The sequence below is a fragment of the Delftia tsuruhatensis NBRC 16741 genome (assembly GCF_001571325.1).
Taxonomy (GTDB): Bacteria; Pseudomonadota; Gammaproteobacteria; order Burkholderiales; family Burkholderiaceae_C; genus Comamonas; species Comamonas tsuruhatensis.
The window spans coordinates 164383-213373 of record NZ_BCTO01000021.1; the positions used below are offsets into that span (position 1 = coordinate 164383).

General features: G+C 66.1%; 40 protein-coding genes, 6 tRNA genes and 1 pseudogene. 12 read left to right on the forward strand and 35 right to left on the reverse strand.

What is annotated here, in order from left to right; translation table 11 throughout:
- The first annotated feature begins 442 nt into the window (after positions 1-442).
- From proV to proX, 3 genes are all read left to right on the forward strand, one after another.
- Positions 443-1765, forward strand: a complete 1323-nt coding sequence (gene proV / locus DTS01S_RS10250) for a glycine betaine/L-proline ABC transporter ATP-binding protein ProV (RefSeq protein WP_139223856.1) — start codon at positions 443-445, stop codon at positions 1763-1765.
- The gene (gene proW / locus DTS01S_RS10255; RefSeq protein ID WP_061287667.1) at positions 1762-2961 is read left to right on the forward strand and encodes a glycine betaine/L-proline ABC transporter permease ProW; all 1200 of its coding nucleotides are present in this window, start codon (positions 1762-1764) and stop codon (positions 2959-2961) included. The genes proV and proW overlap by 4 nt, the downstream gene beginning before the upstream one ends.
- A gap of 110 nt (positions 2962-3071) precedes the next feature.
- Positions 3072-4118, forward strand: a complete 1047-nt coding sequence (proX, locus tag DTS01S_RS10260; RefSeq protein ID WP_061287668.1) for a glycine betaine/L-proline ABC transporter substrate-binding protein ProX — start codon at positions 3072-3074, stop codon at positions 4116-4118.
- Positions 4119-4162: 44 nt separating this feature from the next.
- On the opposite strand, the gene DTS01S_RS10265 is transcribed toward proX, so the two are convergent.
- The 3 genes from DTS01S_RS10265 to ptsP are packed head-to-tail and all read right to left on the reverse strand — an operon-like array spanning position 4163 to position 9431.
- On the reverse strand, positions 4163-5905 hold the full coding sequence (locus DTS01S_RS10265) for a PTS fructose transporter subunit IIC (RefSeq protein ID WP_061287669.1): 1743 nt from the start codon (positions 5903-5905) through the stop codon (positions 4163-4165).
- 23 nt (positions 5906-5928) lie between these two features.
- Positions 5929-6891, reverse strand: coding sequence for a 1-phosphofructokinase family hexose kinase (locus DTS01S_RS10270; RefSeq protein ID WP_061287670.1), 963 nt, complete (start codon positions 6889-6891; stop codon positions 5929-5931).
- The gene (ptsP, locus tag DTS01S_RS10275; protein WP_061287671.1) at positions 6888-9431 is read right to left on the reverse strand and encodes a phosphoenolpyruvate--protein phosphotransferase; all 2544 of its coding nucleotides are present in this window, start codon (positions 9429-9431) and stop codon (positions 6888-6890) included. The genes DTS01S_RS10270 and ptsP overlap by 4 nt, the downstream gene beginning before the upstream one ends.
- A gap of 135 nt (positions 9432-9566) precedes the next feature.
- On the opposite strand from ptsP, the gene DTS01S_RS10280 reads away from it, so the two are divergent.
- The 5 genes from DTS01S_RS10280 to DTS01S_RS10300 all read left to right on the forward strand — a co-directional run bounded on the left by DTS01S_RS10280 (position 9567) and on the right by DTS01S_RS10300 (position 14235).
- Positions 9567-10553, forward strand: coding sequence for a LacI family DNA-binding transcriptional regulator (locus DTS01S_RS10280; protein WP_061287672.1), 987 nt, complete (start codon positions 9567-9569; stop codon positions 10551-10553).
- Between the two features lie 127 nt (positions 10554-10680).
- Positions 10681-11367 carry a DUF3334 family protein gene (locus DTS01S_RS10285; RefSeq protein ID WP_016445168.1) on the forward strand — a complete coding sequence of 229 codons (687 nt, stop codon included), beginning with the start codon at positions 10681-10683 and terminating at the stop codon, positions 11365-11367.
- 116 nt (positions 11368-11483) lie between these two features.
- A complete protein-coding gene (locus tag DTS01S_RS10290) occupies positions 11484-11993 on the forward strand; it encodes a MarR family winged helix-turn-helix transcriptional regulator (RefSeq protein ID WP_047217614.1) in 510 nt (169 codons plus the stop codon).
- Position 11994: 1 nt separating this feature from the next.
- Positions 11995-13221: a multidrug effflux MFS transporter gene (locus DTS01S_RS10295; RefSeq protein WP_061287673.1), complete on the forward strand. Its 1227-nt coding sequence runs from the start codon at positions 11995-11997 to the stop codon at positions 13219-13221.
- A 114-nt stretch (positions 13222-13335) separates the two neighbouring features.
- Positions 13336-14235, forward strand: a complete 900-nt coding sequence (locus DTS01S_RS10300) for an alpha/beta hydrolase (protein WP_016445165.1) — start codon at positions 13336-13338, stop codon at positions 14233-14235.
- Positions 14236-14299: 64 nt separating this feature from the next.
- Here DTS01S_RS10300 and fumC read toward each other — a convergent pair whose 3' ends face one another.
- Positions 14300-15691, reverse strand: a complete 1392-nt coding sequence (gene fumC, locus DTS01S_RS10305; protein WP_016445164.1) for a class II fumarate hydratase — start codon at positions 15689-15691, stop codon at positions 14300-14302.
- 313 nt (positions 15692-16004) lie between these two features.
- Here fumC and DTS01S_RS10310 point away from each other — a divergent pair, with 313 nt between their 5' ends.
- From DTS01S_RS10310 to murI, 4 genes are all read left to right on the forward strand, one after another.
- Entirely contained in the window at positions 16005-17558 is a 1554-nt protein-coding gene (locus tag DTS01S_RS10310) for a fumarate hydratase (protein ID WP_013803260.1), read from the forward strand.
- A 100-nt stretch (positions 17559-17658) separates the two neighbouring features.
- Positions 17659-18291: a class I SAM-dependent methyltransferase gene (locus tag DTS01S_RS10315; protein ID WP_061287674.1), complete on the forward strand. Its 633-nt coding sequence runs from the start codon at positions 17659-17661 to the stop codon at positions 18289-18291.
- Entirely contained in the window at positions 18288-18875 is a 588-nt protein-coding gene (locus tag DTS01S_RS10320) for a GNAT family N-acetyltransferase (protein WP_046239989.1), read from the forward strand. The genes DTS01S_RS10315 and DTS01S_RS10320 overlap by 4 nt, the downstream gene beginning before the upstream one ends.
- Positions 18876-18933: 58 nt before the next feature.
- The gene (gene murI / locus DTS01S_RS10325) at positions 18934-19824 is read left to right on the forward strand and encodes a glutamate racemase (RefSeq protein WP_061287684.1); all 891 of its coding nucleotides are present in this window, start codon (positions 18934-18936) and stop codon (positions 19822-19824) included.
- A gap of 1 nt (position 19825) precedes the next feature.
- On the opposite strand, the gene DTS01S_RS10330 is transcribed toward murI, so the two are convergent.
- The 31 genes and pseudogenes from DTS01S_RS10330 to DTS01S_RS30865 all read right to left on the reverse strand — a co-directional run.
- Positions 19826-20437: a M48 metallopeptidase family protein gene (locus tag DTS01S_RS10330; RefSeq protein WP_047217610.1), complete on the reverse strand. Its 612-nt coding sequence runs from the start codon at positions 20435-20437 to the stop codon at positions 19826-19828.
- A 32-nt stretch (positions 20438-20469) separates the two neighbouring features.
- Entirely contained in the window at positions 20470-21096 is a 627-nt protein-coding gene (locus DTS01S_RS10335) for a DUF6806 family protein (protein ID WP_013803265.1), read from the reverse strand.
- Between the two features lie 328 nt (positions 21097-21424).
- Positions 21425-21515: transfer RNA gene (locus DTS01S_RS10340), tRNA-Leu, on the reverse strand.
- Between the two features lie 99 nt (positions 21516-21614).
- A tRNA-Gly gene (locus DTS01S_RS10345) sits at positions 21615-21690 on the reverse strand.
- Positions 21691-21829: 139 nt separating this feature from the next.
- Complete coding sequence (gene loiP / locus DTS01S_RS10350; protein ID WP_016445158.1) at positions 21830-22594, reverse strand: metalloprotease LoiP; 765 nt, start codon at positions 22592-22594, stop codon at positions 21830-21832.
- 383 nt (positions 22595-22977) lie between these two features.
- Positions 22978-23051: transfer RNA gene (locus DTS01S_RS10355), tRNA-Cys, on the reverse strand.
- 46 nt (positions 23052-23097) lie between these two features.
- A tRNA-Gly gene (locus tag DTS01S_RS10360) sits at positions 23098-23173 on the reverse strand.
- 58 nt (positions 23174-23231) lie between these two features.
- Positions 23232-23307: transfer RNA gene (locus DTS01S_RS10365), tRNA-Gly, on the reverse strand.
- Between the two features lie 69 nt (positions 23308-23376).
- Positions 23377-23452 (reverse strand) — tRNA-Gly (locus tag DTS01S_RS10370).
- Between the two features lie 103 nt (positions 23453-23555).
- Complete coding sequence (gene lon, locus DTS01S_RS10375) at positions 23556-25970, reverse strand: endopeptidase La (RefSeq protein WP_016445089.1); 2415 nt, start codon at positions 25968-25970, stop codon at positions 23556-23558.
- A 120-nt stretch (positions 25971-26090) separates the two neighbouring features.
- Complete coding sequence (gene clpX / locus DTS01S_RS10380) at positions 26091-27353, reverse strand: ATP-dependent Clp protease ATP-binding subunit ClpX (RefSeq protein WP_012204530.1); 1263 nt, start codon at positions 27351-27353, stop codon at positions 26091-26093.
- A 107-nt stretch (positions 27354-27460) separates the two neighbouring features.
- Positions 27461-28069, reverse strand: a complete 609-nt coding sequence (clpP, locus tag DTS01S_RS10385; protein ID WP_016445088.1) for an ATP-dependent Clp endopeptidase proteolytic subunit ClpP — start codon at positions 28067-28069, stop codon at positions 27461-27463.
- A 135-nt stretch (positions 28070-28204) separates the two neighbouring features.
- On the reverse strand, positions 28205-29515 hold the full coding sequence (tig, locus tag DTS01S_RS10390) for a trigger factor (RefSeq protein ID WP_017406046.1): 1311 nt from the start codon (positions 29513-29515) through the stop codon (positions 28205-28207).
- A gap of 343 nt (positions 29516-29858) precedes the next feature.
- Positions 29859-30095, reverse strand: a complete 237-nt coding sequence (locus DTS01S_RS10395) for a hypothetical protein (protein WP_013803266.1) — start codon at positions 30093-30095, stop codon at positions 29859-29861.
- The gene (locus DTS01S_RS10400) at positions 30092-31996 is read right to left on the reverse strand and encodes a hypothetical protein (protein ID WP_026062557.1); all 1905 of its coding nucleotides are present in this window, start codon (positions 31994-31996) and stop codon (positions 30092-30094) included. The genes DTS01S_RS10395 and DTS01S_RS10400 overlap by 4 nt, the downstream gene beginning before the upstream one ends.
- A 4-nt stretch (positions 31997-32000) precedes the next feature.
- Positions 32001-32420, reverse strand: a complete 420-nt coding sequence (locus DTS01S_RS10405; RefSeq protein ID WP_017406048.1) for a hypothetical protein — start codon at positions 32418-32420, stop codon at positions 32001-32003.
- Positions 32417-32809 carry a hypothetical protein gene (locus tag DTS01S_RS10410; RefSeq protein ID WP_017406049.1) on the reverse strand — a complete coding sequence of 131 codons (393 nt, stop codon included), beginning with the start codon at positions 32807-32809 and terminating at the stop codon, positions 32417-32419. The genes DTS01S_RS10405 and DTS01S_RS10410 overlap by 4 nt, the downstream gene beginning before the upstream one ends.
- Before the next feature lie 4 nt (positions 32810-32813).
- The gene (locus DTS01S_RS10415) at positions 32814-34001 is read right to left on the reverse strand and encodes a hypothetical protein (RefSeq protein ID WP_017406050.1); all 1188 of its coding nucleotides are present in this window, start codon (positions 33999-34001) and stop codon (positions 32814-32816) included.
- 17 nt (positions 34002-34018) lie between these two features.
- Positions 34019-35908 (reverse strand): hypothetical protein, encoded by a 1890-nt coding sequence (locus tag DTS01S_RS10420; protein ID WP_026062558.1) that lies wholly within the window; start codon positions 35906-35908, stop codon positions 34019-34021.
- A 20-nt stretch (positions 35909-35928) separates the two neighbouring features.
- On the reverse strand, positions 35929-37791 hold the full coding sequence (locus DTS01S_RS10425; RefSeq protein WP_026062559.1) for a hypothetical protein: 1863 nt from the start codon (positions 37789-37791) through the stop codon (positions 35929-35931).
- 12 nt (positions 37792-37803) lie between these two features.
- Entirely contained in the window at positions 37804-38193 is a 390-nt protein-coding gene (locus tag DTS01S_RS10430; protein WP_139223852.1) for a hypothetical protein, read from the reverse strand.
- A 2-nt stretch (positions 38194-38195) separates the two neighbouring features.
- The gene (locus DTS01S_RS10435) at positions 38196-40994 is read right to left on the reverse strand and encodes a phage tail tape measure protein (RefSeq protein WP_017406052.1); all 2799 of its coding nucleotides are present in this window, start codon (positions 40992-40994) and stop codon (positions 38196-38198) included.
- A gap of 98 nt (positions 40995-41092) precedes the next feature.
- The gene (locus DTS01S_RS10440) at positions 41093-41884 is read right to left on the reverse strand and encodes a phage tail tube protein (protein WP_017406053.1); all 792 of its coding nucleotides are present in this window, start codon (positions 41882-41884) and stop codon (positions 41093-41095) included.
- 27 nt (positions 41885-41911) lie between these two features.
- Positions 41912-42322 carry a hypothetical protein gene (locus DTS01S_RS10445; RefSeq protein WP_017406054.1) on the reverse strand — a complete coding sequence of 137 codons (411 nt, stop codon included), beginning with the start codon at positions 42320-42322 and terminating at the stop codon, positions 41912-41914.
- A gap of 278 nt (positions 42323-42600) precedes the next feature.
- A complete protein-coding gene (locus tag DTS01S_RS10450; protein WP_017406055.1) occupies positions 42601-42987 on the reverse strand; it encodes a Mor transcription activator family protein in 387 nt (128 codons plus the stop codon).
- 45 nt (positions 42988-43032) lie between these two features.
- The gene (locus tag DTS01S_RS31410) at positions 43033-45507 is read right to left on the reverse strand and encodes a hypothetical protein (RefSeq protein WP_017406056.1); all 2475 of its coding nucleotides are present in this window, start codon (positions 45505-45507) and stop codon (positions 43033-43035) included.
- A 150-nt stretch (positions 45508-45657) separates the two neighbouring features.
- A complete protein-coding gene (locus DTS01S_RS10460) occupies positions 45658-46680 on the reverse strand; it encodes a hypothetical protein (protein ID WP_061287675.1) in 1023 nt (340 codons plus the stop codon).
- Positions 46680-47711: a tail fiber domain-containing protein gene (locus tag DTS01S_RS10465; RefSeq protein ID WP_254787980.1), complete on the reverse strand. Its 1032-nt coding sequence runs from the start codon at positions 47709-47711 to the stop codon at positions 46680-46682. The genes DTS01S_RS10460 and DTS01S_RS10465 overlap by 1 nt, the downstream gene beginning before the upstream one ends.
- Positions 47712-47760: 49 nt before the next feature.
- Positions 47761-48216, reverse strand: a complete 456-nt coding sequence (locus tag DTS01S_RS10470) for a GNAT family N-acetyltransferase (protein WP_061287676.1) — start codon at positions 48214-48216, stop codon at positions 47761-47763.
- Entirely contained in the window at positions 48216-48635 is a 420-nt protein-coding gene (locus tag DTS01S_RS10475) for a tail fiber assembly protein (RefSeq protein ID WP_061287677.1), read from the reverse strand. The genes DTS01S_RS10470 and DTS01S_RS10475 overlap by 1 nt, the downstream gene beginning before the upstream one ends.
- Positions 48632-48991 (reverse strand): annotated as a pseudogene (locus DTS01S_RS30865) (phage tail tip fiber protein); the annotation flags it as partial. The gene DTS01S_RS10475 and the pseudogene DTS01S_RS30865, both read right to left, overlap by 4 nt.

Consider the following 48991-nt stretch of genomic DNA (forward strand, 5'->3'; position numbering starts at 1 on the left):
CATGCGTTTTGACGCAGTAAAACCTGTTTTATATAATTTCGGCTTCTTTACAACCTGCCAAGCAGGTCATCGGCACCGTCTTCACGGCCTGCCGATCCCTCCGGCGGATCGTTGTGCTCCCGGCACAGCCCCGTCAACCGGGCCGAAACTCGGTCCTGATGTTGTGGGGCATCGCGCTGGCTGATCTTCAGCCACGATGCCCGCCTGAGACACCGCGCGCGCTTGCCGCCGGCTGCTCTCGACCTCTGGCTCTTGCGCACCGCTTCGCGTGCCATCCGAGCCGTCTCGGGTGCTTTCGCACCTGTTTGAATTCCAGCAACGGGGGACGGCCGTCCCCTGCAGCGAACGGCATCAGGGCTTCATTTTTGGCTTGCGCGCCAGCGTCTTCGCCCGTCGAGGACGCTGGACTGTGTTCCATCTCACCCAAAAGGAGAACGCCACAGTGGCCAAGCAGATCATCATCGATCATGTGTTCAAGGTTTTCGGGGACGACCCCAGGACCGCACTCGAGCTCGTCCAACAAGGCCTGAGCAAACAGGAGATCCTGGAGCGCACGGGCCAGTCCATCGGCGTGTTCGACGCCGACTTCACCATCGAGGCCGGCGAGATCTTCGTCGTCATGGGCCTGTCGGGCTCGGGCAAGTCCACCCTGGTGCGCATGCTCAACCGCCTGATCGAGCCCACGGCCGGGCGCATCGTGGTCGATGGCCAGGACATCAATGCCCTGAGCGAGCGCGATCTGCGCGCGCTGCGCCGCAAGGACATCTCCATGGTGTTCCAGTCCTTTGCGCTGATGCCGCACATGACGGTGCTGGACAACACGGCCTTCGGCCTGGAGCTGGCCGGCGCCGACAAGGCCGAGCGCCAGAAGCAGGCCCAGGCCGCGCTGGAGCAGGTGGGCCTGGGCGCCTGGGGCGCAAGCTATCCCGACGAGCTGTCGGGCGGCATGCAGCAGCGCGTGGGCCTGGCCCGGGCGCTGGCGTCCGATCCGTCCATCCTGCTGATGGACGAGGCCTTCTCGGCCCTGGACCCCATCATCCGCACCGAGATGCAGTCCGAGCTGCTGCGCCTGCAGCAGATCCAGCGCCGCACCATCGTCTTCATCTCGCATGACCTGGACGAGGCCATGCGCATCGGCGACCGCATCGCCATCATGAAGGACGGCCAGGTGATCCAGGTCGGCACGCCCGACGAGATCCTGCGCAGCCCCGCCGACGACTATGTGCGCAGCTTCGTGCGCGGCGTGGACGCGGCCTCGGTCTTCAAGGCCGGGGACATTGCGCGCCAGGCCCTGACCGTGGTGTCGGAGCACAGCGACCGCGGCTGCCGCGCAGCCCAGCGCCTGCTGGAAGACTCCGACCGCGACTACGCCTATGTGGTCAACGCGCGCCGCCGCTTCCTGGGCGTGGTGTCCTCGCAATCGCTGCGCGACGCACTGCATGGCCGCCCGGGCATGCTGGGCCTGAGCCACGCCTTCCTGCCCAACGTGGAGCCGCTGTCCGCAGGCACGCCCGTGGCCGAGCTGTTCGGCCCCGTGGCCGCTGCGCCCTGCGCGCTGCCGGTGACCAGCGACGACGGCCAGTTCATGGGCGTGGTCAGCCGCACCACCATGCTGCGCTTCCTGGACCGCGACACGCCGCCCGTGCCGCCGCCGCAGGAGATCGTGCCGCCCGTCACGCTCAACCCGCATTTCCCGGCCTCCAACGCCCCCACCGTCGCGCCGACCGTGGAGCCGATCGAACAACGACAAGGAGATGCCGCATGAGCGACGCCAACAACAGCCTGAACCCGAACACCGCCGCTGCCGCCACCGATCCCTGGGCCGAAGCAGGTGCCAATGCAAACGCAGCCCCTGCTGCCGCCGATGCCGCGGCCCCCGCAAGCGCCGATCCCTGGGCAGCCGCCTCCACGCAGGCGCCCGCCGATGCGTCGCCCGATCCCTGGGGCGCTGCCAGCAGCGGCGATGCACCGGGCGACGACTGGCTGGGCGCGTCGGCCGGGGTTCCCGACGACGCACAGGCCAGCCTCTGGCACCAACTAACCACGGACGGCCTGCCCGTGCAGGGCTGGATCAACAGCGGCCTGGAATGGGTGGTCCACCATTTCCGCCCCTTCTTCCAGGCCGTGCGCACGCCCATCGACGGCACGCTGTCGGGCATCACCGATGCCATGCTGGCCCTGCCCTGGCCGCTGCTGATCCTGATCCTGACCCTGGTGGCCTGGCAGTTCGCGGGCCGCGCCATGGCCATTGGCGCCGCCGTTTCGCTGGTGGTCGTCGCCATGCTGGGCATCTGGCCCGAGGCCATGGTGACGCTGTCGCTGGTGCTGACCTCGCTGGTGTTCTGCATGGTCATCGGGCTGCCCGTGGGCATCCTGCTGGCCTCCAGCGACCGTGCCCAGCGCTGGACGAGGCCGCTGCTCGACGCCATGCAGACCACGCCGGCCTTCGTCTACCTGGTGCCCGTGGTGATGCTGTTCGGCATCGGCAACGTGCCCGGCGTGATCGTGACCATCATCTTCGCGCTGCCGCCGCTGATCCGCCTGACCAACCTGGGTATCCGCCAGGTGCGCCCCGACCTGATCGAGGCCAGCCGCGCGTACGGCGCCTCGCCCTGGCAGCTGCTGTGGAAGGTGCAGCTGCCGCTGGCCATGCCGTCCATCATGGCCGGCGTGAACCAGGCGCTGATGCTGTCGCTGTCGATGGTGGTGATCGCCTCCATGATCGCCGTGGGCGGCCTGGGCCAGATGGTGCTGCGCGGCATCGGCCGCCTGGACATGGGCCTGGCCACCGTGGGCGGCCTGGGCATCGTGCTGCTGGCCATCGTGCTGGACCGCATCACCCAGGCCATGGGACAGACCACCCGCGGCGGCGCGCGCTGGTGGCACAGCGGCCCCGCCGGCTGCATTGCCCGCCTGCTGGGCGCCGGCAGCAAGCCGGTTCATCGCGGCAGCACCAGCTGAACGCCTTGCCTGCGGCGCGGACGGGCCTTCTGCCGCGCCGCCTTCCCGAAAAACGGCCAGCCCCGCTGGCCGCCCGCTCCCCTTTCATCACACAACGGAGGAACCCGAGGATGATCCAAGCCCTGAACCCCAACCGACTGCAGGCCAACGCACTGCGCCACTGGCTGCGCGCCGGCGCCATCGCCACAGGCATTGCGCTGGCCTGCGCCAGCGCATGGTCGGCCGACGAACAGCCCGGAAAGGGCGTGAAGGTGTTGCCACTGAAGAGCTCCATCGCCGAAGAGAGCTTCCAGACCCTCATCGTCATGAAGGCCCTGGAGAAGCTGGGCTACGACGTGCAGCCCTTCCAGGAGGTCGAGTACCCCACGGCCCACGTGGCGATTGCCAATGGCGATGCCACTTTCCTGGCCACGCACTGGAACCCGCTGCACGCCGACTACTACAAGAACGCGGGCGGCGACGCCAAGCTGTTCCGCAAGGGCGTGTACTCGGACAACGCCGCCCAGGGCTACCTGATGGACAAGAAGACGGCCGACCAATACAAGATCACCAACCTCGGCCAGCTCAAGGACCCCAAGATCGCCAAGCTGTTCGACTCGGACGGCGACGGCAAAGCCGACCTCACCGGCTGCACGCCGGGCTGGGGCTGCGAGGCCGTGATCGAGCACCACCTGACGGCCTACAAGCTGCGCGACACCGTGACCCACAAGCAGGGCACCTACTCGGCGCTGATCGCCGACACCATCTCGCGCTACAAGGCCGGCAAGCCCATCCTCTACTACACCTGGACGCCCTACTGGGTGAGCAACGTGCTCAAGCCCGGCAAGGACGTGGTATGGCTGGAGGTGCCGTTCTCCTCGCTGCCCGGCGAGCAGGCCAAGCTGGACACCAAGCTGCCCAACGGCAAGAACTACGGCTTCGTGGTGAACAAGCAGCAGATCATCGCCAACAAGGCCTTCACCGACAAGCATCCCGATGCCGCCAAGTTGTTCGAGCTGATGCAGGTCCCCGTGGGTGACATCAGCGCACAGAACCACATGATGAGCCAGGGCCAGAGCAAGCCTTCGGACATCAACCGCCATGTGGACGGCTGGATCAAGGCCCACCAGAAGACCTTCGACGGCTGGCTGGAACAGGCCCGCGCCGCAGCCCGCTGAACGCTGCGGGGGAGCCGCGCCAGGCGCTCCCCCGGCTTCCTGCTTCAAAGGCCCGATTCGGCGGGCCTTTTGAACATGCGCAGGGCGATGGCCGTGACCACCACGCCCGCCACCAGCGCCACCGCATACATGGCCACATGGGTCACGGCATTGGGAATGGGTGCGACGAAGATGCCGCCATGCGGCACCTTCAGCTCCACCCCCGCCAGCATGGACACGGCACCGGCCACGGCCGAGCCCAGTACCAGGGCCGGAATCGTACGCAGCGGATCGCGCGCCGCATAGGGAATGGCCCCCTCGGTGACAAAGGCCAGGCCCAGCACGCCGGCCGAGGCGGCGCTGCCGCGCTCCTCGCGCGTGAAGCGGTCGGCAAACAGGCGCGTGGCCAGGGCCAGCCCCAGCGGCGGCGTCATGCCGGCAATCATGGCCGCAGCCATGGGCGTGTAGACCTGGCTGGCGATCATTCCCGTGGAAAACGCATAGGCGGCCTTGTTCACCGGCCCGCCCATGTCAAAGGCCATCATCGCGCCCAGCAACAGGCCCAGCAGCAAGGCACTGGCGCCCTGCATGCCGCGCAGCCAGGCGCTCAGCCACTGCAGCAGCTCGGCCACGGGCGCACCGACCAGATAGAACATCAGCAGCCCCGTGAACAGGCTGCCCAGCACGGGCAGGATGAGCATGGGCAGCAGGCCCTTGAGCGCCTGCGGCAGCCGGATGTGCGCCGCCATGAAGGCCACGCCGTAGCCTGCAATGAAGCCGGCCGCAATGCCGCCGATGAATCCCGCCCCCATGCTGGACGCGATCATCCCGCCGATCATGCCCGGCGCAATGCCGGGCCGGTCGGCAATGGAATAGGCGATATAGCCGGCCAGTGCCGGCACCATCAGCGCAAAGCCGCCCTTGGCGCCGATCTGGAACAGCGTCCATCCCAGCGTGCCCTGGTGGGCATCGTCATGGACATAGATGCCGCCCAGCGCAAAGGCCATGGCGATCAGAATGCCGCCGGCCGTGACGAAGGGCAGCATGAAGGACACGCCGGTCATCAGGTGGCGATAGGCACCGCCCTGGATCCGGGCCGGCGTGGGCGCGGCGCTGCCTGCAGCAGCAGCGCCCACGGCGGCACCATGCACGGTGGCTTCGGCCAGCGCCTTGGCGATCAGCCCCGAGCCGTCGCGTATGGCCGGCTTGGTGCCGCTGCGCAGCAGCGGCTTGCCCGCGAAGCGCGAGAGATCCACCTCGCGGTCGGCGGCGATGATGACCAGGTCGGCCTCGGCAATCTCCTGCGGCGTCAGCGCATCGAGCGCGCCCACCGAGCCTTGCGTCTCCACGCGCATGGCGTGGCCCAGCGCCGCCGCGCCGCGCTGCAGGCCCTCGGCCGCCATGAAGGTATGGGCGATGCCTGTGGGGCAGGAGGTGACGGCCACGATCCGCTTGCCCAGGCTCTCGCCCGTGCGCTGTGCTGCGGGACTGGCGGCAGCGCAGCGTGCAAGCACGCCGGCCGGATCATCAAGCGCCTCGCGCAGGCTGCAGCGCTCGACGGCGGCGTGCACGAAGCGGGAGGCATCGGCGGCGGTATCTGCATCGTCATGGGTGCCGGCATCCCCCACGATCAGCAATTGCCCGGCCTGCGCGGCGGCATCGGCCGCATGCAGCCCGATCACACCGCCGCTGGCGCGCACTTCCACGGCCAAGGGACGCTGTCCGGCCGCATGGCGCAGGGCTTCGGCGGCCAGCAGCGCTTCGGCGTCGTGCCCGGCGGCTGCGATCACCACAAAAAGAGGGTTCATGAGAGCTCCTGAAGAATGGGGGATCACGGCCACTGGCATGGCTCCAGCAGCACGCTGGCAGCCAGGGCCTGGACGCGGTTGGCATCGACTTCGCGCGCGGGCACTGCCTGCAGCCAGGCCAGCGCGCTGGCCGTGGACAGGCGTGCGGTGTCCGCCAGATCCAGTCCGCGCAGCCGCGCGGCCACCATGCCCGCGACCATGGCATCGCCCGCGCCCACGGAGCTGCCGCGCGCCCGCTGCGGCGGCCGCGCGATCACCGCGCCTTGCGTGGTGGCGAACAGCGCGCCCTCCTCGCCCATGGACACCACGGCCAGTCCCAGCCCCCTGTCCAGCAGGCGGCGCGCGGCGGCCAGCAGCGCGTCGCGGCCGTCCAGGCGCAGGCCGGTGGCGGCCTGCAACTCCTCCCGGTTGGGCTTGATGGCCCAGGGCATGGCCGCATGGGGTGCCGCCAGGGCAGCAGCCAGGGGGCCCTCGCTGGTGTCCAGCAGCACGTCGGCGCCGGCAGCCACGGCCTGGGCCTGGAGCCGGGCCCAGCTGTCCGCAGGCAGGCCGGCCGGCAGGCTGCCCGACAGCACCACGGCCAGGCCGGGCCGCAGATACCGGGCCAGCGTGGACATGACGGCGTCCAGATGCGCTTCGGCCAACACCAGGCCCGGCAGGTTGATGTCCGTGGTCTGGCGTCCGCCGTCGGCCACCAGCTTGATGTTGGTGCGCGTCTGGCCCGGCACGCGCAGGCAGGCGTCGGCAATGCCGCGCTGGGCGAACAAGGCCTCGAACATGCCGGCATTGTCACTGCCCAGCACGCCCAGCGCGGCCGTGGAAATGCCCAGGCCCGCCAAGGCGGCGGCAACATTGATGCCCTTGCCGCCCGGCGCCTGCACGCTGCCCAGCGCGCGCTGCACCTGGCCGGGCAGCAGCGCATCCAGGGTCACAAGCTGGTCTATGGCCGGGTTCAGGGTCACGGTGATGGCTTGCGGGGCGTTCATGCCGTCACCTCCTTGGCCAGTGCCCGCACCTGCGCGGCATCCTCGCAGCCGAGCGCCCTGTCTGCGAGCGCCTGCAGCTGCCGCAGGCTGGCCGCGCGCAGGCCGGCCTTGACACCGGCGATGTCGTTGGGGGTCATGGACAGCTCGCCCACCCCCAGCCCGGCCAGCAGCAGCGCACCGAACGGGTCGCCAGCCAGTCCGCCGCAGACGCCCACGGGGCGCGCACGGGTGGCAGCGCCCTGCACGGTGGCGCGCACCATCCGCAGCACGGCCGGATGCAGGCTGTCGGCCTCGGCCGCCAGCTGCGGGTTCTGGCGGTCCATGGCCAGCACGTACTGGGTCAGGTCGTTGGTGCCTATGGAGAAGAAATCGGCGTGGCGGGCCAGTGCGTCGGCCTGCACGGCGGCGGCGGGCACCTCGATCATGATGCCCAGCGGCAGGACCGGGGCGTCCAGTTCGGCACGCAGCCGTTCGCAGGCCGCGCGCAGCGCCAGCAGCTCCTGCACGCTGGTGACCATGGGAAACATCACGGACAGCCTTGCGCCATCGCGGGCCGCCCGGTACAGGGCGCGCATCTGGGGCTCCAGCAGGTCGGGGCGGCGCAGCAGCAGCCGCGCGCCGCGCACGCCCAGGAAGGGGTTGTCCTCGCGCGGCAACTCCAGGTGGGCGACCTGCTTGTCGCCGCCGATGTCCAGCGCGCGGACGATCAGCGGCCGGCCCTCCAGCGCCTGCGCCATGGCGCGGTAGGTTTCGTACTGCTCGTCCTCGCCGGGCGTGCTGCCGCGCTCCAGGAACAGGAATTCCGTGCGCATCAGGCCCACGCCCTCCGCGCCCTGGGACAGGGCCAGCGGCACCTGCCCGGGCAGGTTGACGTTGGCGCAGACTTCGATGCGCACGCCATCGGTGGTGATGGCAGGCAGGCTGCGCTGCGCGGACACGCGTTCCTGCAGCGCCCGCTGCTCGGCCATGTGGGCACGCGCCGAAGCCAGGTCCTGCTCCGAGGGATCAAGGTAGATGCGGCCATTGGCGCCATCGACGATGGCCAGGGCCCCATCGGCCATGCCCAGCACGCCGCCGCCTGCCGCCACGGCGGCCGGCAGCCCCAGCGTGCGCGCGAGTATGGCCGTGTGCGAGGTGGGACTGCCCTGCGCCGTGACCAGCGCGGCCACGCGCGCCGTGTCCAGCTGGGCGGTTTCCGAGGGAGAAAGATCGGCCGCGACCAGGATGCAGCCGCCTTCCGGCAGGCCATCCGGCCCCGCCGCTGCCAGCGAGGGCTGCAATTGCACGAGCACGCGCCGGCCCACGTCGCGCAGGTCGGCGGCACGCGCGGCCAGCGCAGGGTTGTCCAGCGCCTGGAGACGGGCAGCGCCCTCCTCCACGGCCTGGTCCCAGGCCCAGGCCACGCCGTGGCCCTGGACCATGAACTGGCAGGCGCGCGTGATAAGTCCGGTGTCGCCCAGCCACTCGGCCTGCGCGCTGAAGATGGCCGCATCGCCTTCGCCCAGGCGGTGGCGGGTGTCGTCATGCAGGGCGCGCAGCTGGCCCTGCGTCTCGGCCAGCGCCGCATGCAGCCGCGCACCGCCCACGCTGAGCGGCTCGGGCAGGTCGGGGATCTCGGCGGCCTCCACACGCCACTGGTGGATGCGGGCCACGGCCAGCCCCGGGCTGGCGCCCAGGCCCACAAAGGCAGGCCGCGCCAGCGGCGGCAGCCAGCCCGTGGCGGGCGATTCGGCCGCCTTGCGCGCAGCGGCGTCGGCATCGGCACGTTCCTGGGCCACCAGGGCCTGGGCCACGGCGCACAGGCGCTGGACCGCGGCCCTGGCGTCGAGCCCCTCTGCCGAGACGGTGACCTTGTCGCCTTCGCGCAGTCCCAGCTGCAGCAGGCTGGCCATCTGCCGCGCATCGGCCACCTCGCCGCCATGGCGCACCTGCATGCGCGAGGCAAAGCCGCGCGCCGCCTCCGCCCAGCGCGTGGCAGGCCGCGCATGCAGGCCGTTGGGATAGGCAATGGTCCATTCGCACGCCTCGGCCAGGTCCACTGCCGCCGGGCGGGCGGCAGGCGGTGCCGGGTCCGCCTGCCCCTGGAGTGCATCGATGACCTGCTGCGCATCGCCGGTGGTGAACAGCGCCTGCAGCCGGGGTGTCTGCAGCAGGCCGGCCAGGCGGCGCAGCAAGGTGATGTGGGCATCGGAGCGTGCCGCCACCGCCACGACCAGATGCACGTTCTGGCCGGCATTCCAATCCAGGCCCTCGCGCACCTGGAGCACGGCCACCGCGTCGCGCAGCACCAGGGCCCGGTCTTCGGCGCGGCCGTGGGGAATGGCCACGCCGTGGCCCAGAAAGGTTTCGGCCTGGGCCTCGCGCGCCTGCATGCCGGCGGCATAGCCAGGGGCCACGCAGCCGCTGTCCTGGAGCAGCCGGGCGGCCTGGTCAATGGCGTCGGCCTTGTCGCGCACCCTGGCGCCCAGGCGCACGGCGATCTGCAGGCCCGCAGGAGCGGTGGGTGCAACCGCCGGGAGGGATGAATGGGCATTGTTCATGGCGCGGATTGTGGGAACGTTCCCAACCATCAGTCAATCTGCACTGCAACATAACCTGGCCACCATCCGGCCATACCCCGGCATTTCTTTGGAGTTATCCTCTGCGGCACACCACAACCAACGGGAACGATTGCATTGAGCATCAGCATCAACGATGTGGCCCGTGCGGCCGGGGTTTCCAAATCAACGGTATCGCGCGCGCTGGCGGGCGGCTCGGTCAGCGAGGAGGTCCGGGCGCGGGTCGCGGCCGCCGTGCAGGCCACGGGCTACCGGCCCAATCTGATGGCACGCCGGCTGCGCGCGCGCGACGCAGGGCCCATGGGCGTGCTGGTGGCCGACATACGCAACCCGTTTTTCACGGCCCTGATCCGCGCGGTCGAGGCCGAGGCCTATCGCCAGGGCCGGCGCGTGCTGTTGTGCAATACCGACGAAGACCCGCAGCGCGAAGCCATGTACCTGCAGCTCATGCAGGAAGAGCGCATCGCGGGGCTGATCTTTGCGCCCACCCAGGCCAGCCTGCACAAGCTCGAGCGCATGCAGCTGGAGTTTCCCGTTGTCCTGGTGGACCGGGCGGGCGCCCCGGCCTTCCATGACAGCGTGGTGCTGGACAACGCCCAGGCCTGCGCCACCCTGGTCAGGCATCTGGTGGAACAGGGCCGCCGCCGCATTGCAGGCGTCTTCGGCAGCACCAGCAGCACGGCGCGCGAGCGCTGCGACGGCTATCTGGCCGCCATGCGCGATGCAGGCCTGGAGCCCGACTTGCGCCAATTGCCCCCGACCAGCGATGCCGCCGAGGCCGAAGTCACGCAATGGCTGCGCCAGCCGCAGCGGCCCGACGCCTTCGTGGCCAGCAACGGCCTGCTGCTGGAAGGCTGCCTGCGCGCGATACGCGCCGCAGGCCTGCGCATCCCCGGCGATGTGGCGCTCGCCGGCTTCGACAACGAGCGCTGGACAAAACTGGTGGCCCCCGCCATCACCGTCATCGAGCAGCCGATCGACGCCATGGGCCGAACGGCCTTCAGCCTGCTGATGGAGCGGCTGCATGCGCCCGAGCTGCCCGTGCGCAAGGTGGTCATGCAGGGGCGCTGCATAGTGCGCGAGTCCACGCAGGCGATTCGCTGAGCGCGGCTTTCGGGGCCGCCTGCCAAGCCCCGCCTCAGGAGGGGGCACATGGACTTTCAATGTTACAAACAGTCGCAAACAACGGACTTGCACCCATAATCGCTCACAATTTTGTCCCGTTGACCTCATGAACCAGCCCCAACATCCCATCGTCCATGGCACGGAAGACGTGCTGATCAGCCTCTGCAACTCCGTCTCGCGCGTGCTCCAGGTGGCCACGCAGTGCCAGATCCAGTATTCGGGCATGGTGCAGCGCATCACCAAGACCAGCCTCAAGCCCGACATCGGCTGCTTTGTCCTGGTGGACGGCGGCTTTTCGGGCCTGGTGATCATCAACTTCTCGGCCGCCGCCGCCATGGAGCTGTACCGCAGCTACATGCTGAGCATGGGCATGGGTGAAGAGGACCTTGCCAGCTCCTACACCTCCGACGATGTCAGCAACGTCATGGGCGAGCTGATGAACCAGGTGGTGGGCGACTTCACCAGCAAGGTCCAGCGCGAGCTTCAGACCTACATCACGCAAAGCCAGCCAAAGATGATCCGCCTGAACAAGCAGGTCAACCTCAGCGTGGATGCCAACCTCGACTCTCCCGAGGCGCGCCGCGTGACCTTCTACACGGGCAACAACAACATCTTCTATCTCGAGCTGGCCATGGACCGCACGGAGTTCATCAAGGTGGTGGATTTCGAACCGCAGGAGCGCCCCGACCCGGACGCCCTCATGGCGCAGGCCAACGCCAGCGCCCCCGCCGCAGCGCCTGAACCGGCCGGCAGCACGGACACCGACGAACTGCTCAAGTCCCTGGGCATGTAGGCCCCGCCTCCCCTGCGGGGGCCAAAACCCTGACGCCTGCGGATGTATCAGGCGGCTCCGGGAAACGATATCGTTGACATGCAGATAATTGGAATGCCAACTATTTGAATGCCACGATGTCTTCCCTTCCCGACCAGTCCCCGCCCGCGCAAGCCGATGCCGCCAGCGTGCAGCGGCATTTCATGTTCACGCTGGGCCAAGTCAACAAGCAATGGCGCCGCACGCTGGACAGGCTGCTGGCGCCCATGGGCCTGACCCAGGCGCTGTGGATGCCGCTGATGCATCTGGCGCGTTCGCCTGAAGCCATGCGCCAGAAGGATCTGGCCCATTCCCTGGCGCTGGACAGCTCCTCGGTCGTGCGCCTGGTGGACGGCCTGGCCGCCCAGGGCTGGATAGAGCGCGTGGACGACAGCGACCGCCGCGTCAGGAAAATCCAGCTCACGCCAGCCGGCCATGCCCAGGTCGAAGCCGTGCAGGGCCTGCTGCAGCAGGCCCGCGCCCAGGTGCTGGGCGCCGTGCCGCCCGAGGAGCTGGACGCGGCCTACGCCACGCTGCAGCGCCTGCTGGAGGCCATGGCCGCCGAGCCCGCCTGCGACACGGACCTGCCCGACGAGCAGGCTGCCTGAGATGGCTGCCGAGCACTCTTCGCTGCCACCCGCCCAGGACCATGCACCGGCCAGCCGCAAGGCGCCGCTATGGCTGCTGGTGGTCGTGACCATCGTCGGCACGCTGGCCATGCACATGTTCCTGCCCGCCCTGCCCGATGCGGCACGCCAGCTCCAGGCCGGCGCCAGCCAGATGCAGCTGACCATCACGGTCTACATCCTGGGCCTGGGCGTGGGCCAGTTGATCTATGGCCCGCTGTCGGACAGCCTGGGGCGCCGGCCCATGCTGCTGGCCGGACTCATCCTCTATGCGCTGGCCAGCCTGGCGGCCTTTCTCGCCCCGTCCGCCCCCTGGCTGATCGGCGCGCGGCTGCTCCAGGCGCTGGGCGGCTGCGCGGGCCTGGCCCTGGGCCGCGCCATTGCGCGCGATTCGAGCACGCCCGAGAACGCCGTGGGCAGCCTGGCGCTGCTCAACCTGATGATGATGATCGGCCCCGGCATCGCGCCGGCCATCGGCTCGGCCATCGACGACGCCCTGGGCTGGCGCGCCATCTTCGGCACGCTGGCCGTGGTCGGCGGCGTGACGGCCTTCGCCATCTGGAAGCTGCTGCCCGAAACCGGCCAGCCCACGGGCCGCCTGCACCTGGGCACCATCCGCGACGACTACCGCAGCCTGCTGCGCTCGCCGGCCTTCGTAGGCTTTGCCGTGGGCGGCGGCTGCGCCACCACGTCCATCTATGCCTTCCTGGCGGCGGCGCCCTTCGTGTTCATCGAGCAGCTGCATTCCACCAAGCATGAGGTGGCCATCTACCTGGGCCTGCTCATGGGCGGCATGGCCGTGGGCAATGCGCTGGCCCGCCAGCTGATACGCCACTGGCCCCTGGAGCGGCTGATGCTCAACGGCAATCTGCTGAGCCTGGCCAGCGCGGCCATGCTGCTGTTGCTGGCCCTGTTCAACCAGCTCACGCCGGCCATCGTGGTGGGGCTGATGGTGCTGTTCGCGCTGGGTTCGGGCCTGACCAGCCCTGCGGCGCTGGCCAGCGCGCTGAGCGTTCATCCGCGCCTCACGGGCTCGGCCGCAGGTGTCTACGGCAGCACGCAAATGGCCGTGGGCGGCCTGTGCACCTTGGGCGCCAGCCTGGGCAGCAACCCGGCGCTGTCGGCCGCGCTGGCCCTGGTCGTGGCGTGCGTGGTGGGGCAGTTGGGCTTTCGCAGCGCGCTGCGCCACGCGCAGCGTGCGCCCGGCTGAGGGCCATGGTCCCCGAGGCGACGGCCCGGCCGCGCGGAGCGCAGGCGGGGCCAGGGCCTCGATTACATTGGCGCAGCCGTGGGCCCTTGCCACGGACCACAGGAGACAAAAAACATGCGCCAACTTTCCTTTTCCATCGTCCTGCGCCAGGCCGCCTCCGGCACGCTGGCGGCCGCCGCGCTGCTGGCCGGCCCGGCCGCCCAGGCCGGCTCCATCGAGGCCGCCGAGTTCAAGAGCGCCACGCTGCAGCGCAGCTGGACCTACAACGTCTACCTGCCCACGGGCTACGACGCCCAGTCCAGGCTGCGCTATCCCGTCATGTACCTGCTGCACGGCAACGACGGCCAGCGCAACGACTGGCCCGTCAAGGGCAACCTGCTGCGCACGGTGGACCAGCTGATCCAGAACGGGGAGATCCCGCCCGCCATCATCGTCATGCCCGACGCGGGAACGACCTGGTACGTGGACCTCAAGGAGCCCATGGAGACGGCCTTCTTCCAGGACCTCGTCCCCCATGTCGAGAAGAAGTACCGCACCCTCACCAGCCGCGATGGCCGCGTGATCGGCGGCCTGTCCATGGGCGGCTATGGCGCGCTGCGCTACGTGCTCAAGTACCCCGAGAAATTCCAGGCCGCCGCCCTGCTCAGCCCTGCCATCTACAACCCAGAGCCGCCCGCCGATTCCTCGGCACGCTCGGTCAAGGTCTTTGCCGAACCTCACACGGGCGGCCAGTACAGCACCACGGTCTGGAAGAGCTACAACTACCCCGTGCTGTGGGACAGCTTTCTCGCCCGCAAGATCAGCGTGCCCATGTACATCAACTCGGGCGACGACGATGAATTCATGATCGAGTCCGACGCCGCCCAGCTCTACGCCCAGCTGCGCAGGAACAAGCAGCCTGCCGAGCTGCGCATCGTCAACGGCAAGCATGAATGGCCGGTCTGGGAAAGCACCATCGGCGACGCGCTCAAGTATGTGTTCCGCACTGTGCGCCGCCCGCAGGCGGACAACTGAGCCAGGCCATGAAGCAAAAAAAGGGGAGCCGGCCGGCTCCCCTTTTTGATTGCATCAGCAGGTCTTACAGATTGCCGACCATCTTGGCAGGGATCACCCAGGCGTCGAACTGTTCACCGGTCAGGTGGCCCGATGCCACGGCCGCTTCGCGCAGGCTGGAGCCTTCCTTGTGCGCCTTCTTGGCGATGTAGGCCGCCTTGTCGTAGCCGATGTGCGGGTTCAGCGCCGTCACCAGCATCAGCGAGCGCTGCACCAGCTCGGTGATGCGCTCGCGGTTGGGCTCGATGCCCACGGCGCAGTGGTCGTTGAAGCTCTTCATGCCATCGGCCAGCAGGCGCACGCTCTGCAGGAAGTTGTGCGAAACCATGGGGCGGAACACGTTCAGCTCGAAGTTGCCCGAGGCGCCGCCGAAGTTGATGGCCACGTCGTTGCCGAAGACCTGGGCCGCCAGCATGGTCACCGCCTCGCTCTGCGTGGGGTTGACCTTGCCGGGCATAATGGACGAGCCGGGCTCGTTCTCGGGGATGGAGATCTCGCCCAGGCCGCTGCGCGGGCCCGAGGCCAGCCAGCGCACGTCGTTGGCGATCTTCATCATGCTGGCGGCCAGCGTCTTGAGCGCGCCGTGGGCGTGGACCAGGCCGTCGCACGAAGCCAGGGCCTCGAACTTGCTGGGCGCCGTCACGAACGGGTAGCCGGTGAGCTGGGACAGCTCGGCCGCCACGCCCTCGGCATAGCCCTTGGGCGCATTCAGGCCCGTGCCCACGGCCGTGCCGCCCAGCGCCAGCTCGTACAGGTGCGGCAGCGCGGCGCGCACATGCTTTTCGCCATGGGCCAGCTGGGCCACCCAGCCCGAGATTTCCTGGCCCAGCGTCAGCGGCGTGGCGTCCTGCAGATGGGTGCGGCCGATCTTGACGATGTCGGCATAGGCCTCGCTCTTGGCCTGCAGCGTATTGCGCAGCAGGGCAATGGCGGGCAGCAGCTTTTGCTCGATGGCCGTGACGGCAGCCACGTGCATGGCGGTCGGGAATACGTCGTTGCTCGACTGGCTCTTGTTCACGTCGTCATTGGGGTGGACCAGGCGCGACTCGCCTCGCTCGCCACCGAGGATTTCGCTGGCGCGGTTGGCCAGCACCTCGTTGACGTTCATGTTGGTCTGCGTGCCCGAGCCGGTCTGCCAGACTACCAGCGGGAACTCGTCCGGGTGCTTGCCGGCGATCACCTCGTCGGCGGCGGCCAGGATGGCCCGGGTCTTCTTCTCGTCGAGCAGGCCCAGCTTGTGGTTGACGGTGGCCGAGGCCTTCTTGACCTGGGCCAGCGCGTGGATGATCTCGCGCGGCTGCTGCTCGCCGCTGATGTCGAAGTTCTGCAGCGAACGCTGCGTCTGCGCACCCCAAAGCTTGTCTGCGGGGACGGCTATGGGTCCGAAAGTGTCTTTTTCCTGGCGGGTCGCGGTCATTGGTGTGGACTCCTTGGTGAAAACAACGCGGCGCAGTTGGCTGGAGGCAGGTCGGCGGGCCGCGCGCTGCGTGGCTCGGGGATGTCTGGCTGGCGGGGCCGCAATGGCAAAAACCCGCCCATGGTAACTCCGCAAATGGGAACCTCTCGCATCCATCCCCCACTGAGGTGTCGCCGAGGCGGGCTTGTCCAGGCAAACCCCTCGACTCTTGTACAAGACTGCACCCCTTGCGTGCACTTTCCGCCGCGCAGCGCCGATAATCGCCCCCGGGATTCCCCTCCCCTGTTCCCCCGATCAAAAAGACACCCCACCGATGACCACCACGATCCGCCAGCAGGACCTGATCGATTCGATCGCAGGCGCCCTGCAGTACATCAGCTACTACCACCCCGCCGACTACATCGCCCACCTGGCCCGCGCCTACGAGCGCGAGCAGAGCCCGGCGGCCAAGGACGCGATGGCCCAGATCCTGACCAACTCCAAGATGTCGGCCACCGGCCACCGCCCGATCTGCCAGGACACCGGCATCGTCAACGTGTTCCTGAAGGTGGGCATGGACGTGCGCTGGGAAGGCTTCACGGGCGGCCTGGAAGACGCCATCAACGAAGGCGTGCGCCGCGGCTACAACCACCCCGACAACACGCTGCGCGCCTCCGTCGTGGCCGATCCGCTGTTCGCGCGCAAGAACACCAAGGACAACACGCCTGCCGTCATCAACGTGCAGATCGTGCCCGGCGACAAGCTGGACGTGACCGTGGCGGCCAAGGGCGGCGGCTCGGAGAACAAGTCCAAGATGATCATGATGAACCCCAGCGACAACCTGGTGGACTGGGTTCTCAAGACCGTTCCGACCATGGGCGCGGGCTGGTGCCCGCCGGGCATGCTGGGCATCGGCATCGGCGGCACCGCCGAGAAGGCCGTTCTGCTGGCCAAGGAAAGCCTGATGGAAGACCTGGACATGTACGAGCTGCAGGCCAAGGCCGCGCGCGGCGAAAAGCTCGACCAGGTCGAGGAACTGCGCCTGGAGCTGTACGAGAAGGTCAACGCCCTGGGCATTGGCGCGCAAGGCCTGGGCGGCCTGGCAACCGTGCTGGACATCAAGATCAAGATGTACCCCACGCATGCGGCCTCCAAGCCCGTGGCCATGATCCCCAACTGCGCGGCCACGCGCCACGCGCACTTCGTGATGGACGGCTCCGGCGCGGTCTACATGGACGCCCCCTCGCTGGACCTGTGGCCCAAGATCGACTGGGAGCCCGACTACAACAAGTCGCGCCGCGTGGACCTCAACGCCCTGACCAAGGAAGAAGTGGCCAGCTGGAAGCCCGGCGACACACTGCTGCTCAACGGCAAGATGCTCACGGGCCGCGATGCCGCCCACAAGCGCATCCAGGACATGCTGGCCAAGGGCGAGAAGCTGCCCGTGGACTTCACCAACCGCGTGATCTACTACGTCGGCCCGGTGGACCCGGTCAAGGACGAAGCCGTGGGCCCCGCAGGCCCGACGACGGCCACCCGCATGGACAAGTTCACCGACATGATGCTGGAGCAGACCGGCCTGATCGCCATGATCGGCAAGGCCGAGCGCGGCCCGGTGGCCATCGAGTCCATCAAGAACCACAAGTCGGCCTACCTGATGGCCGTGGGCGGCGCCGCCTACCTGGTGTCCAAGGCCATCAAGAACGCCAAGGTCGTGGGCTTCGAGGACCTGGGCATGGAAGCCATCTACGAATTCGACGTGGTGGACATGCCCGTGACCGTGGCCGTGGATGCCGGCGGCACCAGCGCCCACATCACCGGCCCTGCCGAATGGCAAAAGCGCATCGCATCCGGCGAGTTCAAGACCATTGAGATTGCCTCGGCCTGACGCCGGCGCCAAGCGCAAAGAGGCCGCCTTCGGGCGGTCTTTTCATTGGCGCGGGCATTTGTGACAGACTGCCCGCTGCCTGCAACACTGCCCATTCAACATGACCACCGCGCTCGTCCTCATCGCCCTGCTGGCCGTGACCAGCCTGGCGTGGCGCCTGTCCTCCCGCCGCCATGTCCTGCCCTGCCCGTCCTGGCTGCGCTGGATGGTCGAGCTTGACAACCCCTTCGCGGCCAGCAACAAGGCCGCCTTCATCGTCGGGCAACTGCAGATCCAGCCAGGCATGAAGGTGCTGGACGCGGGCTGCGGCCCGGGCCGCGTCACCCTGCCGTTGGCACGTGCCGTCGGTGCGCAGGGACAGGTGCTGGCCGTGGACCTGCAGCCGGCCATGCTCGAACAGGTGGCGGCCAAGGCGTGCGCGCAGGGGCTGGAGAATGTGCGCACCCAGGCGGCGGCGCTGGGCCAGGGGCAGCTGGCAGCCGAGCAGCACGACCGCGCCGTGATGGCCGCCGTGCTGGGAGAGATCCCGGACCGCCAGGCCGCGCTGGCCGACGTGTTCCAGAGCCTGCGCCCCGGCGGCCTGCTGGCCGTGGCCGAGCTGGTCTTCGACCCGCATTTCCAGCGCCGCACCAGCGTGGAAAAGCTGGCAGGCAAGGCAGGCTTCATCCCCCACTCCTTCCACGGCCATGCGGCCGCCTATCTGCTGGTGCTGCAGCGCCCTCTCCAACCATGACCACCACACATTCTCCTGTAGCGACCCTGCGGACCCCGCGCCTGATACTGCGCCAGTGGCAGGCCGGCGACCGGCAGCCCTTTGCCGCGCTGAATGCCGACCCACAGGTCATGGAGCACTTTCCGGCACTGCTCAGCCGTGAACAAAGCGATGCCATGGCAGACAGGATCCAGGCACTGATCGAGGAACGCGGCTGGGGCTTCTGGGCGGCAGAGCACCTTGCCAGTGGCGAGTTCATGGGCTTCATCGGGCTGCACACTCCCGCCGCGTCTTTGCCGTTCTCGCCCTGCGTGGAAATCGGCTGGCGGCTCGCCCGGCCTTTCTGGGGCCAGGGCCTGGCCAGCGAAGGCGCGCGGGCGGCGCTGGCGCACGGCTTCGGCGCGTTGCATCTGGAGTCCATCGTCTCGTTCACCGCGCTGTCCAACCTGCGTTCGCAGGCCGTGATGCAGCGCCTGGGCATGGAGCGCGACGCCCATGACTTCGACCATCCGGAGGTGCCGGCAGGCCATGCGCTGCGCAGGCATTGCCTGTACCGCCTGACACATGCCCAATGGCTGCAGCAGCAAGCCATGGCCCGAGCATGAACGCGCCCGAGCGGGCATACTGGGCGCCGCCTCCAAAAGCCTTTATCCGCATCTCCACATGACCTCCCCGGCCTCTCCCATCGGCGTCTTCGACAGCGGCATCGGCGGCCTCAGCGTGCTGCAGGCGCTGCGCCATGAGCTGCCGCATGAGCGCTTCATCTACCTGGCCGACAGCGGCTATGCACCGTATGGCGATGCACGCGGCGACGCCTTCGTGCAGCAGCGCACGCGCACCATTGCGCGCCACCTGTGCGAGCAGCACCAGATCAAGGTACTGGTGATCGCCTGCAATACGGCCACGGCCGCTGCCGTGGACATGCTGCGCGCTGAAATGCCCGAACTGCCCCTGATCGGTGTGGAGCCCGCCATCAAGCCCGCTTCGCTATCGAGCCAGACCGGCCACGTGGGCGTTATGGCCACGCGCGGCACGGTGAGCAGTGCGCGCTTTGCCCGGTTGGTGGCCGACCATGGCCAGCGCTTGCAATTCCATGTCCAGCCCTGCGACGGTCTGGCCAAGGCCATCGAGGAAAGCACGGAGCAGCCCGTTCCCGCCGACCCCATGGCCACCGAGGTCGCGCGCCTGTGCGCCAGGTATGTGAATGCCCTGGGCAGCTTCGGACAGAAGACGGGCGAGATGGATTCCCTGGTGCTGGGCTGCACCCACTACATATTCGCCCGCGAGCAGTTGCGCACGCTGCTGGGGCCGGACATCCAGTTCATCGACACCGGTGCCCCAGTGGCCCGCCAGACGCGGCGCGTGCTGGACCGCCTGGGCACCCTGGCCAGCGAAACAGGACCCTTGCCCGCGGCGGAGGGCCAGGTCCGGTTGATGACCACGGGATCGCTGCAGGCCCTGCAGTCCGCCGCATCGCGCTGGCTGGATCTGCCCGCGCAATGCTGCTCGTCCGTTCAGGTCGGCGAATCCAGCGCCATCCCCACGGCCGCTTGAATCACGGCTGCGCCTGCCACAGGCGCCGGCCCGAGTGGTCCATCCAGCTCAGGTACAGCCGCAGCTCGAACTCCAGCTGGTGGTATTCGGGCTCCATGTGGGTGCACAACTGGTAGAAGGCCTTGTCGTGATCGGGCTCGCGCAGGTGGGCCAGCTCGTGGACGACGATCATGCGCAAAAAAGCCTCGGGCGCTTGCTTGAACAGTGCACCGATGCGGATCTCATGCCGTGCATTGAGGCGGCTTCCCTGCACCACGGCGCGGCGCGTGTGCAGGCCCAGGGCGTTGTGGACCACATGGATGCGGCCGTCGTAGGCTACCTTGTTCAGCGTGCCGGCATTGCGCATGTGCCGGCCCTTGAGGGCATCCACATAGTCATAGAGGCTCTTGTCCGTGCGCACGGCATGGGCCTCGGGATGCTTGCGCAGCAGCCAGGCCTCGGCCTTGTCATCGGCCAGCCAGCCACGCACCTGTGACTGCAGCGCGGCCGGGTAGGCGGACAGGTAGGGAAGCGGCAGTGCACCGCCAGCCACCTCGCGCCGCTGCTCGCGCTGGCGGCGCACGGTCTCGGTGACTGCTCCGGAATACTTGGGCGTGCTGGCCTGTGCCGCCATGGCTGTACGCTGCGCGGGGCAGCGCCTTGCGCTCAATGCAGGTGGCGGGGCCGGCGGTTGCCGCCGTGGCCCGAACCCGATCCGCCCATGCCGCGCGGCGGCTTGCCGATCTCCAGCGAGCTGACCAGGGCGTCGAAGCGCTGGGAGAACAGCTTGTCGATCTCCTGCACCACGCCACCCAGCTCGGAGCCGTCGAAATGGCGCTCCATCAGGTTGACCACGTCCTGCACCAGCAGGTCGCGCTGCACTTGCATGATGGCCGCGGGCGTCGGGCCCACGAAGAGCATGACGAAGTCGTCGCGCGACTCGGCCTCTTCGGACTCCTCTTCCTCGTCGAACTCGGTGTCGTAGAAGGTCACCTCGATGGCAGCGCCCTGCTCGGCCAGCTCGTTGATGCCCATGCACATGTCGTCCAGCGACTGGCGGAAGTCCTCATCGCCGCGCACCGTCCAGCACACCTGGAGCAGGCGCTCCTTGGTATCGAACTGGATGCCAGGCTCTTCTTCGTAGACGCTGCCAGCGCCATCGGCCAGGGAGCGGGCACCCGCATACTTCCACAGCGGGCCCAGCGCTTCCTGCAACTGCTCGTAGGTCGTGTCGGGGCGCAGCAGCACCTGGCCGTGCACGTGGATTTCAAATGGAGCGTTGTAATTCGACATGTTCTCGTCTGGGATGAGTTTGGCCACACCTGTCACGCCGCACCATGTGCCACGATCAATGTCAACGGAACGCATGCAGGCATCGCCATCACTGTCTGCCCGAGCCGCGCCATCCAGGCAAGCAGCCCGGGGCCTGATGAAGGGATTCTCGCACGTAATGCAGCCGGCAAGGACTTGGCGGCGCATGGCCACAATGCGGTGCTGCAAGAGCACGAAGCCAGCAACATGCACTGCGCAGCGCCGCGAAACATTGCGCAACCGCAGCATTCGCCTTAACGCAAAATTGCTACAAAGATTGCAGCATCAGAACGTTGCTGCACATAGCTCATGGTGCCCCGAGCCGGGATCGAACCGGCACGCCCCTGTTCGGAAGCGGCGGATTTTAAGTCCGCAGTGTCTACCAATTTCACCATCGGGGCCCTGCGCCGCAGCGTCACAGGCCAACGCAAGCTGCTCATGCCTGCGAACTGCAGCACCAACGAAAAAGGGAAGCGTTACCGCTTCCCTTTTTTCTGAATTGGAGCGGGAAAACGGGTTCGAACCGTCGACCTCAACCTTGGCAAGGTTGCGCTCTACCAACTGAGCTATTCCCGCATATCTGTCAAGCTGTGCGCCTCACAGAGCAGACTTGAATTCTAGCGCAGATTTCCGGCACTCCGGACCAAGTCCGGAAAAAATCCACGTCGAAGCGGATCAATGCCCACCCGCACAGCAGCCCGCTCCATGCCGTCGCTTACTTGCCGTCGATGCGGTCCTGCATGCGCTTGGCGCGCTGTTCAGACGGGGGGTGAGAGCTCAGGATGGAGCTGCCGCCACTGCCACCGCTGAGCTTGGCCAGCTTCTGGAACGATGTGACTAGGCCCTGGCGACTCATCTTCTTTTCCGTGAGCAGGTCGAAGGAATAGTCATCAGCCGCCGACTCCTGGGACTGGGAGAACTGGGCGTTGATGAACTTCTCACCCAGATCTCCGGCCTGCGAGCGCGACAGCGAGGCCAGCGCCGAATTACCGCTATTGGCTGCAATCGAGCGCGCAGCCGATGCCGCATAGGCCGTTTGCATGCGCTTCTTGCTATGACCCAGCGCCACATGCCCGATCTCATGGCCAATCACGCCACGCAATTCATCGTCGTTCATCAGATCCATCAGGCCGCTGTAGACGCGAATGCAGCCATTGGCCATGGCCCAGGCATTCACGTCCTGCGTCATATAGACCTTGTAGACGGCTTTTTTCCCATTGACGGCCTGCGGCATGCTGGCAATGACCTTGTTCAGCCGCACCGTGTACTTGCTCTTGGCATCGGCCACCTTGTTCTGCGCATCCATGGCTGCGCAGGAGTCGTTGGACAGCGTGACCACATCGTCATCCGTGAGTGTCATGGCCTTCATGGCCGTGGAGCCCGAATCCAGCAGCCCGCCCACATCAGCGGACTCCATGGTTTTACAACCCGCCAGCACCACGCCGCTGGCAACAATCGCCGTCAATAGCTTGATCTTCATAATCCCTCCCGATGAATGAAGCGCGCATCATATCCACGACCGGCCAATTGAAACCACTGCCAATGGCAAGCCATTTGCACTTTTTTGCAATTTTCCAACCAACTTCCAATAAGCACGCTCGTGGCGAGGATCCAGGCAGAACAATTGGAAACAAAATAATTCACCGAACTGGCAATGAATTACAGAATGGAATTCTCTTCATGTCACAGAAGAACAAGCCCTGAACCACTCGCAGAGTGCCGAAACTTTAGAGAGAGGGAGAGATGGAGCTTGACCGGGCACGGGGCCGGCTCGAACCAGACAGCAAGGACAAGCCATGATCCTGACGCAGAAAAAGAAAAAGGCCCCGAAGGGCCTTTTGAACTGTTTTCGCAATTAATTTTTGGAGGCGCGAACCAGAGTCGAACTGGTCTAACCGGATTTGCAATCCGGGGCATAACCGCTTTGCTATCGCGCCAAGATCACTATCAAACAACTACAGCATTGCTGCAGCTTTTAGAAACTGGAGCGGGAAAACGGGTTCGAACCGTCGACCTCAACCTTGGCAAGGTTGCGCTCTACCAACTGAGCTATTCCCGCAAACATTCAAGCAACTACCCGTCACCTGAATCGAACGTACACAAGGCACATTCAAAACTGGAGCGGGAAAACGGGTTCGAACCGTCGACCTCAACCTTGGCAAGGTTGCGCTCTACCAACTGAGCTATTCCCGCTTGAATCATCCATTCTGGCAGCCAACCGCCACCAGAACCGAACACACCCGAAACGGCATGTTCAAAATCTGGAGCGGGAAAACGGGCTCGAACCGTCGACCTCAACCTTGGCAAGGTTGCGCTCTACCAACTGAGCTATTCCCGCATTTCTATCGAAGCCTGACATTCTACAACGTCGTTTGCTGCGATGGGATGAATTGTAGCGTAGTTCTTGGAGGGTTCAGGAAAAACGCTACATTTTTTCATCTTCAGTGCTTGACTGCAGGCTCCACAGCCTTGGTTTCCGCCGGGGCCACGGCGGCGGCCTCCTCGTCGGACAGAGGCTCTGGCACGCGTTCCAGCGCCACCTTGAGGACCTGGTCGATCCACTTGACGGGGATGATTTCCAAGCCGCTCTTGACGTTGTCGGGGATCTCCTGGAGATCCTTGACGTTCTCTTCGGGGATCAGCACCGTCTTGATGCCGCCACGCAGGGCCGCCAGCAGCTTTTCCTTGAGGCCGCCGATGGCGGTGACCTCACCGCGCAGCGTGATTTCACCAGTCATGGCGACATCGGCACGCACCGGGATACCCGTCAGCGCAGAGACGAAGGCCGTCGTCATGGCCGCACCCGCGCTGGGGCCGTCCTTGGGGGTGGCGCCATCGGGCACGTGCACGTGGATGTCCTTCTTCTCGAAGGCCTCGTCCTTGATGCCCAGCATGCGCGAGCGGCTGCGCACCACGGTGCGCGCGGCTTCGACCGATTCCTTCATCACGTCGCCCAGCGAGCCGGTGCGCGAGATCACGCCCTTGCCGGGCATGATGGCGGCCTCGATGGTCAGCAGATCGCCGCCGACCTCGGTCCAGGCAAGACCCACGACCTGGCCGATCTGGTTGTTCAGTTCGGCACGGCCATAGGTGTACTTGCGAACACCCAGGTAGTCAGGCAGGTTGTCGGCAGTGACGACGACGGTGGGCTCCAGCTTCTTGAGCTGCAGGCCCTTGACGACCTTGCGGCAGATCTTGGACAGCTCGCGCTCCAGCGAACGCACGCCGGCCTCTCGCGTGTAGTAGCGCACGATGTCGCGGATGGCGGATTCCTCCACCCGCATCTCGCCTTCCTTCACACCGTTGTTGGTGATCTGCTTGGGCAGCAGGTAGCGGATGGCGATGTTGACCTTTTCGTCCTCGGTGTAACCCGACAGGCGGATCACTTCCATGCGGTCCAGCAGCGCGGGCGGGATATTCATGGAGTTGGAGGTCGCCACGAACATCACGTCGCTGAGGTCGAAGTCCACTTCGACGTAGTGATCGCCGAAGGTGTGGTTCTGCTCGGGGTCCAGCACTTCCAGCAGGGCGCTCGACGGATCGCCACGGAAGTCCATGCCGAGCTTGTCGATTTCGTCCAGGAGGAACAGCGGGTTGCGCGTACCGACCTTGTCCAGGCTTTGCAGCACCTTGCCCGGCATGGCGCCGATGTAGGTGCGGCGGTGGCCGCGGATTTCCGCCTCGTCACGCATGCCGCCCAGCGCCATGCGGACGTACTTGCGGCCCGTGGCCTTGGCGATGGACTGACCCAGCGAGGTCTTGCCCACGCCCGGAGGACCGACCAGGCACAGGATGGGCGCCTTGACCTTGTCCACGCGCTGCTGCACGGCAAGATATTCAAGGATGCGGTCCTTGACCTTTTCAAGGCCGAAGTGGTCGGCATTGAGCACCTCCTCGGCATTGGCCAGGTCGTGCTTGATCTTGGTCTTCTTGCTCCAGGGCAGGCCCGTGAGCACATCGATGTAGTTGCGCACCACGGTGGCTTCGGCCGACATGGGCGACATGAGCTTGAGCTTCTTGAGCTCGGCCTCGGCCTTCTTGCGCGCCTCGGCAGGCATGCGAGCGAGCTTGATCTTCTTTTCGATCTCTTCGATGTCGGCGCCGTCCTCGCCCTCGCCCAGCTCCTTCTGGATGGCCTTGACCTGCTCGTTCAAATAGAAGTCGCGCTGGTTCTTTTCCATCTGGCGCTTGACGCGACCACGGATGCGCTTGTCGACATTGAGGATGTCGACCTCCCGGTCCAGCTGCTCGAACAGGTTTTCCAGGCGCTCCTTGATGTCCACCAGGTCGAGCACGGCCTGCTTGTTCTCGAGCTTGAGCGGCAGGTGCGCGGCGATGGTGTCGGCCAGGCGGCCGGCATCGTCGATGCTGGCGATGGAGGTGAGGATCTCGGGCGGGATCTTCTTGTTGAGCTTGACGTACTGGTCGAACTGCTGCGTCACGGCGCGGCGCAGGGCTTCGATCTCGCTGGGCTTGTGGGTTTCGGCCTCGGGCGCCACGGGCACGACGGAGCCCACGAAGTGGGTCTCTTCATCCATGACCTGCTTGACCAGCGCGCGCTGCTGGCCTTCGACCAGCACCTTGACCGTGCCGTCGGGAAGCTTGAGCATCTGCAAGATGGTGGAGACGCAGCCGACGTCGAACATGTCGGCCGCCGTGGGCTCGTCCTTGGAGGCGGTCTTCTGGGCCACCAGCATGATGCGGCGGTCGCCCTCCATGGCCAGCTCCAGCGCCTTGATGCTCTTGGCGCGGCCCACGAACAGCGGGATCACCATGTGGGGGAACACGACCACATCGCGCAGCGGCAGCAGCGCCAGGTCTAGGGGGGTGGAAGGCAAAGGGGTATGTCCTGACATGGGAATCCTCGGTTTGTCAGCGGAAGATGGTCCGCCCACCGGTGTATTTCAACCCCGCAGCCCGAAAGGATTTCGGGCCACAGGGACTTGCGCTGCCGGACCTTTGCAGGCAGCGGCGCATCAGGCTTTCTTGGCCGCCTCGCGGTAAACCAGCAGCGGTGCTTTTCCGTCTTCGATGGTGGACTCGTCCACCACCACCTTCTCGACATTGTCGGCATTGGGCAGTTCGTACATGGTGCCGATCAGCGATTGCTCCAGGATGGAGCGCAGGCCACGCGCACCCGTCTTGCGCGCCAGCGCCTTGCGGGCGATGGCCTTGAGCGCGGCGGGCCGGATCTCCAACTCCACGCCTTCCATGGCCAGCAGCTTGCTGTACTGCTTGACCAAGGCGTTCTTGGGCTCGGTCAGGATCTGCACCAGAGCGTCTTCACCCAGTTCGGCCAGGGCCGTGACCACGGGCATGCGGCCGACCAGCTCGGGGATGATGCCGAACTTGATCAGGTCTTCAGGCTCGATCTCCTGGAACACTTCCGAGATGGAGCGCTGCTTCTTGCTCTTGACCGTGGCGCCAAAGCCGATGCCCGACGCCTCGGTACGGTTCTCGATGACCTTCTCCAGGCCCGCGAACGCGCCACCGCAGATGAACAGGATGTTGGTCGTGTCGATCTGCAGGAAGTCCTGGTTCGGATGCTTGCGGCCACCTTGCGGGGGCACGCTGGCCATGGTGCCTTCGATGAGCTTGAGCAGGGCCTGCTGCACGCCCTCGCCCGACACGTCACGCGTGATGCTGGGGTTGTCGGACTTGCGCGAGATCTTGTCGATCTCGTCGATGTAGACGATGCCGCGCTGCGCACGCTCGACGTCGTATTCGCAGCTTTGCAGCAGCTTCTGGATGATGTTCTCGACGTCCTCGCCCACGTAGCCGGCCTCGGTCAGCGTGGTGGCATCGGCCATGACGAAGGGAACGTTGAGCATGCGCGCCAGCGTCTGCGCCAGCAGCGTCTTGCCGGAGCCCGTGGGACCGATGAGCAGGATGTTGCTCTTGGCCAGCTCAATCTCGTCCTTGCCGGCCTTGTCCTTGTGACGCAGGCGCTTGTAGTGGTTGTATACGGCGACAGCCAGCGTGCGCTTGGGCAGGTCCTGGCCGATCACGTAGTTGTCCAGGTTGGCCTTGATTTCGGCGGGCGTGGGCAGGTCGCCTCGGCCGTCCTTGGCCTCGGTGCTGGGCTGCTCGTCGCGGATGATCTCGTTGCAGAGATCGATGCACTCGTCGCAGATAAAGACTGACGGACCCGCGATCAGCTTCTTGACCTCATGCTGGCTCTTGCCGCAGAAGGTGCAATAAAGGTTTTTTTCGCTGGAGGAGCCTTTTTTCTCGGCCATGGGGTCGGTGCCTTGTTACAGAAATATGGAAAAGGATGATAACCAAATGGAAAGCGGCGTTTTCCGTAGGGGGAAAACGCCGCCCATTCTCATACAGCCTCCGGGCTTCAGGAGCGCTTGTTGATCACCTGATCGACCAGGCCGTAGTCCTTGGCTTCGTCGGCGGACAGGAAGTAGTCGCGCTCGGTGTCGTGCTGGATCTTTTCCAGCGGCTGGCCCGTGCGCTCGGCCAGGATCTTGTTCAGGCGCTCGCGGGTCTTGAGGATCTCGCGGGCGTGGATCTCGATCTCGGTGGCCTGGCCCTGCATGCCGCCCAGCGGCTGGTGGATCATGACCTGGGAATTGGGCAGCGCAAAGCGCTTGCCCTTGGTGCCAGCGGCCAGCAGGAAGGCACCCATGCTGGCTGCAATGCCGGTGCACAGCGTGGACACATCGGGCTTGATGAAGTTCATCGTGTCGAAGATGGCCAGGCCGGCGCTCACGGAGCCGCCGGGGCTGTTGATGTAGAACGAAATGTCCTTGTCGGGGTTTTCGCTTTCAAGGAACAGCAGCTGGGCCACGACGAGGTTGGCCGTCTGGTCATTGACAGGGCCCACCAGGAAGATCACCCGGTCCTTGAGCAGGCGCGAGTAGATGTCGTACGACCGCTCTCCGCGGCCGGACTGTTCGATGACCATTGGGATCATGCCCAAACCCTGAGTTTCCAATGCGCTCATGTTTTCTCCAGTACTAGGGGGCTACTTTAGCCGTATCCGGAAAGAAAATGGGGCTTGTGCGCCAAAGCACAAGCCCCGCAGATGCCAACCCGCCCGCCGATCTCACAAAGCGGCAGGCAGGCGGTGCTCAAACCCTCAGGCCTGGCCCATCAGTTCGTCGAAGGACACGGCCTTGTCGGAGACCTTGGCCTTGCCCAGCACGAACTCGGTCACGTTGTTTTCGATGACAACGGCTTCGACTTCAGCCAGGCGTTGGCGGTCGCCGAAGTACCAGCGTGCCACGTCTTCGGGCTTTTCGTAGCTGGCGGCCAGCTCTTCCACGTGGGCCTTGATCTGCTCGGGCGTGGCGTGCAGCTCGTTGGCGCGCACCAGCTCGGCCACCACCAGGCCCAGGCGCACGCGGCGCTCGGCTTGGGGCAGGAACACGTCTTCAGGGATCTCGGCCTTGTCGGCGTCCTTGATGCCGCGCTGCTGCAGCTCGGCGCGAGCGCCTTCCAGCAGACGGGCGACTTCAGCCTGCACCGAGGCCTTGGGCAGTTCCAGCTCGGCCTTGGACACCAGCGCGTCCATCACAGCCTGCTTGTTGCGGCCCTGGACGCGGAACTTGACTTCACGCTCCAGGTTCTTCTTGATGTCGGCGCGCAGGCCTTCGACCGTGCCTTCAGCCACGCCCAGGGCCTTGGCAAAAGCCTCGTCCACTTCGGGCAGGTTGGCGGCCTCGATCTTCTTGACCGTCACCAGGAAGTCGGCGGTCTTGCCGGCCACGTCCTTGCCGTGGTAGTCAGCGGGGAAAGCCAGGGGGAAGGTCTTGGACTCACCGGCCTTCATGCCGCGCACTGCGTCTTCGAATTCCTTGAGCATCTGGCCTTCGCCGACCAGGAACTGGAAGTCTTCGGCCCTGCCGCCGGAGAAGGTCTCGCCGTCGATCTTGCCTTCGAAGTCCACGGTCACGCGGTCGCCGTCCACGGCCACATCGGCCTGGGCGCGCTGCGCGAAGGTGCGGCGCTGCTTGCGCAGGATGTCCACGGTCTTGTCGATGGCGGCGTCGTCCACTTCGGCCGTCAGCTTCTCGACTTCGGCCGAGGTCAGGTCACCGATCTTGACTTCAGGCATCACTTCGAAGATGGCTTCGAACTGTGCCTCGCCCTCGGGAGCGCCTTCCTTTTCGGAGATGCGGGGCTGGCCGGCCACGCGCAGCTTGGCTTCGTTGACGGCCTGTGCAAAAGCCTCGCCAACCTTGTCGTTGAGCACTTCATACTGCACCGAATAGCCATAACGCTGGGCCACCACGCTCATCGGCACCTTGCCGGGACGGAAGCCGTCCATCTTCACGGTGCGCGCCACTTGCTTCAGACGGTTCTCGACTTCGCTCTGGATGGAGTTCAGGGGCAGGCTCAGCGTGATCTTGCGCTCGAGCTTTTCAAGGGTTTCAACAGTAACGGCCATGTTTGTTCCTATGAGGGATTGGACCGTGCCGGCTGCTGTACAGCCCGCACCGTATTGCGCAAAAGTCACGGTGCAACGCGAGCCAAAGCCAGTCGGCCGCGCGGCACCTCAGATTTCAAGGGCTTACATCACATGCGCCTGGTCGCTGGGGACCGCACATGGTTCGCTCAACCCGTGATGTAAGCGAAGCCGGACATTATAAACGAGGCGCTTTTCCCATCAGAAAGGCCGCATTGGGGATTTGCCCTCGGTTTTCAGTGTGCGCCGGCAGCGCGGGGACCGCGCCTCCCCGCAGCAGGACCCAATCGGCCGATCACCCTGCATCGAAGCCCTGGCGCCCCCCCTAGATATCAATAAGCACATAGGTCAATTGAGGGGCTTCACCCGTGATCGCCTGCCCCTGGACATAGACGCTGCCGCCCTCCTGGCTGCCCAGGGGATTGCGTACGCGCAATCGGCCATTGCCAGGCAGATCGACCGTGGCTGTTCCGTCGCCATGCACCGCGCTGATCCGCCCGGTGAGCACAGGCTCGTCAGGCAGCAGTTGGACAAGACGCTTGAAGAGATTGACGGTGCTCATACGGTTGCACGCTCCACGGTAATCTGCTGCCGCACCACGGGCATGGCAGCGCTGAGCCGGGTTCCACGGACCAGGCCACGCCAGGATTCGTCGGTATCGACGACTTCGATCAATTGGCCGGGCCGGATCAGGCCTGGCGCCGTCCCACCGGAAAGCAAGGGCATGGTGATGGACTGGACCAGCTTGTTGCCCGATGCTCCCAGCACGGCCTCGCCACGCTGGCGTGCAGCCACGGCCTCGGTGATCAGGGCATCCGTGACCTGGGGAGCCAGGCTGTTGCCCGCCGTCCCGGCTCGGCGCACGTGACCGAGGATGCCGCCCGCCTGGCCGCTGACATAGATCGCGTTGTAGGCGGCACGCGGCTCGGGCCGCAGCTCGTCCGTCACGATGACGTCCGCCGGCATGCGCACGTCCGGCGTCGCATCCGCCCATTTCCATGGCAGGTGTGCGAAGCGCGGCGCGACGATCAGGCGCTCCTGCGTACGATGGCTGCTCACCACCGCGCCAATCGAAGCAGCCACACGCATCACGGCCGACAACGGCGTGCCACGGTGGCTCCAGGCGCCGGCCGGCACCAGCCAGTCCGACACCTTCCAGTCCAGCTGCACGCCGGTGAACTCCAGCGCATTGCGGATCAGTTGCTGCGCCGTGGCCGGCGCCGTGTTCAGCCAGGTCTGCTCCGGCATGTAGGGACTGCTCAGCAAGGCGGTGGCACTCACGCCCTGTACGGCCACGCGATGGTTGCCGAAGCTGCGCGTGCGGCTCAGGCTTTGTACGACAAAGACGAAGTCGATGCCATCGACCACCACGCGCAGCCGTGCAGGCAGTCCCCCGGACGGCGCCAGTTGATCCAGCAGGTGTTCCGGACCATTGGCCGAAAAGCTCCATCCGAAGCCGTCGTCATCGCTGGCGATCGTCACATCGCTCAGCGCAACGGCTTCCATGTCCGGCAGCAGGGCTGCCTCCATCGTGTGTACTGTCATGTAAACCTTCAGTTGCGGGATGACATAGCGGGGTGGTTGGGGATCCGGGCCCGGCCTGCAGCAGATGAACACGAGTTCGGAGCTTTCGCTCCAGACGCTCGAGAACGCCAGCTCGACGGCCCCACCCGGCGGCGGCCGATAGCACGGTGGCGGCTTGGGCGGATCGACAGGGCGGCCCGGCGTGACGCCGGGCAGCGGCGCCATGGCGTCCTGATGGCGGGCACCGCCCATCACGATGCCCAGCACCCGGGCATCGCCCATGCTGCTGGCGTGCCAGGCACCTTCGCAGAGGCCGTCGCTGAAAGCCTGCCGCATGGCACGGCGCAAAATGATGCCCTCCTGGAACCTCTGCAGCACAACCGCCTGGCCAGCCAGTGCGTTGGCCAGGCCCTGGCGCGTGGCCAGGCGCAAGCGCGTACCCTCTTTCCAGGCCTGCGCCGTGAGTCCCCCCACGTCCATGGCAAAGCCCATGCCTTGGCGTGTGGTCAGGTGCAGGCGCGCCGAGTCCTGCCAGCGCTGCACGGTGGCCGCGCCTGCGTGCAGCGCTCGCCAACCGCGAATCTGCGTGACCCTGTCGGCAATGGCCGCCTGCTGGTAGACAGACACCAGGCCGCCCTGTGCCGGGGCGGCCTCTTCAAATCCCGACAATGTGCCCCCCACGGCCGGCCTGTCGGTGCGCGTCTGGTACGCCGCTCCAAGCGCCATGCGCGCCCCAGGCAGGCGAATGCCGGCGCCAGCGGTCTTGCGACGCAAGGCACCGATGGCCACGCTCGTCCCCGGCAGCCGGATGGCCATCCGTGCGACTGCGTCCTGAGTCGAGCCCGGGTCCGGGCCCGAATCGTCCTCGTTGCCGAACACCATCTGGCTGGGTGAGCCAGCAGTTGGTGGGCGATGGAAGATCAGCTCGATGCGTGCCATGGCGCTACTCGATGTAGCTGGTCGGTGCCAGCGTCAGATAGCCGCCCGCGTACAGCTGGGTGCTGTCCGGGATCTGGATCTGACCCTCGCCGCCTTCGATCGACACATCCGCGTCGAGCACCAGCGCACCACTGGCCGAGACGACGCGGCCCCAGGTGGCGATGCCGGACTCCAGGATCATGGCGCCGGCCGCATCACGGGCCAGCAGCCGCAGCCGGCCGGCCACGATCTCGCCACAGGGCCGGGCCAGCGGCAGTTCCACCAGCATGGGCAGGGCCGAGGGCTCGCCGAAGGCGGGCCGCTGGGCGTCCGCAAAGAAGCGCACGCAGGCCGTGCCCGGACCCACGTCCAGCAGCAGATCGCGCAGGCCCTGCAAGCGGGCCTCGTTGGCCTGCACCGTGATTTCAACACTGCGCTGTGTCATGGCATGTCCTCCGGCGTAACGCGGTCGGCCACCACAGCGCGGAAGTCGCCCTCATGGTCGTAGCTGAGGACGGTGTATGAGGTGGTGCTGTCGATGCGCGGGAAGTCGTACTCGCCTTGGGCGTTGCTCCAGGTCTCACGGATCAATAGGCCGTCGAGGTCGCGGTACAGGCGCACGCGGCGCGAGACAGGTACCTTGGGACTGTTCTTGTCTTCCTGTTCGACGGTGCGACCGCGCACGCGGCCCAGGCCGTTGCCGCCCAGAACGTAGTCCAGTTGACTCGCTCCAGGCCGCTGGACCACATACGCGCCCCGGTAAAGTTCTCGCCCACCCAGGCCCACGACTGCCGTGGGCTGGAACAGGCTGGTTGGATAAGACAACTCGGCCATACCGTTAGCGCCAAGGCCCTGTGATATCGATGAAGCCAAAGCCTACCGGGGAGGATGCAGAGGAGCTATGCGGAAGGGCCAGGAGGCGGCGACCGCTTACGGCTTCGATCAATGTCGAGTCACGCTCGAAATGCTGGGCTACCTGCGACTGCGGAACATACCTGTATCCCGGCACAACAGCACGCGGCGTATTGGTGGAAACCGGCGAATTGCTTAAATACAGTTGCGCGAGTTTCAACTCACCGTCAACGTCACTCGGAAAATTCCCAAGCGCGGAGTCAGAACCAGATCCTGCGGCCGCGGTTGATACGAAGCACCTGATATCTGGTGCTACGCTGCCCCCCAAACCTGTAATAGCCCTCGGCAAGAAGTACCAACCGCCGGATGCTGAATCAATAGCTCCATTGTTGGGAGTGTTCACGACGTTTGACAGGGATACGCCGCCACAGAGCAGACAGGCGTATGCATCCCCCGCCTTGCGCAATGCCAGCAAGTCACCAAATACCCTCGTCCCACCCGCCGTATTCGTAGCTGACATTGGCGATGCTGGTGCCGAGTTGTCGAAGAAAATCCGGCTATCACCCACAATCGTCCAGCGTGTAGGGCTGGCATTCGCTGAATTGCTCTTGGACCACCAGGCGCCGTCAGCTCGCTGCGCAGCGCTGGGAAACGGTCCGGTCCCCGTGTCGATGGCAGACATGCTTTCGTAGCCGCGCATGGATACAGCGATCGTTGTGCGGTCGTCGACATAGAGGAACATGCCATAGCTCTGCGGATCGGTGGACCGATACACGGCCTGGTTGGTCCCAGAAAACGGCTTGGCCCAGCCCAGCGCCGCGAACTTGAACGTGATGCCTGTGCCGTTGTCCACGCTGTCGGGCGCGGCCGTGCGGAACTTGAACACACCGCTGGACGACTCGGTCACGCGCTGCTCGCCGTTGAGCAGGGTCTGAGCGGCGCCGGCGATCAGCAGCACGCTGTCGGGCGTGGGGGGCTGCGATGCGCCGACAGAAAACTCTACCGTGGCCACGCCAGCTGCCACAGTGATCCGCGTCGCCGCGCGCAGGCCGAAACCCGTGACCAGGCAGGCGTCGAGCACGGCAATCTTGCTGCCGGCCAAGCCGTTTTGCACGGGGGCGCCGTACATGCTGTAGAGAAAGTGCTTGACGCTGGTATCGACAAGGGATGCCATAAGTGATCTCCAAAAATTCAGGGACGGTCGACGCTGCCGCGCACCAGGTGCTCAAACTGGTAGTCGTCGGCCACAGCCTCGCTGGGCTGCACGGTGCGGATGAGGGCATGGGGGGCAATGCCGCCCTCGGTGTTGATGCGCAGCACGTTGCCCGCGCGCCAGCCCTGGCCCCAGCCCAGGGCGCGGATGGTGATGTAGGGCACGCCGCTGATCGGGTTGATGGGCGCGAAATCCACGTTGGTGGAGCCGGTGCCCAGATTGCCGACGTGCTCGCCGATGAACTCGAAGGATGTGGCGCTGGTGAAGCGGCACATCCAGCGCTCAGGCAGCGCGCCGGCATTGGTGACGAGCAGGGGCGCGATGGTGTCGTTGTAGCTGGCCAGGGCCTCGGCGCCGTCGACCGTGTCCTGCCAGCGGTTGTTCCAGGTGTCCTGGTCAAACATTTGGCTGACGCGGGCGCGCAACGTGCCTGCCATCAGCGCGCTGGAGACCACGCTGCCCACGGGGAACTCATGGCTCAGCTGCTTGGTGATCGCCAGCATGCCGTTGATCTGCACATCGCTGACGCGCGCCATCTCTTCGATGCGGTGCTGGAAGGTGACCGGCTGGGCCCAGCCTGTGATGTCGCTAACCGTGATCTTGCCGGCCTCCAGATCCACGCTCCAGCCCTGCTGGATACGCTGGCCATCGGCGCCGATGACGAAGGCGCGGGACAGCCTCACGCGCCCGCAGTTGATGATCTGGCCGTTGGTCACGGTGACCGGGCCTATCTGGCCGGTGTGGCCGATCACGATGTAGCTGCCCACGCGGTAGATAGGCACACGGCCATCGGGGGGCAGGCGCACGGGGTCCAGGCCAATGACGTCCGCGTCCAGCGGCAGGTAGAAGTAGCTGACGCTGTTGTAGCGCAGCGTGGTCGGGTCCACGGGCCAGGGGCGCCAGATGCGGTTCGGCTGCACGGCACCGATGTCGTCGGCCGAGTACCACCACTCGGCCTTCTGGGCAGCGGTCAGCGAGGTGTCCAGCACATAGTCACCGAACTGCAGCTCGACCACACCGCTCTGGTAGTCGATCTTGCCGCGCAGGTGTGTGCCCGAGATCACGCCGTCGATGCCGGCCGAGGCCGTGATCTGCTCGCCCGTGGCATCGGACAGGTTCATGACAAAGCCGGAGGGCTTGATGGGCGCGGCGGCCGTGCGCATGAAGATGCTGGCCGTGGTCCAGTTCTGGCGCACGGTCCACAGGCTCTCGACCACCAGGTCGGTGGCCGGACCATCGACCACATAGTCGAAGATCCGCGCCACGCCGCTGGAGTAGTCCAGCGCGCCAGCCACGATGCCCAGCGCCGTGGACGTGCGGTCGCGCACCAGCACGCCGTCGTAGTCCTCGTAGACATGACCCATCCACCGAAACCGCACGCTGCCCGGCACGATGTAGTCGGTGGTGTAGGGGCACAGGTCCAGCACCACGGGCTCCGGTGTGAAATTCATCACATGGTGCTGCGCGCTGGTGAAGTCCTCGGCGTAGGTCACCGTCACCGTGCTGGCCGCCAGCAGTTCTTCGCTCACCGAGGTATCGCGGCGGTCACCGCCCTTGGACATGGTTGAGAAGCTGGGGTCGCTGCCATTGCCGCCCATCGTGGTTTCTTCAAAACTCAGGGCGTTTTCGTAGTCACTGTTGTAGCCCTCGGTCTTGCTGTCCAGCTGCACGAGCTTGATGTTGAGGAACTTGCCCGCGTAGTTGATGGTGCCGTCCGGGCCGAACGTGCCCCGGCCGTCATCCGTCAACAGGTGGCGCACTGTGTCCTGCGTCTTGCTGGTCTGGTAGCTGGACCGGCTGTGCGTTGACGATGAGCTGGCCGATGTCTTGGTGGTCTGCAAGACGATGCCTGCGGAAACTCCTGCCATGATTTTTCTCCTTTGTTTGTTCAGGCGCCCCAGCGCCGGTATTCCACGCCGCCGATGGACTTGACGCCCGCCGTGTACTCGGCATCCGTCCAGACCACGCCATCGACATCGGGCGGCACGTACTGATTGCCCGTGGGCGAGCTGGTGGCGCCGACCTCGATGTAGACGGACCCGCCGCTGGCGCGCGTGCCACCCTGGGCCATGTACTTGCCCGTGATCGAGCCATCGGACAGCGGCACGCGCGAGGTGATGACGGGCGCAGGCGCCGGGGGCACCTGGGGCAGGTAGCTGAACTTGCCGCTGCCGCCGTTCTTGGAGGCCGAGGTGCCGCCGGATGAGGCGCCGGAGCTGGCCGAGAGATTGCGCACGGTGATCCATCCCACGGACACGGTGCCGGGCGCAGGGATGGTGTCCAAGGTGATCGCACCGTAGCCGCCTGCGTCGAGGACGACCGTGACGTTCTTGCTCACCGTCACGGCATAGTCGTACTCAATGGCGAACTGCCCGCCTGCGTCGATCATGAATTGCGGGCGCAGCAGCAGCGCGGCCGAGGCGTAGTTGATCTCGCCCGTGGCGGCGCCCTGCAGGTCGCCCTGGCCGTTGTCCGTGGCCGTGCGCAGCACGCCGCCTGAGGTCCATTTGATGACCAGCGTGCCCGGCTTGATGCCCTGGTGCGGCAGACGCATGGCGTGCTCGGGCAGCCGCCAACCCGTGGCACTGGAGCGGTTCACGAAGGCCGAGGCCTCACCCCACTGGAAGATGATGGAGCTGCCCACGTCTGGCAGTGCGGGCAGCGTCACGGACACCGAGCCGTTCGCATAGTTGACGGTGCCCACGGCCGATCCCGTCAGCTCGCCCTGGCCGTTGTCGGATGCGGTGTACCAGACGCCCATCACCTGGAACGACACCACCAGGGTGTTCGGCGCCGGAAAAGGCTTGAGGATGGCCACCCAGCTGAAACTGCGGTTTTCCTGGCCAACCTTGATGCGGCGCGTGTGCGGCGCATTGGGCACGCGGATCTCGCGCGGCGAGGTAGCGAGCACCAGCTGCCGCACGCCGGCCGGGCGCTGGTCCAGCGCCGCAGTCTCGGTGCGTGAGTTGGGCACCAGCTGGGTGTAGATGCTGGCTACCCGCAGCATGCTCTCGCCCAGCTGCACAGCAGACGTCAGGGGCTGGGCGCCGTAGAAGCTGGCTGCATCGGCCACGGTAGTGTCCCGGATGCGGGTCTTCGTGTGGTCCATGCCATACGACCGGTTTGGCGGGGAGCCCGGGAAAGCGCTCCGCAGCCGGGGCGTGATTTCGCAGGTAGTGACACTGGCTGCGTAGTCGGTGTAGCCGCTGCTCGTCGAGTACGAAAACTGCAGGGTCTCGGTCTCGGCGCGCAGCACGCGCACGTACTGCAGCACCTGGCTGGCCAGCCCCTCGTTGTAGACGAGGATCAGCGTGCGGCCGATGGTCGGCGCCGGTGTGCCGGGCCGGTGGAAGATCTTGATTGAGGCCTGGCCCTGGACATGGTTTTCCAGCAGATAGCCGCCCCACTCCGTGCCCGGGATGAGGTAGGCCGCGATGGCCGCGGCGATCTCCGAGCGGCGCGCGAATACGTCGCACGGCGCGATGGTGATGGACACATTCGGATCGTTGGGCACGGCCGAGACAATGATGTTGGTGTCCATCAGCGGCTCGGTGGTGGGCGTTTGCACGGCCGCGTGCACCTGGCGGATGGACACGTCGCCGCCGGCCCTGTCGACCTCGGTGATGTCCTCGAAGACGCCATTGCTCTTGCCCCAGGCGATGACGTTGCCCGTAGGGCCGCCGCCGCCGTTGGCGTCATCTGTCATGACCTTGGATTCGAGCAGGCGGATATCGCCGTCTCTGACTGTCATATTTTCAACTCCTCAAACTGTGATGAGCCGCAACGTTGCGACATAGGGATTGGCGAGCGCGGGAAGCTCGGGCCTGCCGACGGGCCGGGCCGTGATGGGCTCGTCGCCGGAAAACTGCACGTCGAAGCTGCGGCCATCCGCCAGCCGCAGGCGGTAGACCTGGCCTGCGGCGCCAGCCATCTGCAGCAACATGAGCAAGGTGGCGCGGCGGATCCAGCCATGGGACTCATCCCCCTCCAGAGTGATCGGACGTCCCGCGGACTTGCCGGCTTCGTCCACGATCAGCGCCCCCGTGATGCTGCGCGCCGTACTGCGCGCCACGGCGGACCATGTGAATTCATCCGTCCAGGTCATCCCGCGGGGAATCTCAAGCGTTCCCAATAGGTGGTTCTTGGCTGTCATCGTCATATTCCGGAAAGGTTCTTGCTTCGCTCAAGCTCCGACAGCAGGCGTTCGATCGCCCGTTCGCCATCGGCGTCGGTCCTAACATTGCCCAGCGAGCTGCCGTTGATCCGCAGGTCGATGACCCGAGCTGCGGCCCCAACCGTGGACGTGTTGGTGGGAGACTCCAGCGGTGCCCTCTGCGCTTGGGCAACCTTGTCCCTCGCCTGCTGCAAAACAGCATCGGCGATAGCCCTGTTCACCTCGTTCGGATTCACGCCGCCCTGGATCCCGCCGAAAATGCCGGCGGGTTTGTCGTACTGCTGCTCGAACTGGTCCACGACGCGCAATGCGGCCGCGTCATCCAGCCCCTGGCCCTTGGCCATTTCGAGCACGGCCGTGCGTGAAAGAATGGTGATGCCCACTCGCTCGCCTGCGGTGTTCAGGCTGTGGCCTTCCTTGTCGATATTCCATTTCTTTCGGTACAGCTCCAGCTCTCGTTCCTTGAGCTCGTTGGCCTTTTCCTGCGCGGCGATCTCTCGCTCACGCTCGGCATTCAAGCGCTCCAGTGCAGTGCGCTGGTCGTTCACGGCACGGGTTACCTGATCGTTCGAGCCTTTCGTCTTGTCGGCAGCGTCTTTCAGGTCCCGAGTGCTTTTCCCGGTCTTGTCCACCTCGGACTTGAGGCCTTGCAAGGAGGCTTTGCCCTTGTCCAGGCCCGTATAGGCTTCATCCACCGCCTTGGCCGCCTGCTGCGCGCTCTGAGCGGACTCGGGAAGCGCCTTCTGGATCTTGTTGATTTCCTCCAGCTTCTCTGCAGCGGCCTGCAGGTTGCCCGCCTCCATCAGTTGCTGATATTCGGCACGCAACTGGCTGACGCTTTGTGACGCGGTGGCCGTCGCCGTAGCCGTACTCTCCAGCGCCACCTTGGTTTCCATGCTCTTTCGGCCGGTCTCCTCGATGGAAGCAGCCATCTGCCGGAAGGCGCGCTCCGATTCGCCGCTCGCCGTACTGGCCTCCTGGGAGCCTTGCACCAGGCCGGTGAATCCATTGCGCGCCGTCTGCGCGGCATCGGCCACCGCCTGCAGGGACTCGGCGGCCTTGTCGCGCATGGCCTGGGCCGAAGCCCCGAAGCCGCCCGCCATCACCTCGGCGTCTTGCGCGGCCTGCTTGAAGGACTGGGACAACTGGCCAAACGAGACCTTCGCGAGCTGCTCGTTAAGCCATGCAATCCCACTCGAGACACCGCTCGCGATTTCGGCGAAAACTGCACCCAGGTTATAGATGACGGTCATCACGCCATTGACGCCAGCGCTCATCGTGCCCCAGGCAATCTTCAGCACGTTGCCGGTGTTCGTGCCGTACTCCTGCACCCGCGTCAGGGCGTCCTTGGCCTGGTCCGCGAAGGCCTGCAGCTTCTCGCCCACGGCCTTGAAATCGATCGTGGAAATGAAGCCCTTGGCGAATTCCAGGCCGGAGCGGAAGGCCTCGGCAATCGATTCGCCGAAGCGCCCGATGGCGCCGTCAGCAACGGCAGTGCGGAAGCCCTCTGCCACCGCATCCACCGCCTCCTTGAGAACAGGCAGCACGGGCGTGCCCAGCGCGGTCTTGACACCCTCCCAGACATTTCCGAACCCCTTGACCGAGCCATTGAGGTTGTCCGACATGGTTGCTGCCATGTCGGCGGCACTGCCGGAAGCGTTGCCCAGCGTGGTGGAGAGAGCATTCAGTGAGCCCATGCCCTGGCTGAGCAGCCCGGACAGCACGGGACCGGCCTCCGTCCCCAGTGCCTTGATGGCCTGCGCACCTTCCGGGCCCTTGACGGCCAGTTGCTGCAATGCCTGCTCGAAATCGTCGGTGACAATGCCGGCCTCGCCCAGCTCCTTGCGGAACGCGCTGGCCGGATCCGCGAACTGGCCCAGGATGGTGTTGAACGCCGAGCCGGCCTTCCCCGCATCGGTCCCAGCCTGCGAAAACTGGCCGATCATGGCCACCGTGCTTTCCAGGCTCAGTCCCACGCGTCCGGCAGCAGGGCCCACCGTGCCCAGGGTCTCGGCCAGGCTGCCGATACTGGTGCCGGTGAGCACCGACCCTTTGGCCAGCACATCCGCCACGCGCCCTGCATCCTCGAATTGCAGGCCCATGCCCGAAACCGCCTTGGTCACGGCTTCGCTGGCGGCGGACAGTTCCATGCCGCCGGCCTGCGCGAGGCTCAGGACCGCCGGCAACGTGGCAATGCTCTCCTGGGCCGTCAACCCCGCCTGGGCCAGGCTTTCCAGCGCGCCGGCAGCCTGCACGCCCGAGTACTGCGTGGTGAGTCCGGCATCCGTGGCCGCCTTGGTCAGCGCGGCCATCTCCTCGGCCGAACTGCCGGTGGCGACCTGGACACGGTCCATCGCTGACTCGAAGGCTGCCGCACTGTCGACGGCACCCTGGAACGTCGTCACCGCCGAGGAGCCAAAGCCCTTGAACATCGATGCGCCCACCTCCTGGAGCTTGGAGGTCAGGCCGTCCAATGAGGCCATTCCCTTGCTCACCAACCCGCTCACTGCCGAGCCGGCTGCCGCTCCCAGCCCGGTGAAGGCCTGCGCGCCCTGGCTGGCCTTGGATGCCAACTCATCCAGGACTGCCTGCACGCCGTCAATCACGGTCTGGACGTTGCTGATCCCTTTGGCCGCCTTGTCGAAAGCGGATGTGGCCGCAGCGCCGAAACTCTTGAGCATCGATGCGCCCACCTCGGCCGCCTTGGCCTGAAGGCTGTCGAATGCCTTCACTGAGGCATCCTTGGCGCTGGTGAGCATGGAAATGATTTTCTCGACCATGATTCAGAGGTTTTTTGTAGGCATTTCTGGTTGGCCCTGCCGCCTGTCCAAGCGGCAGGGCGAACCACCCGGCGCGTGGCCAGGTGGGGAGGCTTACATCAAGGGATGGAGACCGGACGGCCGTCGCGGTAGATGGCCTGCGCGTTGGGGCCCTTGAGCACTTCCAGCGAGAACTGCATGCTCACGGGCTTGGTGTCCTCGGTGATCAGGGGCATCTCGCCCGTGGGCGTGAGCGCCACCAGCGGCATGTACCAGTCGCTGTCCAGGCCGGCAGCGCTGTCGGACACGATGCGGATCGCACAGGTCATGTCGGACTTGGCGCCCGTCATCACGGACTCGAACTGGCCGGCCACGGGCGTGTAGCCGAAGACCACCTTGCCGGCGGCGATCTGACCGCCTTCGATGATCTGGACACGGCCGGTCTCCAGGCTCAGGTTGTAGTCGCGGCCCGCGACGTAGCTGGTCTGACCGTCCTCGCTCTTGATGGACACGGTGGAGACGTTGCGCACGCCCAGCGGATTGGCAGGCGTCGCACCCAGCTGGTACTGGCGGCCGGGGACCACGGAGCGGATCTCGTTGTCCACGGGGGTGGCGTCCTGTGTCTTCAGCGCATGGGTACCGGACAGCCAGGAGGCCACGTTGCGCGCGCTGATGTTGTCGCAGGTCAGGGCGCCGGTACGGGTGACCTTGATGGGCCAGCTGCCGTCCTTCTCGGACATGCCCTCTTCGCTGCTGAAGTGCTCGGCCTTTTCTGCCGCGACGGTGAGGGTGAAGCCCGGGCAGTTGCCCATGGGAATCTCGCCCGTCAGTTGCTCGTTGGCGTCATAGAGGTCGATGTAGACGCGGCCTCGTGGAATCTGGTAGTCATTTTTCGGGTGTGCAATCGGCATGTCGCTGCTCCAATCAAAGGTAAGAAATCACGGCTGGCCGTCGAACAGGGCCGTGGTGGTGAATGCGACCTCGTACCCCACGAGGCCTGGGTCGGGGAAAACCGCCTCCTGGATGGAGACGAACTGGAAGGGGGTCCAGAAGCGGCCATCGACCGCTCCCGGCGACCAGTTGTGCAGTGCTTCGACCAGGGCTGCGAGTGCCTCGCCCAGCGTGGCAGCAGCTTGTGCGCCGCGCGGCACCACCAGGGCGGCAACCCAGGTCGGCTGCAACTGTGCCGAGGTCCTCATGGCGGTTGCCGCTGTGGCAGATGCCATGCGCACCTGCGCAGCAGGCACGGCCGAGCGATCGATGGACTCGCTGGCTCCGCTGACGCGCCAGCCCCTGAAAGCCGGCAGCGACCCGAGCCGTGCCGTCAAGACGGACTCGATCTGCAGCATCAGGCGTGCTCTCTGGTAGCGGCCATCACGCTGGGGACACAGCCGACTGCGGCATCCAGCGAGGCTGAGCTCAGGCCCGCAGTGTTGAAGGTGTTGTTTCGCGAGCTGGTGAACATGGAAAAAAGACCACCTGTATTCGTTGTTTCCGTTGCGCCCATACAGAGCGTGTTCAGGCAGTTTCTCTTTCCTCGCGTCTCATTTCCTGCCGACAAATGAGACTGTTTTCAAACACACGCCCGGCGCTGCAACGGTCGCCGTCCGCAGCGGTGCTGCACGGCTCAGCCCTCTACGGAAGGCGATGTCTCCGGACTGGAAATGCCGTTGCGTACCGAACCAGGCCGCTCACCCAGGATGCGGTACAGCTGGGCCCGCTGGAGTCCATATTTGGTCTGCAACTGCTGGCGGTTGACTCCGTTGAATTCACGGCGGATGGCTTCGTTGCGCTCCTTTTTGCTGGGCGCGGGCACGTAGATGGCAGCGCCGCGCGCGCCCATGCGCATGCCGCCATAGCGCTTTCTCAACCCGCGCAACATGGCCTGGGCGACGCACAAGGCCTGCGGACCGCTCAGGCCAAGCTCCTGTTCGGCAATCTCCAGCAGCTCGCACTCCAGCAACTGCGCCGCCGAATCCTCGGGCGGGCTGACGGATTCAATGGATGTCGTCATGGTGTGCAACGTCCCGGGTCGGCGATTCCTGCCACGGCCCCCGCGTCACTGCCTGGAGCCCACATCGCCGGACTCGCCCTTGTCCATGCCGGTGCGGTCCTGCGCGTCCACCCTCTGCCGCTGCGCATCGGCTTCGGTGCGTGGCACAGCGACGGCAGCGGGCAGGCCGTTGCCAGCAGGCTGCCCGCCCCGCCGCACCCAGTCGCGGGCAGGCAGGATGAAATCCTCGATGATCCTGGCATCGGACATCGCCATGGGCCTGATGGACGGCAGTTGAGCACGCAGCCGCGAGCGGACCGCCTCGACAGCCTTTCGAACGAACCCCGCCTGCGGCGACTGCTCGGCCATGGCCGCCAGCACATCCTGGGCGGCGGCACGCCGACCCTCCCGGCCCTCGGCCAGCCCGTGCTCCTGGACCTTCTCACGCACATCGCGCGGGCGCGCCGCGACGATCTGGTCGAGCACGGCATCCATCCCTTCGCCAAAGGCACCCTGAAGACCATGCTGGCCTAGCGCCTGCCGGTATACGACCCGTGCAACCTGGGCCGGCGTATGGCTTGCATTGGCAAGCAGCTGGAGCTGACCATCGGCATAGAAACCGCGCGGCACCTGCGTGCCGCCATCGGCCCCCGGTTCCCTGCCGGCATCACGCATTGCCTGCGCCAGGCGGGGCTCCTTCAGGTCGAACATGACGCGCACCTGAGGCCCCTTGGCCCATGAGGCACTGATGGCATCAGCCACCTCTTTCACCTTGCCCGTGGAGGCATCAGGCGCCGGGTTTGGACTCTTGTCTGCATCCTGGCGCGAAGCTGGCTGTGCCGCAGCAGGCGCTGTATGGGGTGCCGAGGCGCCATCGCCCGCCCCGACCTCCGCTGCAGCTGGCAACGCGGCGGGCAGTTGTCCATCCGGATGGGGCCGTTGCGCCGCAGCGGCGGGCGGCCCGGAGGAGTCCTGTGCACCAGAAGCCTCATCCGCAGTAGGCTCCCCACTCCGCCGCACACCCGGGGCAGGTTGCATGGATGCCTTCTCGCTGCCCGGCACCGGCGCGCTGTCTTCAGCGACAGGGGCGGCGGGCGCATTCTCGTCGCCCGGTGCACGGACCGTGGCATCCTCCACGGGCGCTGTGCGGTCAGCCGAGGCGTCCTTGCGTGCAGCCTGCACGGCTTTCCAGTCATCCTGAAGCAGTTCCCAGGCAGGTGTTCCCCTGCGCAGCCTGCCAATGTTCTCGCCGCGCTCGGACACGAACTGCAACCAATTGCGGGCCTGCACCGTAGCTGGATCGAAGGCCGGCGCATCGCCGCTAGCAAAAGCATCGGCCGGCACTTGCCGGTGCTGCCTGGCGCCTTGCGGCTTAGCCTCGCCACCGGCTCCACGGCCGGATTCCGCAGGCACTGGGCTGACGGCCTTGTCCGGTCTGGCAAGGCCTGCGGGGGCCTCCAGAGCAGACTGGCCTGCGTCCGCCAGCGCCGGTGGACCGGGCCTTGCAGACTCCGGGCCGGTGACGGGCAGCGCTGCATCGCCCTCACTGCCCGCCTTGCCTCCCCGGGCATGACCACGCCTGGCGGCGATGGCGGCGACGCCCGCAGGCGGCAGGCCGCTGACAGCGGCCTCCACCGCCGTGCGTCCGACATTGCGCGACAACGGCCGCCCATCGAAACCGCCAGCCTGGTGGTTTGTCGCGACCTGGGGCAGTACGTCATCCAACTGCTTGCCCAGCACCGCCGATGCCATCGCTCCGGTAGCGGCATATCCCCTGCCCGCCAGAGCACGCTCGATGCGGCGCTTGCCAGGCAGCAAGCCGGTCAAGCTGCCTATGGCAGCTGGCAACACCGACTTGCCGAGGGCGATCCGTACCGCCTCGTCCTCCGGGACGTTCTGCTTGCGCAGCGTGTCGCGGATCTCTTCGAAGGCTTTTCCACGGGCGCCCCCCGCATTCATAAGTGCCTCTGTAGCACCTGCCATGGTGGTGCCGGCTGTGGCCGCCAAGGCAGTGCTTCCTCCCGCGGCCAGCGTGGCGATCTGCCCCACCCTAGATGCACCAAGGCCCGGGAGCACACTGGGCAGATTCGTGAAGATGAAGCGCGCGATCAGTGCGGGGTCCGAGCTGTAGGCCCGCGCTGCCGCGATGGATTGATCGATGATCGAATCCTGGTCCGCCGCGCTGATCAGCTTTTCGGCTTCGGCCAGCTTGCGCTGCATCACGGGGCTTTGTGCCTTGCGCCAATGCTCGCCATTGCTGCGGAAAAAATCCGCGACACCGGATGAGGGCGAAAAGAGGTTGACAACGCTGCCCAAGGTTGCATTCACACCTTCAGCGCTTTGCACGCCGGCATCTGCGATCGCCTCACCCCAGCTGCGCTCCTGTGGCTGTGCAGGCGGCTGAGCAGGCACGGGCCGGTAGCGTGCGCCGGCACCGATGCCGGTCACATCCATCCCGTCCAGCAATTCGAATGCCTCTGGCTCGTAGGCCAGGCCGCCCGGCTGGTCCGGCCTTCCGTGCTTGTACTTCTTGCTGCTCATCTGATCCCCTTGTGGCAAGAAGCACAGACTGGCAGGCTTGGTACGGTGGACCAGGGGTGCTCCGACCGCCACCGGAGTTCGTGCCACCCGGAACGCCCAGGTCCGCGCAAAGGCTGGCCTACCAGATCTGGCCGCAGAATCAACAGGGACCTACCTGGAGGGTTCCAGCATCGGGCCGCCTGTACCGACACTGCGGCCGGGACGTAGGCTGCGCTCAAACTCGCTCTGGGAATACTGGTACAGATTCCTCGGATCATCTATGGACTTGAGCATGCCCAAGGCCTCTTCGCGGTCCCTCAGGGTGACAGCAGGCAAGGCTCGGCCATCCAGGTCAGCGCGCTTGATATGCAAGGCGCCGCCCTGCCCCGCTTCGATACTGGAAATCCTGATGCCGCTGGGAACATAGCCGTTGTAGAGATCGCGCAGCGGTGCATAGTCGCCCTCGGCCATGGCAGCGGCAGCCTTTGCAGCGGCATCCCGGCGCGACGGGGTATCCCGCTGGATCTTGATGTACGACTGCGCCATCGCATCCCTGGTGACCTGGTCCGCTTCCTTGAAGTATCCAGCCTGTGCCAGCGACGTGACACGGCGCTGGCTATGGGCCAAGTGGTCATCCACCGTCGCCTCGCGCGGTTGTCCGCTGTGATCGACCAGCGACGCCTGGAACCTCTGCCGCAGCTCTCCCTCGATACGGCCCAGACCGTCATCCAGTGGCCCTGGCCCTGCATCCCGTGCCCGGACACTGGCATCACGCTCCACCGGTTGCACTTGCCTGCGCACTGCCATGCTGCGTTCCGGGTCGTATCTGGACAGGACCTCGGCCACCGCCGTCGAGCGCAGCTGATCAATGCGTTCCTTGTTGGCTTCGGCGCTGCCATCGAACTGTTTTCCCATGAAGTTCGTGGTCAGGCCCTGCATGGCCATCGTCTTGGCGTCACCTGCCTCGTTGCTGGCGACGTAGGCATTCTTGGTCTGGTCGAAGTCGATCTTGTAGCCCTGCGCAGCCAGCCCCTCCAGCTCCTTGCCCTGCTCCTCCGTGTAGGCCTGGGACTCCGTGGGCTTTGCATTCACGGCATTGGCCACCTCTATATCCCGCCCCACCTTGGCCGTGGTGTCATAGGCCGCATTGAAGTTGTTGAAAAAATCGGCAATAGGAGAACGTCCACGGCGCATTACTTGACCTCTTTGAATTCAATACCGAGCGCGCCGTAGTCCACGCGCATGAAGCCCGACTCGTCCAGCAGAACCGCGTCGGGAAACCGCTTTTGCACCTCATCGGCCATCACACCAACGTAGCGCCGGTCAGGTTCAGCCGTATAGGCGAACTCGTAGAGGGGCAGGCCTGTGCTCCCATCGACGCCGATGCGCACCACACTGGTCTTAAGGCGCCGGTCGGAAGAGAAGATCCCCATCTTTGCCAGCCCTGCAGCCGCGCCACCCAGCCCGCCAAGAAGCCCACCCACGGAGTCGTTCGATTGCATGTTGGCCTGGTGGTTGGCCTGGGCGCCCCACATGCTGGTGGCGTTGCTTCCCATCTGGCCGGCCATGCCACCAGCCTGCCCGTAGCCCGAGTTCAGCCCCGCCAATCCGTTGTTCGCCACCATCTGGGCCGCTGTGCCGAAACCCGCGCCCTGCCCTGTGGTCTGCATGCCCATGGCCGGGTAGCCGGCCAATGCGGTTTGTGCGCGGTCGGTGAGCGCCCTGCCCTCGGCACGCGCCGCCGTGCGGGCCGAGTTCTTGCCGGTGGCCATGGCCAGGGCTTCGCCAGCTGCGAGCGCGTTGGAGGCGGCTCCATATTTGCCGTCCGCAGGGTTGATGCCCATGCGCGCCATTTCCGCGTTCTGGGTGCGCTTGGAGCTTTCGTAGACCTGGGAAACATCGGCGGCCGCCTGGCCGGCCAGTTCCTCGCGCTTGGCCTCCGTGTCGAAGGTGCGCGCATCCTCGACCATAGTGTCCTGCAGGCCCGTGAGCTTGTCGCGGCGCCCCAGCGCATATTCGCGGTCTTCCTGCGACTGCTCCCAGGCCTGCCGCTGGGTGTCCAGCGCGAACTGCGTCTGCTCCTTTTGCAGCGGCGCCATCTCATCCGACTGGCTCAGGATCTTCTGAATGGCAGCGTCCTGGATGCCCATGGACTTGACCTGTGCTTCGACCAGGCGCGGATCGGGCGCGGGCGCGCTGCTGCCCTTTCCGCCCTCCAGCGTCATGCGGCCACCAGGTCGTGGGCAGAAGGCCCGTTCGGGCAGAAGATCAAATTCAGTCGTGTGCCAGCGCATGCCTGCACTCCTTTTTCCACATCACAAAAATAAGCACGTCGCCGCCGTCCGGCGCCGCGCCGTGTAGCCGGGCCTCCTCACGAAACCCCAGGTGCTGGTTAAAACGCCGCGCCAGGGCGTTGCTCTCGTTCACGTAGCCGCTCACGCGCTCCACGCCGCACACCAGAAACGGATAGGCAAAGCAGGCGCGCAGGTAGTCGCGCACGAGCCAGCGCGCGCCGGGCTCTGCCGCAACGTGCATCCAGAGGTTGCGGCCGTTGAAGCCTTCGTAGAGCACGCCGGCCACGAGTCGGCCGCCACGGCGCAGGCCAATGGCGCGCATGTCCTGGGAACGTGCCAGGCCCGGCACCAGGCCCTGCATGAAGGGCAGCACCGCGTCGAGGTCATATTCGAGGGAATGGGGCATGCCGAGCACGGTGGCAGGCTTGGCACGCATCAGGCCGGCGGAGTGGGCCAGACAATGGCCAGCGGGTCGGCCTGGTCGGTGATGTCGCGCAGGGCCTGGCGGTAGGCCAGCCAGCGGCCGGGCACGGGGTCGCCCGTCTCCTGTGCGCGCAGCGTCACCCAGTCGCAGGCGGCCAGGCGCGCGTCGCGCTGGGCACGCACGGCCGCCCAGGCCTGGGCTAGGTCGAGGGTCCAGGACCTGCTGGCCACGTCGAAGCGGTGGAACGAGCTGGGCGCCGCCGGCACAGCCACCAGGCCGCCATCCCAATAGAAGGCGTTCGGGTCTGGCACGGGATGCGGCACGCGGCGAAAGCTGCCGTTCGCCCCGGGCAGATCCTTGAGGTGGCGAAATGGCGCGCTGCCCGAGCGCAGGATGCGACCGGCGCTGTCGATCTGGATGAAATGAATCATCGGCGGCCTCCCGTGGCGACGATGTTGGACAGGAAAACCGTGACCGTCTCGCCGGGGCCAGCCGAGGCCAAGAGGCGGTACTGCGTCCAGCCTGCGGGCGGGTTGGCGTCGAAACAGCTGTTATGGGCCGAGGTCCGGTAGCCGTTGGGCATCGACGTGCCCGTGTACTGCAGGCCGATTCCGCCCCGGTACAGCGTCAGGCTCAGGCTGCCATTGCTGTTCACGGGCATGGCGTTGACCAGGGCGATGACCACGACGCCGGAGCCACCGTCTGCGTTGTTCACCCATGCCGAACACAGCTCGACCTGGCTATTTCCATAGATCGTGATCTCACCGCCCGAGCCGCTGGCCATGGA

Excerpts from the sequence above, each read along its gene's own strand:
- loiP (WP_016445158.1), bottom strand. The coding sequence starts at position 22,594 with ATGAAGATCAAGCTATTGACGGCGATTGTTGCCAGCGGCGTGGTGCTG.
- DTS01S_RS10330 (WP_047217610.1), bottom strand. The coding sequence starts at position 20,437 with ATGGCGGCACAGGCCAGCACGCCCAAGTATTCCGGAGCAGTCACCGAG.
- fumC (WP_016445164.1), bottom strand. The coding sequence starts at position 15,691 with ATGACCGCGACCCGCCAGGAAAAAGACACTTTCGGACCCATAGCCGTC.
- DTS01S_RS10430 (WP_139223852.1), bottom strand. The coding sequence starts at position 38,193 with ATGACAGCCAAGAACCACCTATTGGGAACGCTTGAGATTCCCCGCGGG.
- DTS01S_RS10315 (WP_061287674.1), top strand. The coding sequence starts at position 17,659 with ATGACCACCGCGCTCGTCCTCATCGCCCTGCTGGCCGTGACCAGCCTG.
- DTS01S_RS10290 (WP_047217614.1), top strand. The coding sequence starts at position 11,484 with ATGTCTTCCCTTCCCGACCAGTCCCCGCCCGCGCAAGCCGATGCCGCC.
- DTS01S_RS10440 (WP_017406053.1), bottom strand. The coding sequence starts at position 41,884 with ATGCCGATTGCACACCCGAAAAATGACTACCAGATTCCACGAGGCCGC.
- proW (WP_061287667.1), top strand. The coding sequence starts at position 1,762 with ATGAGCGACGCCAACAACAGCCTGAACCCGAACACCGCCGCTGCCGCC.
- DTS01S_RS10470 (WP_061287676.1), bottom strand. The coding sequence starts at position 48,216 with ATGCGTGCCAAGCCTGCCACCGTGCTCGGCATGCCCCATTCCCTCGAA.
- DTS01S_RS10285 (WP_016445168.1), top strand. The coding sequence starts at position 10,681 with ATGAACCAGCCCCAACATCCCATCGTCCATGGCACGGAAGACGTGCTG.
- DTS01S_RS10475 (WP_061287677.1), bottom strand. The coding sequence starts at position 48,635 with ATGATTCATTTCATCCAGATCGACAGCGCCGGTCGCATCCTGCGCTCG.
- tig (WP_017406046.1), bottom strand. The coding sequence starts at position 29,515 with ATGGCCGTTACTGTTGAAACCCTTGAAAAGCTCGAGCGCAAGATCACG.
- DTS01S_RS10335 (WP_013803265.1), bottom strand. The coding sequence starts at position 21,096 with ATGTCGAATTACAACGCTCCATTTGAAATCCACGTGCACGGCCAGGTG.
- DTS01S_RS10405 (WP_017406048.1), bottom strand. The coding sequence starts at position 32,420 with ATGACACAGCGCAGTGTTGAAATCACGGTGCAGGCCAACGAGGCCCGC.
- DTS01S_RS10265 (WP_061287669.1), bottom strand. The coding sequence starts at position 5,905 with ATGAACCCTCTTTTTGTGGTGATCGCAGCCGCCGGGCACGACGCCGAA.
- DTS01S_RS10300 (WP_016445165.1), top strand. The coding sequence starts at position 13,336 with ATGCGCCAACTTTCCTTTTCCATCGTCCTGCGCCAGGCCGCCTCCGGC.
- DTS01S_RS10425 (WP_026062559.1), bottom strand. The coding sequence starts at position 37,791 with ATGACAGTCAGAGACGGCGATATCCGCCTGCTCGAATCCAAGGTCATG.
- DTS01S_RS10395 (WP_013803266.1), bottom strand. The coding sequence starts at position 30,095 with ATGAGCACCGTCAATCTCTTCAAGCGTCTTGTCCAACTGCTGCCTGAC.
- DTS01S_RS10310 (WP_013803260.1), top strand. The coding sequence starts at position 16,005 with ATGACCACCACGATCCGCCAGCAGGACCTGATCGATTCGATCGCAGGC.
- DTS01S_RS10410 (WP_017406049.1), bottom strand. The coding sequence starts at position 32,809 with ATGGCCGAGTTGTCTTATCCAACCAGCCTGTTCCAGCCCACGGCAGTC.
- DTS01S_RS10415 (WP_017406050.1), bottom strand. The coding sequence starts at position 34,001 with ATGGCATCCCTTGTCGATACCAGCGTCAAGCACTTTCTCTACAGCATG.
- DTS01S_RS10420 (WP_026062558.1), bottom strand. The coding sequence starts at position 35,908 with ATGGCAGGAGTTTCCGCAGGCATCGTCTTGCAGACCACCAAGACATCG.
- proX (WP_061287668.1), top strand. The coding sequence starts at position 3,072 with ATGATCCAAGCCCTGAACCCCAACCGACTGCAGGCCAACGCACTGCGC.
- DTS01S_RS10435 (WP_017406052.1), bottom strand. The coding sequence starts at position 40,994 with ATGGTCGAGAAAATCATTTCCATGCTCACCAGCGCCAAGGATGCCTCA.
- DTS01S_RS10400 (WP_026062557.1), bottom strand. The coding sequence starts at position 31,996 with ATGGCACGCATCGAGCTGATCTTCCATCGCCCACCAACTGCTGGCTCA.
- lon (WP_016445089.1), bottom strand. The coding sequence starts at position 25,970 with ATGTCAGGACATACCCCTTTGCCTTCCACCCCCCTAGACCTGGCGCTG.
- DTS01S_RS10445 (WP_017406054.1), bottom strand. The coding sequence starts at position 42,322 with ATGCTGCAGATCGAGTCCGTCTTGACGGCACGGCTCGGGTCGCTGCCG.
- DTS01S_RS31410 (WP_017406056.1), bottom strand. The coding sequence starts at position 45,507 with ATGAGCAGCAAGAAGTACAAGCACGGAAGGCCGGACCAGCCGGGCGGC.
- clpP (WP_016445088.1), bottom strand. The coding sequence starts at position 28,069 with ATGAGCGCATTGGAAACTCAGGGTTTGGGCATGATCCCAATGGTCATC.
- DTS01S_RS10460 (WP_061287675.1), bottom strand. The coding sequence starts at position 46,680 with ATGCGCCGTGGACGTTCTCCTATTGCCGATTTTTTCAACAACTTCAAT.
- ptsP (WP_061287671.1), bottom strand. The coding sequence starts at position 9,431 with ATGAACAATGCCCATTCATCCCTCCCGGCGGTTGCACCCACCGCTCCT.
- DTS01S_RS10450 (WP_017406055.1), bottom strand. The coding sequence starts at position 42,987 with ATGACGACATCCATTGAATCCGTCAGCCCGCCCGAGGATTCGGCGGCG.
- clpX (WP_012204530.1), bottom strand. The coding sequence starts at position 27,353 with ATGGCCGAGAAAAAAGGCTCCTCCAGCGAAAAAAACCTTTATTGCACC.
- DTS01S_RS10270 (WP_061287670.1), bottom strand. The coding sequence starts at position 6,891 with ATGAACGCCCCGCAAGCCATCACCGTGACCCTGAACCCGGCCATAGAC.
- murI (WP_061287684.1), top strand. The coding sequence starts at position 18,934 with ATGACCTCCCCGGCCTCTCCCATCGGCGTCTTCGACAGCGGCATCGGC.
- DTS01S_RS10465 (WP_254787980.1), bottom strand. The coding sequence starts at position 47,711 with ATGACGCTGGAGGGCGGAAAGGGCAGCAGCGCGCCCGCGCCCGATCCG.
- DTS01S_RS10320 (WP_046239989.1), top strand. The coding sequence starts at position 18,288 with ATGACCACCACACATTCTCCTGTAGCGACCCTGCGGACCCCGCGCCTG.
- DTS01S_RS10295 (WP_061287673.1), top strand. The coding sequence starts at position 11,995 with ATGGCTGCCGAGCACTCTTCGCTGCCACCCGCCCAGGACCATGCACCG.